The 57,671-nt window shown below is 50.4% G+C and carries 51 protein-coding genes and 1 pseudogene; 48 read left to right on the top strand and 4 right to left on the bottom strand.

The features are described from left to right. Window positions 1–311: 311 nt before the first annotated feature. The 21 genes and pseudogenes from pstB to KJ869_06280 all read left to right on the top strand — a co-directional run bounded on the left by pstB (window position 312) and on the right by KJ869_06280 (window position 17,292). Window positions 312–1,067: a phosphate ABC transporter ATP-binding protein gene (gene pstB / locus KJ869_06380; protein MBU1576819.1), complete on the top strand. Its 756-nt coding sequence runs from the start codon at window positions 312–314 to the stop codon at window positions 1,065–1,067. Window positions 1,068–1,267: 200 nt separating this feature from the next. Continuing rightward, a complete protein-coding gene (gene phoU, locus KJ869_06375) occupies window positions 1,268–1,930 on the top strand; it encodes a phosphate signaling complex protein PhoU (protein ID MBU1576818.1) in 663 nt (220 codons plus the stop codon). A 24-nt stretch (window positions 1,931–1,954) separates the two neighbouring features. Next, entirely contained in the window at window positions 1,955–2,434 is a 480-nt protein-coding gene (locus KJ869_06370; protein ID MBU1576817.1) for an NYN domain-containing protein, read from the top strand. An 81-nt stretch (window positions 2,435–2,515) separates the two neighbouring features. Then, complete coding sequence (locus KJ869_06365; GenBank protein MBU1576816.1) at window positions 2,516–3,061, top strand: SET domain-containing protein-lysine N-methyltransferase; 546 nt, start codon at window positions 2,516–2,518, stop codon at window positions 3,059–3,061. Window positions 3,062–3,212: 151 nt separating this feature from the next. Then, window positions 3,213–3,974: a 3',5'-cyclic-nucleotide phosphodiesterase gene (locus KJ869_06360; protein ID MBU1576815.1), complete on the top strand. Its 762-nt coding sequence runs from the start codon at window positions 3,213–3,215 to the stop codon at window positions 3,972–3,974. A 92-nt stretch (window positions 3,975–4,066) separates the two neighbouring features. Then, the gene (locus KJ869_06355) at window positions 4,067–5,716 is read left to right on the top strand and encodes a tetratricopeptide repeat protein (GenBank protein MBU1576814.1); all 1,650 of its coding nucleotides are present in this window, start codon (window positions 4,067–4,069) and stop codon (window positions 5,714–5,716) included. Between the two features lie 189 nt (window positions 5,717–5,905). Beyond that, window positions 5,906–6,619, top strand: coding sequence for a DUF4292 domain-containing protein (locus tag KJ869_06350; GenBank protein ID MBU1576813.1), 714 nt, complete (start codon window positions 5,906–5,908; stop codon window positions 6,617–6,619). Continuing rightward, entirely contained in the window at window positions 6,612–7,271 is a 660-nt protein-coding gene (locus tag KJ869_06345) for a Type 1 glutamine amidotransferase-like domain-containing protein (GenBank protein MBU1576812.1), read from the top strand. The genes KJ869_06350 and KJ869_06345 overlap by 8 nt, the downstream gene beginning before the upstream one ends. Window positions 7,272–7,350: 79 nt before the next feature. Next, the gene (locus KJ869_06340) at window positions 7,351–7,995 is read left to right on the top strand and encodes a hypothetical protein (protein ID MBU1576811.1); all 645 of its coding nucleotides are present in this window, start codon (window positions 7,351–7,353) and stop codon (window positions 7,993–7,995) included. Then, window positions 7,992–8,402 carry a divalent-cation tolerance protein CutA gene (locus KJ869_06335; protein MBU1576810.1) on the top strand — a complete coding sequence of 137 codons (411 nt, stop codon included), beginning with the start codon at window positions 7,992–7,994 and terminating at the stop codon, window positions 8,400–8,402. Before KJ869_06340 ends, KJ869_06335 begins: the two co-directional genes overlap by 4 nt. Continuing rightward, window positions 8,386–8,907 carry a hypothetical protein gene (locus KJ869_06330; GenBank protein ID MBU1576809.1) on the top strand — a complete coding sequence of 174 codons (522 nt, stop codon included), beginning with the start codon at window positions 8,386–8,388 and terminating at the stop codon, window positions 8,905–8,907. Before KJ869_06335 ends, KJ869_06330 begins: the two co-directional genes overlap by 17 nt. A gap of 1 nt (window position 8,908) precedes the next feature. Then, on the top strand, window positions 8,909–9,103 hold the full coding sequence (locus tag KJ869_06325) for a hypothetical protein (GenBank protein MBU1576808.1): 195 nt from the start codon (window positions 8,909–8,911) through the stop codon (window positions 9,101–9,103). Next, window positions 9,100–9,558, top strand: a complete 459-nt coding sequence (locus KJ869_06320; GenBank protein MBU1576807.1) for an NUDIX domain-containing protein — start codon at window positions 9,100–9,102, stop codon at window positions 9,556–9,558. Before KJ869_06325 ends, KJ869_06320 begins: the two co-directional genes overlap by 4 nt. A gap of 1 nt (window position 9,559) precedes the next feature. Beyond that, entirely contained in the window at window positions 9,560–10,252 is a 693-nt protein-coding gene (locus KJ869_06315) for a DUF554 domain-containing protein (protein MBU1576806.1), read from the top strand. Window position 10,253: 1 nt separating this feature from the next. After that, a complete protein-coding gene (locus KJ869_06310; GenBank protein ID MBU1576805.1) occupies window positions 10,254–10,928 on the top strand; it encodes a hypothetical protein in 675 nt (224 codons plus the stop codon). 113 nt (window positions 10,929–11,041) lie between these two features. Next, window positions 11,042–12,013, top strand: coding sequence for a hypothetical protein (locus KJ869_06305; GenBank protein ID MBU1576804.1), 972 nt, complete (start codon window positions 11,042–11,044; stop codon window positions 12,011–12,013). A 6-nt stretch (window positions 12,014–12,019) separates the two neighbouring features. Next, a complete protein-coding gene (locus tag KJ869_06300) occupies window positions 12,020–12,562 on the top strand; it encodes a DUF4416 family protein (protein ID MBU1576803.1) in 543 nt (180 codons plus the stop codon). Beyond that, entirely contained in the window at window positions 12,559–13,029 is a 471-nt protein-coding gene (locus tag KJ869_06295; protein ID MBU1576802.1) for a hypothetical protein, read from the top strand. The genes KJ869_06300 and KJ869_06295 overlap by 4 nt, the downstream gene beginning before the upstream one ends. Beyond that, entirely contained in the window at window positions 13,026–15,974 is a 2,949-nt protein-coding gene (locus KJ869_06290) for a hypothetical protein (protein MBU1576801.1), read from the top strand. Before KJ869_06295 ends, KJ869_06290 begins: the two co-directional genes overlap by 4 nt. 95 nt (window positions 15,975–16,069) lie before the next feature. Next, window positions 16,070–16,359: pseudogene (locus KJ869_06285) on the top strand (GIY-YIG nuclease family protein). Window positions 16,360–16,527: 168 nt separating this feature from the next. After that, window positions 16,528–17,292, top strand: coding sequence for a carbon-nitrogen hydrolase family protein (locus KJ869_06280; protein MBU1576800.1), 765 nt, complete (start codon window positions 16,528–16,530; stop codon window positions 17,290–17,292). 59 nt (window positions 17,293–17,351) lie between these two features. On the opposite strand, the gene KJ869_06275 is transcribed toward KJ869_06280, so the two are convergent. Genes KJ869_06275 through KJ869_06265 form a run of 3 tightly spaced genes read right to left on the bottom strand, consistent with a single transcriptional unit; the run spans window position 17,352 to window position 21,160 of the window. Beyond that, window positions 17,352–18,632 (bottom strand): peptidylprolyl isomerase, encoded by a 1,281-nt coding sequence (locus tag KJ869_06275; protein MBU1576799.1) that lies wholly within the window; start codon window positions 18,630–18,632, stop codon window positions 17,352–17,354. Window positions 18,633–18,674: 42 nt separating this feature from the next. Continuing rightward, entirely contained in the window at window positions 18,675–19,496 is an 822-nt protein-coding gene (locus tag KJ869_06270; GenBank protein ID MBU1576798.1) for a peptidyl-prolyl cis-trans isomerase, read from the bottom strand. 2 nt (window positions 19,497–19,498) lie between these two features. After that, window positions 19,499–21,160 (bottom strand): peptidyl-prolyl cis-trans isomerase, encoded by a 1,662-nt coding sequence (locus KJ869_06265; protein ID MBU1576797.1) that lies wholly within the window; start codon window positions 21,158–21,160, stop codon window positions 19,499–19,501. A 207-nt stretch (window positions 21,161–21,367) separates the two neighbouring features. Between KJ869_06265 and KJ869_06260 the strand changes: the two genes are divergently transcribed. The 11 genes from KJ869_06260 (at window position 21,368) to KJ869_06210 (ending at window position 40,164) form a co-directional block, all read left to right on the top strand. Next, window positions 21,368–23,089 (top strand): proline--tRNA ligase, encoded by a 1,722-nt coding sequence (locus KJ869_06260; GenBank protein ID MBU1576796.1) that lies wholly within the window; start codon window positions 21,368–21,370, stop codon window positions 23,087–23,089. 757 nt (window positions 23,090–23,846) lie between these two features. Continuing rightward, window positions 23,847–24,950, top strand: a complete 1,104-nt coding sequence (locus tag KJ869_06255; GenBank protein MBU1576795.1) for a T9SS type A sorting domain-containing protein — start codon at window positions 23,847–23,849, stop codon at window positions 24,948–24,950. Between the two features lie 10 nt (window positions 24,951–24,960). Beyond that, window positions 24,961–28,251, top strand: coding sequence for a T9SS type A sorting domain-containing protein (locus tag KJ869_06250; GenBank protein ID MBU1576794.1), 3,291 nt, complete (start codon window positions 24,961–24,963; stop codon window positions 28,249–28,251). Window positions 28,252–28,349: 98 nt separating this feature from the next. Beyond that, complete coding sequence (locus KJ869_06245; GenBank protein MBU1576793.1) at window positions 28,350–29,102, top strand: NAD-dependent deacylase; 753 nt, start codon at window positions 28,350–28,352, stop codon at window positions 29,100–29,102. A gap of 526 nt (window positions 29,103–29,628) precedes the next feature. Continuing rightward, window positions 29,629–29,934 (top strand): MTH1187 family thiamine-binding protein, encoded by a 306-nt coding sequence (locus tag KJ869_06240; GenBank protein MBU1576792.1) that lies wholly within the window; start codon window positions 29,629–29,631, stop codon window positions 29,932–29,934. Between the two features lie 34 nt (window positions 29,935–29,968). Then, window positions 29,969–31,162 carry a cysteine desulfurase NifS gene (nifS, locus tag KJ869_06235; protein ID MBU1576791.1) on the top strand — a complete coding sequence of 398 codons (1,194 nt, stop codon included), beginning with the start codon at window positions 29,969–29,971 and terminating at the stop codon, window positions 31,160–31,162. 60 nt (window positions 31,163–31,222) lie between these two features. After that, window positions 31,223–32,074, top strand: a complete 852-nt coding sequence (locus KJ869_06230) for a GGDEF domain-containing protein (protein MBU1576790.1) — start codon at window positions 31,223–31,225, stop codon at window positions 32,072–32,074. Window positions 32,075–32,076: 2 nt separating this feature from the next. After that, window positions 32,077–33,246, top strand: coding sequence for an amidohydrolase (locus KJ869_06225; protein MBU1576789.1), 1,170 nt, complete (start codon window positions 32,077–32,079; stop codon window positions 33,244–33,246). A gap of 13 nt (window positions 33,247–33,259) precedes the next feature. After that, a complete protein-coding gene (locus KJ869_06220; GenBank protein MBU1576788.1) occupies window positions 33,260–33,817 on the top strand; it encodes a hypothetical protein in 558 nt (185 codons plus the stop codon). A gap of 16 nt (window positions 33,818–33,833) precedes the next feature. Next, on the top strand, window positions 33,834–35,411 hold the full coding sequence (locus KJ869_06215) for a hypothetical protein (GenBank protein ID MBU1576787.1): 1,578 nt from the start codon (window positions 33,834–33,836) through the stop codon (window positions 35,409–35,411). Window position 35,412: 1 nt separating this feature from the next. After that, a complete protein-coding gene (locus KJ869_06210) occupies window positions 35,413–40,164 on the top strand; it encodes a sigma 54-interacting transcriptional regulator (protein MBU1576786.1) in 4,752 nt (1,583 codons plus the stop codon). Window positions 40,165–40,332: 168 nt separating this feature from the next. Here KJ869_06210 and KJ869_06205 read toward each other — a convergent pair whose 3' ends face one another. Beyond that, the gene (locus tag KJ869_06205) at window positions 40,333–40,701 is read right to left on the bottom strand and encodes a hypothetical protein (protein MBU1576785.1); all 369 of its coding nucleotides are present in this window, start codon (window positions 40,699–40,701) and stop codon (window positions 40,333–40,335) included. 44 nt (window positions 40,702–40,745) lie between these two features. Between KJ869_06205 and KJ869_06200 the strand changes: the two genes are divergently transcribed. From KJ869_06200 to KJ869_06125, 16 genes are all read left to right on the top strand, one after another. Then, window positions 40,746–40,934, top strand: a complete 189-nt coding sequence (locus KJ869_06200) for a hypothetical protein (protein ID MBU1576784.1) — start codon at window positions 40,746–40,748, stop codon at window positions 40,932–40,934. A gap of 34 nt (window positions 40,935–40,968) precedes the next feature. Continuing rightward, window positions 40,969–41,364, top strand: coding sequence for a response regulator (locus KJ869_06195; protein ID MBU1576783.1), 396 nt, complete (start codon window positions 40,969–40,971; stop codon window positions 41,362–41,364). A gap of 28 nt (window positions 41,365–41,392) precedes the next feature. Then, window positions 41,393–41,560: a hypothetical protein gene (locus KJ869_06190; protein MBU1576782.1), complete on the top strand. Its 168-nt coding sequence runs from the start codon at window positions 41,393–41,395 to the stop codon at window positions 41,558–41,560. A 22-nt stretch (window positions 41,561–41,582) separates the two neighbouring features. After that, the gene (locus KJ869_06185) at window positions 41,583–42,827 is read left to right on the top strand and encodes an alpha/beta hydrolase (protein ID MBU1576781.1); all 1,245 of its coding nucleotides are present in this window, start codon (window positions 41,583–41,585) and stop codon (window positions 42,825–42,827) included. A gap of 382 nt (window positions 42,828–43,209) precedes the next feature. Next, entirely contained in the window at window positions 43,210–43,491 is a 282-nt protein-coding gene (locus KJ869_06180; protein ID MBU1576780.1) for a hypothetical protein, read from the top strand. A 21-nt stretch (window positions 43,492–43,512) separates the two neighbouring features. Further along, on the top strand, window positions 43,513–43,794 hold the full coding sequence (locus tag KJ869_06175) for a hypothetical protein (GenBank protein MBU1576779.1): 282 nt from the start codon (window positions 43,513–43,515) through the stop codon (window positions 43,792–43,794). 291 nt (window positions 43,795–44,085) lie between these two features. Then, window positions 44,086–44,670, top strand: coding sequence for a hypothetical protein (locus KJ869_06170; protein MBU1576778.1), 585 nt, complete (start codon window positions 44,086–44,088; stop codon window positions 44,668–44,670). 543 nt (window positions 44,671–45,213) lie between these two features. Then, window positions 45,214–45,513 (top strand): hypothetical protein, encoded by a 300-nt coding sequence (locus tag KJ869_06165; GenBank protein MBU1576777.1) that lies wholly within the window; start codon window positions 45,214–45,216, stop codon window positions 45,511–45,513. A gap of 288 nt (window positions 45,514–45,801) precedes the next feature. Continuing rightward, the gene (locus KJ869_06160) at window positions 45,802–46,167 is read left to right on the top strand and encodes a hypothetical protein (GenBank protein ID MBU1576776.1); all 366 of its coding nucleotides are present in this window, start codon (window positions 45,802–45,804) and stop codon (window positions 46,165–46,167) included. Between the two features lie 48 nt (window positions 46,168–46,215). Then, window positions 46,216–46,407 (top strand): hypothetical protein, encoded by a 192-nt coding sequence (locus tag KJ869_06155; GenBank protein MBU1576775.1) that lies wholly within the window; start codon window positions 46,216–46,218, stop codon window positions 46,405–46,407. A gap of 162 nt (window positions 46,408–46,569) precedes the next feature. Beyond that, a complete protein-coding gene (locus tag KJ869_06150) occupies window positions 46,570–47,007 on the top strand; it encodes a hypothetical protein (GenBank protein MBU1576774.1) in 438 nt (145 codons plus the stop codon). Window positions 47,008–47,025: 18 nt separating this feature from the next. Further along, window positions 47,026–47,352: a hypothetical protein gene (locus tag KJ869_06145; protein ID MBU1576773.1), complete on the top strand. Its 327-nt coding sequence runs from the start codon at window positions 47,026–47,028 to the stop codon at window positions 47,350–47,352. Window positions 47,353–47,437: 85 nt separating this feature from the next. Beyond that, window positions 47,438–47,683, top strand: coding sequence for an HNH endonuclease (locus tag KJ869_06140; GenBank protein MBU1576772.1), 246 nt, complete (start codon window positions 47,438–47,440; stop codon window positions 47,681–47,683). Between the two features lie 79 nt (window positions 47,684–47,762). Beyond that, entirely contained in the window at window positions 47,763–51,302 is a 3,540-nt protein-coding gene (locus KJ869_06135) for an N-6 DNA methylase (protein MBU1576771.1), read from the top strand. A gap of 220 nt (window positions 51,303–51,522) precedes the next feature. Further along, window positions 51,523–53,805: an NACHT domain-containing protein gene (locus KJ869_06130; protein ID MBU1576770.1), complete on the top strand. Its 2,283-nt coding sequence runs from the start codon at window positions 51,523–51,525 to the stop codon at window positions 53,803–53,805. A 631-nt stretch (window positions 53,806–54,436) separates the two neighbouring features. After that, on the top strand, window positions 54,437–57,253 hold the full coding sequence (locus tag KJ869_06125; GenBank protein ID MBU1576769.1) for a PAS domain S-box protein: 2,817 nt from the start codon (window positions 54,437–54,439) through the stop codon (window positions 57,251–57,253). Window positions 57,254–57,671: the final 418 nt, after the last annotated feature.

Here is a 57,671-nt window from a genome sequence, read left to right as displayed (position 1 = left end):
TATGAAGTACTGATCGGTTATGTAATGTTTGGTGCTTTAATCGCACTGTGCCCCCGGACCCCATTTGAACGCTTGATAACCACTTTACTTAACCTGTAAGTATTACAGGTTAAGCCGGGTCTTAAAACTTCCGACCTCACCCTTCCCTCTCCTAATGCTTTAGGAGAGGGGTAGGGGAGAGGTGTTATAAGAGAAAGCGGGGGTGTTCCCTTTTGTTAGTACAGCAGAACAATATAATGAACATATCTTTCTGTTGAGCTTGGTGAATTGTCAGGACTGATTATTAGGATATTGCAGAAATAAAAAGTATAATGAATAACAAGATAGAAATAAAAAAGCTCAACCTGCATTACGGCAAGTTCCAGGCGCTGAAAGCGGTGGACATGCCGGTCGGAGAAAATTCCATCACCGCCCTGATCGGGCCCTCGGGCTGCGGCAAGTCCACCCTGCTGCGTTGCCTCAACCGGATGAACGACCTGATCGCCGGGGTCAAAATAGACGGCCGGGTGCTGCTGGACGGCGCCAATATCTACTCCTACGGCATCGATGTACCGGAGCTGCGGAAAAGAGTGGGAATGGTATTCCAGAGGCCCAACCCCTTCCCTCTCTCGGTCTACGACAATGTGGCCTACGGGCTGAAGGTGGCCGGGATCAGGGACAAAGGCCGGATCTCTGAGACGGTGGAGCGCAGCCTGAAGGGAGCCTGGCTGTGGGAAAATCTGAAAGACAGGCTGGACACTCCGGCCCTGGAACTGCCGCTGGACCAGCAACAGCGTTTGTGCATCGCCCGCCTGTTGGCTGTTGAGCCGGAGGTGATCTTGATGGACGAGCCCTGTTCGGCCCTGGACCCCATCGCCACCATGAAGGTGGAGGAGCTGATGCTGGAGCTGTGCAAGCGATACACCATCGTCATCGTCACCCATAACATGCAGCAGGCGGCCCGGGTCTCGGAATACTCCGGTTATATGCTGCTGGGCGACATGGTGGAGTTTGACCTGACGGCCAACATCTTCACCAACCCCAGGGAGGCCCGCACCCAGGATTATATCACCGGCCGCTATGGTTGAATTCTTTCAGACAGGATTGACATGATCCGGCCGGATGCATTGACAATGATATTTGAACCGCTAAGACGCAAAGCATGCCCTGAGCCTGGTCGAAGGGAGCGCAAAGGTCAATCCACGTTATTTCTTTAATACTTTTCTACTTAAAACGGGCAAGTTATTTTTCCGAGAATACCCATAATCGTTAAAATCAGGGAGCGCCAATGGAAAGACATTTCGATACCGAACTGGACCAGTTGAAACAACAATTGCTGAAGATGGGGGCCCTGGCCGAGGCCATGATAGACAGCGCGGTCACGGCCCTGGTGGAAAGAAACACCGGCCAGCTGGATCAGATATATGAGCAGGAGAAGGAGGTCAATAGTCTTCAGGTGAGCATAGACGAGGACTGCTTAAGGCTGACCGCCCTGTACCAGCCGGCTGCCGGGGACCTGCGTTTCCTGCTGGGAGCCTCCAAGATCAACACCGAGCTGGAGCGGCTGGGAGACCAGGCTATAAACATCTGCGAGATGGTCAATAAACTTCTTCAAGAGCCGCAACTCAAGCCGCTGATAGACATCCCCAAAATGGTGGCCATCGCCACCGACATGGTCCGGGACAGCCTGAACGCCTTTGTGGAGCGCGACGTCAGCAAGGCCAAGGCGGTGCTGATGCAGGACGACCAGCTGGACGATCTGAAGGACAAGATAGTGGCCGAGCTGACCGAATTCATGACCAAGGATTCCGGCTCGATCAGCCGGGCCATACAGCTTATTTTAGTGACCCGCAGTTTGGAACGAATCGGCGACCACGCCACCAACATCGCCGAGGACGTGATCTTTGTGGTGCAGGGCAGGGATATCCGGCATAACATACAGGATCTTTGATCGTAAGCAAAAGATGTTATCATAATGGCCAAGACCATTATAATTGACGGCTACAATCTGGCCTTCGCCTCCGACCGGATACGCCCGGCCCTACTCAAGGACAAGCAAAAGGGCCGGGAGCTTTTAGTAGAGCTTTTAGCAGGATACAAAAAAACTTTTGGCTATGATATCACGGTGGTGTTCGACGGGGCCGACGGTCATACGGACAAATGTTCCGCCAAACGGGGAATCAGGATCGTATTCTCCCGGCCTCCCCAGAATGCCGACCAGGTGATAAAGAACAAAGTTGAGATCCAGAAAAAAAGCAAAACCATCACGGTGGTCACGTCGGACCGGGGGATTGTGAATTACGTGAAAGGCCGGCGGGTGGAGACGGTCGGCTCCAAAACCTTTCTGGACCGGATGGAGCAGGAGCTGGCCCGGCGGGGTGCAGATAAGGAGAAGCCCGGAAGGATAGATGTGAAAGAGTGGATGGAGTATTTTGGGTTCAAAGAGAAGGAATGAAAACAAGCCGATCGACCGGTCGGCTTATATTTTCAATATTGAGTCATACTGAATTTCAAGACGCACTACTAAGAGGGATCAATGCTGGCGCCGCTATTCATCCTGAAAAAGACCAGGGGCAAAGGGCACGGCCTTTTTGCCAAAAAGGATATTCCCCGGGGAACAGTGGTATTCTATGAATGCTCTCAATGCACGGTTATCCCTAGGGCCAAATTCGAAAAGATGAGCAAAGCCCAAAAGGAAAAACTGCTATTTCATGCCTACACCCGCCGGGACGGCTCGGTGATCAATCCCTGCGGTAATTCCGTTTACATGAACCATTCCTGCGATCCCAATATCCTGGATACCGGAAAGGGGTTCGACGTGGTGGTCCGGGACATCAAAAAAGGCCAGGAGGCCACCTACGATTACCGGGTATTCTATGATAAGGATTGGGGCTTTGAATGTCATTGCGGCAGCCAAAACTGCTGCGGGACATTCACCTGCCGCCGGCCACTGGCTCCGGGGGTAAGGTCATTCTGGCGGAGATTGATCGATCCGGCCCTGAGGCGGACGCCCAAAGTACCTCAGCCACTCAAAGAGCAATATCTGAAGGAATTTCCCAGCAAAGGCCGGTATTTCAGATAGGCATATCCAGACAGAGAATTGATTTTATGCTTGACTTTACCATGGGTTTAAGTTACATTTATTGCAAAGAGTTATCTGCCGGGATGCTCACAAAGCTCCGGCGGATGATTTTTATAAGTGATTTTAATAATCATGTTATAGGAGTTCTGGGATGAAACTAAAGGTCCTGGGAGCTTCGGGATCAAAACTGCCCGGTTTCGGTTTGACCAGCTTTCTGCTGGACAAGAACATCCTGATAGACACCGGAGCGGCTGCCTCCATGCTGGACTTCGACGAGCAGCTGAGGCTGGATGCGGTCCTGTTGTCGCACATCCACATCGACCACAGCCTGGGGCTTTTACTGATGGCCGATAATCTGGTGGGCAGCCTCAACAAATCCATCCAGATCATGAGCATCCCTGAAGTGCTGGATGGCCTCAAGGAGCATTTGTTCAACAATCAGGTATGGCCGGACTTCACCTCCATTCCCAACAGCAAGGACGCCATCTTCAAGCTAAAGCCCATGGCCGAGGGAAAGCCGGTGAAGCTGGGCAAGTACACTATCCGGGCCATCCGGGTCAGCCACTCGGTGCCGACGGTGGGCTTCATTATCAGCGACGGCAAGAGCTCCCTGCTGTATACCGCCGACACCCGGGCCACCGAAAAGATCTGGAAGGAGGCCAAGAAGATCAGGGGCCTTAAGGGGGTGCTGATAGAGACCTCGTTCCCCAACCGGCTTCACGGGCTGGCCGACCTGTCGGGCCATCTTACGCCGCACGCCCTGCTGCAGGAGATAAACAAATCGGGGCTGAAGGTGCCGTTCTATGTCTTCCATATCAAAGCCATGTTCGTGGAGGAGGTGCAGAAGGAGATCGCCCGGCTGAAGAACTCGCAGATCCGGCTGGCCATGGAAGGCGCCACCTATAATTTTTAGGATCCGACAATATCGCGTTTAGCAAGCCGGAACAATAGACGATGTTTTATTTTCCGGCTTTGCCTTTGTATCTTTGTAGAGAGGTTTTTATATTGAGAAAATTATTGATCATATTGATGATCCTTTCGGCCGGCTGCGCCAAGCGCCAGATGCTCAGCCCGGAGCAGGCGCAATTGACGGTGATGGACCAGGTGATGCAGGCTGCCATGCTGGAGCAGGATGGCCAAAGCAGACAGGCCATCAAACTTTACAAGAGCTCCTTAAGGCTGGATAAGGGGTCGGCCCTGCTCAATCTGCTGATCTCCCAGAACTACTACCAGCTGGGCAACGACACCCTGGCGATCCTTTATGCCCGCCGGGCGGTCAGATTGGAGCCGGGAAACCCCGATAACCGCCTGATGCTGGGCAACGCCTATATGATGGCCCGGGAGCTGGAGCTCTCCCTGGAACAGTACCGGGCGGCGGTCAAACTAAAGCCGGACAATCCCGATATCTCGATCACCACCGCCGGGCTTTACGAGGCCCTGGGCCGCCGCGATTCGGCCATCACCGTTATGGAAAACATAGTCCGGCAGACCAGCGATCCGAACATAGCGATGCAGCTGGGCTCGATGCTGATGCGCGATAAGCAGAGCGAACCGGCCAAAGAGATCTACCGGCAGATAATAGGCCGGGACTCTTCCAATATCAGGGCTTGGATATCGCTGGCAGCCATCTATGAGGTGGGCCAGCAGCCGGATTCGGCCCTGTATTTTTACGGCACCGCCGCCCGGCTGGATCCCGAAAATCTTAGCATCCAAAAACATATCTTCAACCTGCTGCTGTCCCTAAACCAGTATCAGTGGGCGGCCCGCCAGGCCATGATCATTCTGGAGAGGGAGCCGGGGAATGCCGGTCTTCGTTTGCAGCTGGCCCGGCTGTTCTACCACCAGCAGGCTTTCCAGCCGGCCAAGGAGCAATTTCTGGCTGTCCTGGAGAGCGACAGCAATAACACCGAGGCGCTGTATACCGTGGCCCGGATAAGCTTTCAGCAAAAGGATTACCCTCCGGCGCTACGGTATTTCCAGAGGACCATTGGCTTGCTGCCAAAAATGGCCGAAGGTTGGGTTGCCTTGGGCAATTGTTTTTTGGCCCTGGGTCAGCCGGATTCCGCCGCTGCCTCGTACCGGAACGCCCGACGTTACGGTCTGAAACAGGATCTGGACCAGCTGATGGGCGCCGGGTATTCCCTGTCCGAAAAGTACCGGGAGGCCATTCCATTCTTTCAGAATCAGTACAGAAAGGAACCCAAGGACCCCGATCTGATGTTCGGCCTGGCGGTGGCCTATGAACGCAGCGGGGGCTTTGATAACGCAGTAACAATGTTCAAAAAGCTGCTGGAGCTGAATCCCAAGAGTGCCATCGTGCTGAATTATCTGGGCTATATGTATGCCGACAAGGGAATCAACCTGGAGGAAGCCAAAGATCTGATCGCCAAAGCCCTGGAGGCCGAGCCGGAAAATGCCTTTTATATTGACAGCATGGGATGGGTGTTTTATAAAATGGATCGTTTCGAGGAGGCCAAAGAGAGCCTAGAGAAGGCGGTCGGCCTCCTGCCCAAGGATGCTACTTTAAGGGACCATCTGGGCGACGTCTACCTATCGCTCAATTTAAAACAGCAAGCCATTGAGCAATGGCAGAAGTCCCTGGAGCTCGATCCAGGCAAGGAAAAGATACAGGAAAAGATAGATGCAGCTAGATAAAAATAAATTATTGGGACCTCTGCGATACCAACCACTGAAACACGGAACCACAAAGAAAGGGCTTTAGTTCTGATTTTTTCTATGTTTACTATTTCAAAATTTCAATGTTTCCGGAGTAAAAAACATTCTTACGGAAACCGCTTATTTTTAAAATCCCAGATCATAGCGATTGCAGCGCTTTGCTTCTTGATGGCCGGGTGTGCTCATGTCAAAAGGGCGGAAAAACAGGATCCGGAAGACATTTGGAACAGGGCCTGGTCGTCATTCAAGACAGAGGACCAGCCATTCTCGGCCCAGGGAAAGATAACCTACGATTCGCCCAAGCTGACCCAGTCCCTGAACTTCGTCTGGCGCCAGGAGGGCAGCCGGCATATCAGGATAGACATCTCCGGATTTTTTGGAATCGGCCTGGCCTCGGCCTGCATTTCCGGGGAAACCGCTTGGCTGAATGTTCCCCTTAAATCTCTGTATATCAACGGCACCATATCGGGCGTCGATTCGATGGCGGAAAAAGCGGCCGGGATCGGAATCGAACGACTTTTGGAGGTCATGCAGGGCCGGCCGCCGCTGGAGACTGGCCAGTATTCCATAGCCCAGGATGCCGATAAGTTCTTTCTTTTTATCTTTACCAAAAGAGATACCAACATAACATACCGGCTGGATCAGCAGAACGCGCGGATCGTGGATTATAAACGGGATATCGCGGGAAAGCCGGAATACAGCATCAGCTATGGCGACTGGAGGCCGTTCAACAACAGTTTTCGGCCGCATGCGGTGGAGGTGTTTTCCTACCGGGACCAGACCGGTCTTAGAATAAAGTTCTCATCCATGGCCGCAGAGCAGGCGTTTACCAATGATGTTTGGGAACAGCCGATGCCCCGAAGAGTTTCCGGCGATGAGTGAGAAGGCCAATAAACACGGAGCCATCATATTCTATAGCGACCAGGTGATACCGGAGAATGAAAGGCTGGACAGGCGGTTTCTGGAGATGGTGAACAAAGACCGGCTGAAGCTGGCCTACATTCCCTCGGCCTCGGACGGTACCCGGAGATATTATCGCGAGAAATGCGAGTATTATAAAAGGTACGGCATAGAGGATCTTTTATATTTCGATCTGAACAAGGAATACGATTCGGCCCTGACGGATGAACTACTGGCTTGCGATGCCATACATCTGTCGGGAGGGGATCCATTCCAGTTTCTGGGCTCCATCCGTAAAAGAAAGTTCGGGCCGGTGCTGAAAAAATATCTGAATGATGGAGGGATACTCCTGGGCATCAGCGCCGGGGCCATAGTGCTTACGCCCAGCATCAACATCTCGCATGTCTTCTATAAATCACGGACGGACCAGCATCACGCCGTTGGCCTGGTGGATTTTCATTTCCTGCCGCACTGGAATCAGCGGGAGGATAGGTTGGAGGACGTCAAGCGGTTCTCAATCGAGAACAAGGCCACGGTTTACGCCTGCCGGGACGGGGACGGGATGGTGGTCCGGGACGGCAAGGTAGAATTGGTGGGAGATGTGGTGAGGATAGAGAAGGGACTGATTAAATAATATTAAAAGGTTTTATACAATGAGACACTTTGTAATTATTATTTCATTGATCTGCGTTACTTCTTGCATTCAAAGAACAATGCCTTCAGATAAATTAAATGGAGCCTGGTTAAATAAGGATTTGATAGATATATTATATAGCACCCGCTCTACTTATGAAGCAACAAAAACCACTAAAATCTCAAATATTGAAATAATAAATGGTGGTATAAATGGACTTAACAAATTTCATGATTCTTTCGGTAATGATATTGAAGAACTATGTTTAACAAATAAACCATATGTATATACAATACAAGGAAAAACAAATGATACGGTATACATCTTAGATAAAGACAGCTGCAATAAAATTATGTTTTCATTCTATGATCATAATATTTTTATAAGGTTAAATGAACCCATTGATGAATTTATAAATAAAATTGTTATAGCTGGTAAGTATAATGACAAATCTGGCAACGTTTATTATTTTGAGCCGGATGGCAGCACCAATTGGCCAACCCAAGGCTATAAATATGAAATAATCAAAGATTTTTGGCCAATTGAAAAAGATTGTATTATATTCAGCGATACTTTGAATAACAGAGATAAGTATTATGGTTATAGCTGGAAAGGTAATGTATTAAGATTTCATAATGAAATTGATTATCCTGAAGATACCGCTGACGACTATAAAGACTTTAAAACAGAACCTTTTGTTGAATTAGTAGAGATAAAACCATGAATTGTATCATCATCTATTCCACCTTTCCTTCCCGGGAGCTGGCCGAGAAAACGGCCCGCACCATGCTGGAGGAGCAGTTGGTGGCCGGGGCCAATATCGTCCAGGCCGAGTCTCTTTTCCGCTGGCAGGGCAAGATCGAACAACGCGCCGAATGGGCGGTATTCTTCCAGGCCGAGCGGAATTTCTACAAACGGATAGAATCACGCATCAAACAGTTGCACTCCGACAAGGTTCCCCAGATCGTAATGTGGAAGATGAAGGACGGATACGTTCCGTTCCTTAACTGGGTAATCGACGAGACCAGCCGCCCGGTGCTCAAAAGGGAGCGAAGGGAAAATGGTAAAGAATATCGCAAGAAGAAGGCCGAATTGTTAAAGGGAAAGAAAAAAGATGGAACAACAAGCTGAGCCTGCCATTTTTAGCGAAGAGCAGTATTTTACCCAGCCCTGGCTCTGGTTAATAATCGTATTGATGACGGCTGCGGTCCTCCTTCCTTTAGGTGCTGTCATTTTAAATCCGGACCAAACTGTTAACTTTAGAACAGGAAACGGTTTTAGCGTGTTGATCGCCCCTGCGATCTGTATGGGAATAATAATTTTGTTTGCAAAGCTTAAGCTTATCACCATCGTCAAGAGCCTTGGAATATCAGTGCAATTCAAACCTTTCCACCGTCAGCAGCTATTCTTTGATTTCAGGGACATTAAAGAATACACCACACGCACCTATCGGCCGATAATAGAATACGGTGGATGGGGGGTCAAGCGGGGTATCGGGGGGCTGGCCTACAATGTTTCAGGGAATCAGGGGTTGCAATTGGTTCTTAACGATGGCAGAAAAATATTGATAGGGACCCAGAAGCCGGAGCAACTCATTAACGCAATTAACTCAGCGGGGAAAATTAAAAGGATATAAGATGGAATGCAATAAAACCAAAAACCTGAAAAACTGCAATTGCAGCTACGAGCCCTGCTCTCGCAAGGGAGTCTGCTGCGAATGCATTGCCTATCACCGGGCCATGAACCAATTGCCGGCCTGCTATTTCTCGGAAAAAGCCGAGAGAAGCTACGACCGCTCAATAGCGGCCTTCATCAAAGACCAGGGCCGGTGAAGATAGATAAAAGCTGGTATATCAAGCCGCCGGGGGTGGCCGAGCATATTTCGTGCGGCGGGGTGGTGGTCCGAAAGGAAGAGGATCTAATCATGGTGGCGCTGGTCACCGAGCCCGGCTTTGCGGAATACATTCTTCCTAAGGGCCATGTTGAATCCGGGGAGAATCTGGAGCAGGCCGCCCGGCGGGAGATCGCCGAAGAGGCAGGTTTCACGGAGTTAACGCTGATTAAGAGCCTTGGATCTACCGGACGTTTGGATTTCCGGAAAGGTTCTTGGGGCACAGTGCATTATTTTTTGTTTACTACCGACCAGAATAAGACCAGCCCCAGCGATCCGGAGCATGAATACATCGTCAAATGGTTTCCGATAAATTTTCTTCCGGAAATATTCTGGCCGGAACAGAGAGCGCTGATAGAAGACAATAAGGATATGATCAGAAAGATTTTTAAATAATATGCTGGGAACAGTAGTCAACACTGGAGCCATAATCGCAGGGAGCGTTCTGGGCCTTTTGCTGCGCCGGAAACTGTCAGTCCGATATTCCGACATAGTGATGAAGGCCATCGGCCTGTTCACCATCGTCATCGGGCTGGATCTGGCTTTTAAGAGCAGCCGGATGCTGCTGGTATTGATATCTTTGGTCCTCGGCGGGTTGATCGGCGAGTTGATCAATCTGGAGGGGCGGCTGGAGTGGTTGGGGAAAAAACTGCAGGAAAAATTCTCCGGTGGAAACAGTACGTTATTCGTGCAGGGATTCGTGATCAGCTCCCTGCTGTTCTGCGTCGGACCCCTGGCCATAGTAGGCAGCATGGAGGACGGCCTGATGGGCAGCCACACCGTGCTTTTCACCAAGTCGCTGATGGATGGGACAGCCTCGGTGGCTCTGGCCTCAGCGATGGGGGTGGGAGTGCTGTTTTCGGCCGGGGCGGTCCTGGTTTATCAGGGGCTGTTGACCGATGCGGCCATAATATTCAAGGGTCTGATGCCCCTGCCCTATGTAGACCTGATGTCGGCGGTGGGCGGGATACTGCTGCTGGGGGTGGCCCTTAATTTGATACTTAACATAAAATTAAAAGTAGCCAATTTGCTTCCGGCCATATTCATTTCACCACTGGTATTGAAGATCGCTTTAATGATAAGTAAATAAAATGATCATGGAAAAAGAAGGCAAAATCAATACTGAAAAACTTCACGCCATCGCCCTGGATGAGGGGATGGCTGTCTTCGGCGTGGCGGAACTTGACCCGATAAGGCAAACTTTTCACCCCGATATTGTCCAGGCCGCCCAGGGGCTTAAATACGGGATATCGGCGGGCTTCCGCCTTTCCGATCCCACCATAGACGACATTGCCGACCAGCCGACCCTGTTGTACAAGCACCACTATAGGGTGGCCAACCATGTCCTGGACCAGGCCGGGGCCAAAATAGAATCTTACATCCAATCCAATGGCTATAAGGCCCTGCCCATCCCTGCCTCGCAGACCATAGACTGGGAGAAGCACCTGGGGCACCTGTCACATAAGGCCATTGCGGCGCAGGCCGGACTGGGATGGATAGGAAAATCGGCCCTGTTCATTCATCCCGAACATCGGGCAAGACTGCGCTTGGTGACGGTGCTGACCGATATGCCGCTGGAGGCGGGAAGCCCCGTCAAGAAAACCTGCGGGGACTGCCAGCTGTGCATCAGGGCCTGCCCGGCCGAGGCCATATCGGACCAGGGCTACGACAAGCCCAAGTGCATTGCCAAGCTGAGAGAGTTCTCACATTTGCCGGGGATCGGGCAGTATCTCTGCGGAGTGTGCGTAAAAGTGTGCCGGGAGTGACGGGTTGTTCACTTGAATGAGATGAAACAGGTTTGCCTGGATTCCCGCCTGAGTTTATACTGAATGTAATGAAGTGCGGGAATGACAAATAGAAAACAATCATTTTGAAAATAATGGAAAACATTACACAAAATCAAGGGTCATTCAAGGATCGCTCCAGTGGGTTGAAAGCCTTTGGGGTGGTGCTGATCGTAATTGGCGGTTTCAATCTGCTGCTGATCCCATTGGTTTTGCTGGGCAGTATAATGAGCCGGACCATGGATGCCGGGCAATCGGCAGGCTATTGGGTCTTCTCGCTTTTGGTAAACCTGCTGACATATCTTTTCCTGGGCGGAATATTCCTCGGGATAGGGATCGGTTCCATCAGGCTTAAGCGCTGGGTGCGGCCGGTGCTTCTTTCCATCGGCTGGGTGTGGTTGCTGCTGGGCCTGATGGTTACGGCCATGATATTTTTTGTAATGCCAAAGATGATGGGAACTTTTATGTTGTCCGAAGTATCTGACCCATCACTTATCGTTGGCATTGTAATCATGGTGTCCGGGGCAATGTCGATCCTCTTCATGGTCTTGTTGCCGGCTCTGCTGATATGGTTTTATTCCCAAAGTTCGGTAAAGCAGACATTGGAGGCAAAAGATCCCGGCCCGGCCTGGACCGATGCCTGCCCTCCCCCGGTGCTGGCAATAAGCCTGTTCTACGGAGTAAACGCGGTATTGACGCTACTGGCCTCTTTTTTGGGCGTGAGCTTCATTTGGGGTTCTATAATCACAGGATTGCCGGCCGTTCTGGTTACAATATTTTACGGTTTGATATTGGCATATATTTGTTATGCTATTTACAGGCTTGATAGTCGCGGCTGGTGGACCGCCGTGATCTCAACCGCTTTTGGGACCGTTTCATCCTTGTTGGTCTTTTCTAAGAACGATCCGATAAAGATAGTGGCCTTGATGGGCCAAAGTGATCAATTACAATATGCCCAGGAAGGCATATCTCTGATGCTGAAATACCAAGGTTATATATTATGGCTGTCGGCAGTCACCCTCTTGGGATATCTTCTGTATATCAAAAAATATTTCAAGCGTTCATAAAGCAATATGTCCATAATCAGAATGGTCAAGCCGGTCAAATGTTTTCTGGGATTGATATATTCCCCCGAAGTGAGTCTGTGTGACCTGGAAAGGGAACTGCATAAGCATTTTGGTGTGATAGACCGTAAAAGCCAGGTGCTGGATTTCAGCGGCTCCACCGATTACTACGCCCCGGAGATGGGCCCCAAGCTTTTCCGGACCTGGTGGAGCCTGCACCAACTGGAGGACCCGGGGAAATTGCCGGAGCTTAAGCTGATATCGAATCAACTGGAGGATGAATACCTGAAGGCCAGTGAAAGCACCGGGCGGATCGTGAACATCGATCCGGGTTATGTTAACGAGGCCCGGGTGATACTGGCCACCTGCAAGGATTTTTCCCACCGGGTCTACCTGGGCCAGGGTATTTATGGGGATGTCACCCTCATCTACCGGGGGGACGGGTTCAAGCCGCTGGAATGGACCTATCCCGACTACCAGTGCCCCGAGGCGTTAAAATATTTTCAGGCATTGAAGGATGATTACCGAAAACAGATCAAGGAGGCGCAATGACCGAGGAGCAGAGAAAAATAATTATGGAATGGACTGTCTTCCCACTGGCGGAGTCCCGGACCAAGGCCCTGATAGCCATTTTGACCCCGCCGCTGGCGATGGTGGTTATCTATCTTTTGATGCAGTCCTGGCTGTGGGCTGGACTGGGGTTTCTTCTTCTTTTTTCCTCGGAGTTCCCTTTCTTCCTTAAGAGCAGATATACCTTCGATCACCAGGGGGTAAGCATGAAGCGGGGCGGGGTGACCATCGCCCGCAAGTGGGAGCAGATCAACAGCCATTATCCCGACAAGAACGGGGTGTTGCTGTCGCCTTTTGCCAAACAGACCTGGCTGGAGAATTTCAGGGGCATATACCTGCAATACGGAAAACACCGCGAGGAGATCATGGCGGTTTTAAAAGACAGAATAAAACCGGCCGAGCCGGCGAAGAACAAAGAGATCAATAAAAACAATACGGAGCCAAAATGAAAAGGATCAGTTTACTTTTAGCGGTTCTTCCCCTGATCTTTGCTAGCGTCTGCCAGGCCTGGCAGCAGAGGGTGGAATATAATATCGACGCCCGGCTGGATACGGTGGAGCACAAGATATTTGCCACCCAGCATCTGAGATATTTCAACAACTCGCCGGATACTTTGAACAGTGTTTGGTTCAATCTGTATCCCAACGCCTACCGGGACAACTCCACCTTCTTTGCCCGGGAAGCAGAACAACAGCAGGACTACCGAATCCGGCACTCCTCCCCGGAGGAAAGGGGATGGATCGAGATCAATTCACTGCTGGTGGCTGGCAGCACCGCAGTATTCAAATACGGCCCAGAATATGGTGTCCCATTTATCCGGGGCGGCCGAGCGGATGAAATGGAGATATTTGGTGATTACGGAGGCAACCACCCGGCTGTTAATAAAAAATTCAAAGAACCAAAATATAAGCTGGACTCGACCTCGGCCAGTCTGGAATTGCCGGCGCCTCTGGCTCCCGGTGATTCGGTGGATTTCTATTTCGATTTCAATGTCAAGGTGCCGAAATTTTTCTCCAGGATGGGTCATAGCGGGATTCATTACGAGATCTCCCAGTGGTATCCCAAGATCGCCGTTTACGATGCCAAGGGTTGGCATGCCGACGGCTATCATTATATCGGCGAGTTCTACGGGGACTATGGGAGCTTTCAAGTGGGCCTGACCGTTCCCAAAGATTTCAAAATAGGCTCCACCGGGGAGGAGATCCTGGATCCGGAGGATACGATCTTACAGGTCAATGAGCCAGTATCCTATCACCTATTTACAGCCGATAATGTTCACGATTTTGCCTGGTGCGCCGATCCGGAATATTCGGAGATTTCCGAGCTGCACGGCGACATCGCCATAAAAATCCTCTACCGGCCCGGGCAGAAGGAACGCTGGAAGAACGTGATGCAGTACGCCAAGGATGCCCTGGATTACTACGGAAGGTGGTACGGCCAATATCCCTATTCCACCCTGACCGTTTGTGAGGGCGACATGGCCGCCGGGGGCGGCATGGAGTATCCTAATATGGTGATCGTGTCCACCGGCGAGGATCAATACACCCGGACCCTGGAGATGGTGGTGATGCACGAGATCGGCCACCAGTGGTTCTACGGCATCCTGGGCAACAACGAGATGGACGAGGCCTGGCTGGACGAGGGGATCAACTCCTTCTCGGAGCAGAGATATTTTGAGGAGAAATACGGCCCGGACGGTAACTATCTGGCCAAGGAGTCCCTGAGGAGATTATTACCAGAGGCCAGCAACCGGAATGTGGGACGGATGATTCCCTACCTTTATTCTGCCAATAGAATGGATCAGCCGGTCGATACCAGGGCCTGCATCTCCGGGGAGATGGGGCAGTATGCCGCCAGCGCCTACATGAAGCCGGCGGCCATGATGTGGTGGCTAAAAGAATATCTGGGGAATTCTGCTTTCGACCGGGTGATGCAGGGTTATTACCGCGACAACCAGTTCCGGCATGTCAGTACGGAAAAATTCTATGATGCGGTAAAAAAATATTCACAAAAAGACGTCAAGCCATATTTTGCTCCCTGGTTAAAAACCACCGGAATGAGTGATTACTCGGTGGCTTCGGTGCGTCAGATAAAGGAACAAAGAAACACCTACAGTATCACACTGGCCAGAAATGGGGATCTGGCCATCCCGGCGGCATTCTCAGCCGAGGACGCCATCAATAAAAAATACGATGTTTTATGGAGCGGCAGGGGAAGGGATACAACCTTTCTGCTGCAGACCGACGGGAAACTGATCTCCGCCGTGATCGATCCCGACAATGTTCTGCTGGAAACCAACCGCTGGAATAATTGCCGGCCCCGGAAATATAAGATAACCCTGGGCCCCCGCCTGCCGTCCTTCGAATCCTACAATATGTTCTGGCTGCCTGTTCCCTGGTATGACCAGGTCAACGGCTTCCGCCTGGGGACCATATTCCACGGCGCTTACCTGGCCGACGGCGATCCCATGGTGGGGCATCACCAGTGGTCTTTTTCGCCGTTCTACGGGTTTAAATCGAAAGAGATCAGCTTCAGCTTCGATTACCAGACCCCGGTGGATTCACGCTCCCGGCCGCCGCGGATCTATCTTGCCGCCAGCTCGGCCTTCGATATCAACTATGCCGGGATCGGGCTCAAACGGACCTGGGGGCCGCGGCTGATGTTGGATCCCACCGAGAGTTTCGACGTGCGGCTGGATTATACCCGCTACAAGGATTACCGTTTCTGGGATCCCCGCGACGTGGACACTGCGGCAGTGGTCAGCCTGATGGCCCAGCGGGGCTATAATCTGACCAGCCACTGGGGCCGGTCACTATTTCTCAGCACGATAACCGCAGGCTACCTCCAGAGACCGAAATCGGATATCAACAACTACCTCAAATTTGAACTGGAGGAAAAACTCACCTTTAGGATCAATGAACATATCAACCCCAGATTCCGTTTAGTAGCCGGGTACATCCAGGGGCCGGCCCCGGCTCAGGAGCAGTTCTTTCTGGCCGGCAGCTTCAAAAGCACCGGGCTGGATAACATGCTAGCCTCAGGAAAGGACGGGTTCTCCACCCAGGAACATTATCATGTGGACGGCGGAGCCAACCTGCCGGGCTATTACGGCACCCATATCCGGGGCAAGAACCTGTTGGCGGTTAATATGACCCTGCCCATAATGAAGAGCCCGGTCTCATTCTTTGCCGGGGCCGGACAGGTGGCTAACGACTGGCTGGAGTTCTCCGCCGATGGCATCCGGGCCGATGCCGGACTGTCGCTGGCCCTGGGGCCGATGCGGCTGATGTTCCCGTTGTGGATAAATAAGCCGGAAGAGGGCAAGAAGCAGTTCGACTGGCGGTGGACCATCGGCTTCGGCGGCAGCGGGGAAGGGATGAGCATAAAGTTTTAATATTCGGTTTCCTCGATACTAGCCTTTGGCTAACTCGGCAACCGAAATATACGATTGCCCGATGTTGGTCATTAAGCAGTGATTAAATTATGTCTATGATGGGTTACATGTACATACTTAAATGTAATGATGGCACCTATTATACCGGCAGTACAGTGAACCTCAAAAAAAGACTGAACGAACACCAAAGTGGTGTGGGGGCGAACTACACGAAAAAACGTTTGCCGGTTGATTTGGTTTATTATGAAGAATACCCTAGAATAGATCAGGCATTCAATCGGGAAAAACAGATACAAAACTGGAGCCAAAAAAGAAAAAATCATTAATAATGGGCGAATTTTCAGAGTTACCAAAGTTGGCCAAGAAATCGTTTAGAAAAAGCTAAAAGAACCACAAGATTTCATATTTGTTATTTTTTCAGCGCACTTAATATTGTTAAGCCTGGTCGTCGAGTGCCGGACAGAATTAGATGCTATAAAAGCACCTCAACTCTGGGCGGGCGTATCGAGACGACAGGAAGGTTATGTATTATTTTATCAAGCAATAAATAGGTATGACATTTATATCCCTTGCCCTTATCCAAATGCGGTGCGAGAAGGCGGCCATAGATGAAAATATAAAAGAGATGCGCCGTTATCTTGACCAGGCAAAAGATGCCAAGGCCGATATCGTCTACTTTCCGGAGATGAACATCACCGGGTATATCGATCCCCAGCAGCATCCTCAGGCGGTTATCTCCCGGGATCATCCCGCCATCAGGCAGGCCGCTGATCTAAGCCGGGAATACCATACGACCATCATCGCCGGGTTTGTGGAGGAGAACGCCGCAGGCAAACCATTCATCACCCAGTTGGTGGCGCAGGATGGAGCGGTCCTGGGATATTACCGCAAGAAGACCATCAAGGACGAAGAGGCCGAGTGGTTCAGTCCGGGTAATGACCAGCCGGTCTTTTCACACTCAGGCATGAAATACGGCATAGCCATCTGCGCCGATATTGACGATGAAAACATCTTCCGCGAGCTGGCCCACAAGGGGGCCAGGCTGGTCATAGCGTGCGCCGCACCCGGCCTTTACGGGGAACAAAAGGCCAGGAACTGGCAGGAGGGTTACGATTGGTGGAGGGGCGAATGCTTCGGCAAGCTGGGCAAATATGCCGCCGATCAGGATCTCCATATTGCCGTAGCCACCCAGGCCGGCCGGACAGTGGACGAGGATTTCCCCGGGGGCGGATATCTTTTCTCCCCGGAGGGAAAATGCCTGGCCCAGTCGTCCGACTGGAAAGAAGGAATGCTGGTGGTGAAAATGCCATTAGAATGATGCCTTATGCATAAATATAAAAGCCCCGCCGTTGGCGGGGCTTTTTGTTTGTATAGCTTCTATAACTTGCGTTCAATGAAATACTGGGTTTTCAGCTTCTTCATCCAGGCTTCGTAGAGATCCTGCATCTTCTTGGACTTCAAATACTCGGTCAGCTGCTCCCTGACTGCTTCCATAGTGGCGGTCTTGGCCGGGTAGCGTTTTTCCAGCTTGACGATGTGGAAACCGGTGGGGGTCTCGATCACGTCGCTGACCTCCCCCTCCTTCAGGATGGCCAGCTCATCCTTGATCTCGGCCGGGAAGCCCTCCACCGGGATGCCCATCAGTTTGCCGTCGGTGTTCTTGGCCTCAGGGTCATCGGAGTAAGTCTTGGCCAGCTTGTTGATATTTTCCTTGCCGACGATCACCCTCTCGTGCAGGGCGGTGATCGTTCTTTTGGCCTTGGACATATCGGCGGCCGAGGGAGCGACCATGATCAGAATATGGGCCGCATGAACCTGATCACCCTTCTTTTCCAGCAGTTTGATGATGTGAAATCCGAACTGGGTGACGATCACGCCGGACACCTGTCCCGGCTTGAGGGCGAAGGCCGCCTGTTCGAACTCCGGCACCATCTGGTTGCGCCCGAACCAACCCAGGTCCCCGCCGTTGGAGGCGGAGCCCGGATCCTGGGAATATTTTTTGGCCACCTCGGCAAAGGGTTTCTTCAGCTTGAGCTGGTTCAACACCTGCTGAACCTTGGCCTGGGCGTCGGTCTTGGATTTCTGGCCCGGCTTGGGGGCTATCAATATATGCGAGAGGTCGACCTTCTCCGGCTCGCCGGGGAGGGAATCCTTGTGACTGGCGAAGAAAGCCTCCAGCTCCTTGGTGGTCGGCGGGGTGACCTGGGAACGAAGGTTCCGGTCGATCAACCGCTGAACGATAAGCATACTCTTGACATCGCTGCGGTGTTTGGCCTTGAGCTGGGCCACCGTGGTGCCCTCGGCTTTAAGCTGGGCATTGAACTGTTCCTCGGTGGGGAACTGGGACCTCATCTCGGCGATCCGCTGGTCGAGTATTTCGTCTATCTCGGCGTCTTTTACAAAAATGGATTCCTTCTTGGCCTGGGCCAGCATCACATAGTTCTCTATCTTCTGCTCCAGGGCCATTCTTCGCAGCGAATCCAGCGGGGTGGGATCCTGGGGAACCTGCATCCGGTAAAGCTGGACCTGGCGGTCCACCTCGCTCTTGAGGATCGGCTGGTCGCCCACCCTTCCGATGACGGCATCCAGGGTATCGCCGGCCCAGGCGGTGCCGCCGAACAACAGCAATAGAGCCAGCAGGGTCTTGGAAATCTTCATTATTACCTCTCGTAAATATTAGGCCTTAAGTTGATCTGAGAATTATTTTATCAATTCCGGATGGCTCTCCACCTTGGAGGCCAGCCGCAGACTGTCGCTGATATTGTCGAATCTGGTCTTCTGCCGGAGCATGGTCAGCCCATAGACCAGATCCTCCCGGATGTCCTCAAACTTGACTCCCTGGGGGGATATCCGGCGTTCGGTGACCTTCATGATATGGTAGCCGTCCGACAGCTTGATGGGTTCGGATATTCCGCCCTTCTTCAGGGAGAAGACCTTTTCCTCGAAATCGATCGGGATCTGGCCGCTGCCGCGCCGCAGGTATATTCCCAGGTCGCCGCCCTTGTCCTTGGTGGTGGGATCCAGGGATTTTTCCCGGGCCAGCTTGGCAAAATCCTCGCCATTGTCCAGGGAGGCCTTGACCATCTGGGCCTGGTCGGCCGTGGCGGTAAGTATCTGGCTGAGTTTTACCTCCGCCTGATATTCTTCCTGGTGGGCCTCAAAATATTCCCTGGCCTCGGTATCGGTGACCTTTAGTTTTTCCACAATCTCCTTTTGGATGAACTGATTGGCCAGGATCTCCTTCTGAAGGTCGCGGATCTGCTTGGCTATCTTGGGCTCCTTGTCCAGCCCCTTCTTCTGGGCTTCCTGGTAGAACAGCTCGGTGTTCACCCAGCGGCGGACGAACTCCTCCTTCTGGGCCGGAGTGACATTGGTCATCCCCTCGGGCAGGATATCGATGAAATCCTGCTGGACCAGCACCGCTTTATTGACCCTGGCAATGGCTGGCTGATCGGCTGATTTCTTTCCGCAGCCGAAAACGGCCAGCCCCAGGACGGCCAATGATATCAGAATTCTCTTCATGGCTATTTCTCCTCGATGGCGGTTGAAGCCTCGGCCTTGGCCAAAAGAGCCTGGTCAATCTTGACCGGATATTTGGTCTTAAGGGAGGCCAGCAGATCGCCCAGTATTGTCTCCTCCTGGGACTGCCGCAGTTTGAACTCTATCTCCCGCTGGGATTCCTCAAAGGTCCGCTGTTTGGCCGGGGTTTTCTCGGTGACCTTGATGATGGCGAAATTATTACGATAGGCAAAGGGGCGGCTGGGCTGGTTGAGGGCCATGCCGAATACCAGCCGGGAAAGTTCGGGGAGCTCGGCATCGTTGCTCTCCACCCACCGCAAGGCTCCGCCGGAGGCCTTGGAGGGGTCCACCGACCGCTCCCTGGCCAGCTGGGAGAAATCGGCCCCCTTGGACAGCAGGCCGTAGATCTCCTGGGCCTGGTCCTTCTCCGGCACGGCAATGATGTGAACCAGGGCTTTGGCCGGCTGATAGAATTCCTTTTTATTATCCTGATAATACTTCTTGGCCTGATCGGGGGTGAGCATCACCTTGCCGGAGACATCCTCCCGGTAGAAAGACTCGGCCAGCATGTTGTCCCTGGTCCGGCTGAGCTGGGCTTTGACCTTGGGGTTCTGCTCGATGCCCTTGGATTTGGCCCGGGCCAGCAGCAGGTCGCTGACGATCAGGCCCTCCAGCTGTTCCTTCAGGCGGTCGGCCTGGTTCAGGTCCAGGGTCCCGCGCATATAGCGGTTTACATTATCATACAAGTTCTGCACGGTCCAGGAGCCGCCGTTGTAGGTGATGACGGTCTTCTTGAGCTCCTCGGGAGAAACCTGGGGTAGGGCCGGCATGGGCTGGCCGGGGGCCTGCTTGGCGGCCAGGGCCTGGATGATATCATCCTTGATCTTTATATTGGCGCCCTCCCGAAGCTTGGTGATATATTTATTGGCCAGCTCCCTGGGCCGGGTGGAGGAGAGTTGCTGTTTGATGCGGTCCTTCATTTCTTCGAAAGGCTGAAGCGGCGCGTCCCGCAGGGAGTCCAGCCGGATTATATGGAAGCCGAAGGCGGTCTTTATGGGCTTGCTGGTTTGGCCCGGCTTCATGGAAAAGATCGCCGACTGGAATTCATCGACCATCTTACCCCAGCCGAACCACCCCAGGTCGCCGCCCCTCTCGGCGGAGCCCCGGTCGACCGATTTGCTGCCGGCCAGCTGGGCAAAATCCCCGCCGCCTTTCAGGGCCTTGGCGATCTCCTTGGCCTCCTCCTCGGTCTTCACCAGGATATGTCTGGCCTTGGCTTCCTTGCCCAGCCGGGCATAAAATTTCTTGACATCCGAATCGGAGGGCTGGGCATGTTTAAGGATCTCATCCTTGTAAAGCTCCTGCAACAGGATGTTCTTTTTGAGCTCCTCCAGATCCTGGGCCAGTTTGGGGTCCTTGTCCATCCCGCGGGACACCGCCTCGTTGACCAGTAATTTCTGCTCCACCATCCGGTTAAGCAGTTCCTGCTTGCCGGCCAGGACAGCGGCTGAATCGCCGGGGATCATCGGGGGCTTGTAGGCATCCTGGAAATCGCCCAGGGTTACTTTGCTGTTGCCGACATTGGCGATGGTCTTATCACGGCTGCTGCAAGAAGTTAGCGCTATGATCAAGCTTAAGATCAGGGCGGGAGAAAGCCATCGTTTCATTTTCTAAAACTCCTTAACAATTAGATTGGATTATAAACGGTTATTAAAATACGAAACATCAGTCTATCATAGTTTACCGCTGTTTGCAATATGAATTTTTAAAATATTACGGCAACGCGGCGAGCGCAGAAATCTATTGAGAAACCCGGGCCGATTCTGTTATAATAAAAGCCTGTCAACCGTTAAACTTAAAAAATGAGGTGACCTTTGCGCTGGAGTAAAGCTTTTATACCCACCATCAAGGAGGACCCGGCCGAGGCCGAAATGAAGAGCCACCAGCTGATGCTGAGATCCGGTATGATCCGCCAGCTGACCGCCGGGGTCTACGAATATCTGCCCCTGGGGTGGCGGGTGTTTTTGAAAGTGATGCAGATAATCCGGGAGGAGATGAACCGGGCCGGGGGCCAGGAACTTTTCCTGCCGGCCCTGGCGCCGGCCGAGATCTGGCAGGAGAGCGGGCGGTGGGACGATTTCGGGGACGAGATGTTCCGGGTCAAGGACCGCAAGAAACGGGATTACGCCCTGTGTCCCACCCATGAGGAGATCATCACCGACCTGGCCCGGGCCAAGCTCCGTTCCTACCGGGACCTGCCCCAGAACTGGTATCAGATGCAGGTCAAGTTCCGCGACGAGCCCCGGCCCCGCTCCGGGGTGCTCCGGGTGAGACATTTCATAATGAAGGACGCCTACAGCATGGACCGGGACCAGGCCGGACTGGATGTTTCCTACCAGGCCATGTACGACGCCTACCACCGGATATTCTCCCGCTGCGGCATCAAATTCTTCGTGGTGGGGGCCTCCTCCGGGCTGATGGGCGGCAGCGGCTCCCAGGAATTTATGGTGGCCTCGCCCTCCGGCGAGGATTCCTGCGCGGTCTGCCCGGCCTGCGGATATGCGGCCAACCTGGAAGTTGCCCAGTCCAAGATCACCAGCCCGGCCTATCCCGATGCTCAACTATCCGAAGTCCCCACCCCGGAGAAGCGGACGGTGGAGGAGGTCTGCGGGTTCCTGAAAGTGTCGGCCTCGCAGCTAGTCAAGAGCCTGTTGTATATGGCGGACGGCCAGCCGGTGTTCGCCCTGGTCCGGGGCGACGACGAGCTGAACGAGTCCAAGCTTCAGACGGCCCTGGGGTCGGGCAACTTCCGTCCGGCCACCCCGGAGGAGGTGCTGAAAATTACCAAAGCCAATGTGGGCTTTATCTCCCCGGTGGGGATCAATGATATAAAAATACTGGCCGATCTGGCGCTGCAAGGCGCCCAGGGAATGGTCTCCGGAGCCAACAAGGATCACCATCACCTGAGTGGTATCGACCTGGCCCGCGACGTCAAGGTGGAGAAATATGCCGACCTCCGGATGGTCAAAGCCGAGGAGCCCTGCATAAAATGCGGCCAGCCGCTGGTCGTCACCCAGGCCATTGAACTGGGGCACGTCTTCAAGCTGGGCACCAAGTATTCCCAGGCGCTAAAGGCCAATTTCGTGGACGAGGACGGCAGCGAGAAACCTTTGGTGATGGGCTCCTACGGCATCGGCATCGAGCGGGTGGCGGCCTGCATCATCGAGCAGAGCCACGACCAGTCGGGCATTATCTGGCCGCTGTCGGTGGCGCCCTACCAGGTGGTCATCAGCCAGCTGGGCGGGCCGGGCACCGAATCGGCCAAGGTGGCCGAGAACCTATATAATGAACTGCAGGACGCCCGGTTCGAGGTGCTGCTGGACGACCGCGAGGAGCGGCCGGGCTTCAAGTTCAAGGACGCCGACCTGACCGGCATCCCCATCCGCATCAACGTGGGAGAGAAGAGCCTGCGGGAGGGGCTGGTGGAGATCAAACAGCGCAAGGACGGGCAGGTGTTCAAAGTGCGTCCCGAGGAGGTGCGGAGAAAGATCCAGGAGCTGACCTCGGTGGAGATGTGGCCCCTGAAACAGCAGTAATTGTCGACAGAATATCAGCCTCTGCTAGCCCAGAATATTAGGCTGCCCGTGGTAACAGTCTTACTGCCCTTTCTGTCCGGGCAGACCTCACCCTCACTCCCTCCCCGCAGCGGGGAGGGAAGCCGTCAGGCAGGGAGAGGTCAAAGACCCGCCGGGGGCACAGGGTTTAATTTTTATTGCCAGTATTGGGGAAATATGTAAAGCAAACGCTTTCGGTGGACAATCCTTTTATGTTAAAAACAACGTTTGAACCAATTACATTATACACAGAGAAGCATTGAGTACCGGCCAGTTGTCTCAAGGATGTGAATATAGCCGGGAAGTAAAATATTCAACGAATTAAAAGCCGCCATGTAAATGGCGGCTTTTTCCTATTTATTGTCTTGACAAAATCCCCCTGCTTTCATACAATAGGGACATGAATAAGTATATTGTAAATATAACACTTATACTAGTCTTAACACTTTCTTCCCAAACCCTCTTTGCCTGGGAACCACCCTTTAATATTACCAATAACGACACAAATGAAGTTATTTCTAAAATACCGTGCATAGCCGGCGGCAGGGACGGCATATCGCATATTGTATGGGAATGCTGGGACCCCGACAATTTTTACGGCGCCCATTGGGTAATGTATTCTGCCGGGCATGACAGCATATGGTCGGCGCCCAAACTGATATCCGGCAGCACTCCGGCCTATTCTTCCGTAAGACCTGCATTGGTAGTAGATACTTTAAACCGGCCGTTTGTGTGCTGGATGGACGAAGGCAGCGGGAATATATATTATGTCTATTGCAGCGATACGATCTGGACGGCTCCACAGCCTGCTTTCCCCAAACCCGGAGGTAACGTGGGTATAAGAATGGCTTTGGACAAGCAAAATAATATCCATGCCGTATGGCACGAAGTGTCGGATACCGGGGGCATTTGGTACAGCAAATGGGACTGGAACAACTGGAGCCAGCCGTTGGAACTGGAAAGGGATACCAATATTGTTATGGCCTGGGCAGACATTGCCATTGACAGCAAGGATGACCTGCATGTAATTGCCATGGATTACCGCAATAGCAAGGGTTATCCACTGATATATTTCAAGCGGGAAAACAATATTTGGAAACGAATGCCAATGCCACCGGATATGTCTACCGGACAATCTTGTAAACCAAGGCTTGCTATTGGGCGCGGCGATACGCTTCATTTGGTGTGGGAAGAGAGAAATATTGCAACTATTAAGAACGAGGGCTATTACTGTAATTTTTATGGCAACAATTGGAGTGTGCCTTTAATGTTGCCTTCTGATACATATGATGCATTAGAACCACAAATAAACTATGCTGTTGGCACGTCTCATATCCTTTGGACAATTGGCAGTGGAACAACTGTGGGTATATTATATTGGCGCCGTGACAGCACAGGTGCTTGGGAGACGCCTGCTTACTTGACAAACGTAAACAGTTCTTCTTTCCCCTCAATATATTACGACCAAATTGGCGATATCCATTCAGCCTGGCATGCCAATGGTGATATATTTTATTCCCATCAATTTGTCGGCATTGATACCGGCAATGGATTTATGCCGGATACAATTACTTGGGCAAATAGGATCATATGCAATAAACCAAACCCTTTTAATGTTAAAACGACGGTCGTTTATGAAATTAAATACCAAGGCAACTTAAAGCTTGAAATATATAATATTATCGGGCAATTGAAAAAAACAATCAATGTAGGCTCACGTACACCGGGTAGGCATGAAACAATCATACCGGTGGATTCATCTTTTGCTAACGGCATATATTTATACAGACTGAAAATAAATAACGCACCTACCGCATTTCATAAAATGTTAATAATTAAATAGGAGAATCACAGTGAAAAAGATAGCAATGCCTATAATTTTATTTGCTCTAATACAGTTAAGCACTGTGTTGTTAGCAGATAATACTGCAATTGTTATGAGCCATGGCGTTACCTATAAGGGCATGAACATTCCCGAAGGGTGGGATCCGGCGGTAGTTGCCAAAGATGATATAACGCGCGATGAATTCTGGAACGATACCTATTTGATGTGGGAACTGCTTTATGAAAAATACGGCTGGCCGGAGAAAAAGAAAGGGGCAGCGGTAGATGGCATATATGTGTTGTATTCAAATGGCAGAGACTGGCTAGATGCGGGTATAAGGTATAACCCTTATGAAAGGCATGGAATATATAATTTAACCGACTATCCTGAAAATAAACAAAATGTATACGATATGTTAATGTGGCTTAAAAATGGAAACGGCGACCAGGGTGTCCCCGCAATGACACCGGAAGATATTTTATTCGTTTATAATAATAGCCACGGCGGCATAGATGAAGAGCCGCCGCTGAATAGCCATCATTTTAATGTAAATGATGGGATAATATATGCAAGAGACTTTGCGCCACCTATAAATTCTATTACTAATCAAAAAAGGATTTTTTGGTTTGGTCAATGTTATAGTGGTGGTTTTATTGACTATTTGAAGGATACTAAAACGGTCATTCACACAGCAGCTTCCTTTGATGAAGCTTCATGGAAGGCTGATGATGTAACTAGAAATGGATCACCTTTGCCGGAAAATGAAATATATAATGGGATAACATATTACCACCAGGAAATGAGTTTTCACAATTTAAATAGCCAGCGCGGTAAGGCCTTGTTTGAACCCACACGAGAAAGCTATGCTTATCCACCAACGGTTAATGCTGATCTAAATGGTGATAATAAAATTTCAATTTATGAGACATGGATATATGAAAAAGACCATGAGTCCAGACCCGAAACCCCGCAATATAGCGATTTGGGAAACATCGGCAGCAGTACTTTTTTGGATTATATTCCACAAACGGTTCAAGAAAGCAGAGTCCAGAATGTGGTATTAGATGTGGGAAGTACTACAAGCTTGGGTAATGTAAATATTGACGGCCAATCTTATCAATCTCCTTATGCATTTGTGCCCGTATCGAGAGTATTTTCGGTCGGTGCGGCACCATTCATTTATTACAATGAAACGTATCTCTACTTTTGCGGTTGGTCTGATGATTATTACCAGGACCATAAGGTCTGTCCCTCTGCAATAGGACAGACATATTCTGCTTTTTATAAGAAAAGACCTACACTGGCTGTTACTTATGACGGCGCCAGAGTGAGATTCAATTGGGATTGGCTTCTTGGCAGCAGACCAAAAAACTTTCTGCGCTTTGAGTTATATCAAATGGGTTTAGGTAAAATATATGAAGGAACAGAAAATTATTTTTCTCAAAATAAAACCATCAACACGAAAACTATCTATCAATTAAGAGCGGTAATAAGCATGGGTGAAGAGGTAAATTTCGATTCGAACACAAAAACGATATATCCGCCCAACCCCGGTGATCCAGTTGTTGCCGAAGTAAATACACCTGATGCTACTGCCTTTTCTAATGGAAAGAAGATTGTTGTTGACTATTCCATGAAATTGCATGTTGTTTTTTCAAATAACGATAATGTTTATTATACAACTTCTATTGACGAAGGCGAAACTTGGACTACACCGATTGCCGTGGGTTCGGGCAAGCACCCGGCCATCGAATTAACAACCGGCAACCTGCCCACCATTTGCTGGAATAACGGCAATTTACTGTATAGCTCTAAAATGGTAAGCGGGGCATTCGAGGCCCCCCAACTTATTTATACTGGCCCCGAAGGTTCCGAAATATCATATCTTTCATATGTTCTGGACCAAAACACCAACAATTCATACCTGGGCTGGGTGGACGAAGGGGCTTCCGGTTCTTCAGTGTTGATATCTACTTATAACCCCTCAACTTCTGCAACCCTGGCTCCAATCCCCATTGATCAGGGCGGCGCCGACGCTTTCAAATCGCCGTCACTGGCCTTGGATAAAGCCGGAAACTTGAAGACCGCCTGGAGCCATTCCGGCAAGGTTTATTATAAGGACAACAGCGAATTTTTCGAGATGAGCGATAACGGCATTCACCCCATAGTTGACACCTATGGCGATAAAACCACAGTTGTTTGGCAGGAGGAGATTGCCCCGGATGTATATCAGGTGGTCAAGAAGACCAAGGGGATAAACGATTGGTCCGACAAACAGGTAATTTCTTACCCCGATGGACAAAACGCTGATTTCCCGGTGGTGGCCGCAGCTGGACAATACCTTTACAGTAAAAATGTAAAAGATGATGATTATGATTTGATTTGGTTTTCTGAATATGACAATGGATTAAATGCACAATATCAAAATATTTCAGGGGTGCAGGGTGGCATTTCGCGGTATCCTTCTGTCGCGTATAAACAAAGTTGGCCCCAAAATAAACTATATACACTTTGGACAGAAGAAATGCCAGACAATACTAAATCAACGGCCTCAATAATAATTAAAACATATCCTATGACAATAGACCCTGTGCCATTAATTTATATTGATCTTGGTTCTGAGGAATCCCTTGTATATACTACACAAAGAGGTGGGACCATATATTATGGCCCGCATCCGAATTATACAGTGGATTATCATAATACACAACTTAAGTATAAATTCCAGAACTTAGATATAAATAAGCGGTATAGGGTTAAAGTTACATATTATCATAACTTTGACAAGACATTAAAACAAACGTTATCAGTAGATAAAACCTTTAATACAAAATCCAAGATTGATCCTAAAACAGTGGTTACCGAAGAGCATTGGATTCCCAATAGTTGCCTAAAAGACGGGCAGATAGAGGTAACAATAACCAAAACTATTGGTGAATATGCGGTTTGTTCGGTGATTGCCTTGTATGAGTTTGACAGGGATTGTGACAGCAAGTCTTCAGAAAATATTGCCGAAAGCAGCAGCAAGTCTGTTAATATTTACAGCTACGAATTAATGCAAAATTACCCAAATCCCAACACCGGGAAGACAGCAATAAAGTATCAATTGCCCCAGCTGGAGAAAGTAAGTCTTAAAATCTACAATACCCTAGGCCAAGTAGTGAAAACATTGGTTTCCCAGGAACAACCGATGGGTTATTATAATGTAACCTGGGATTGCAAAGATAATACCGGGAAGTTAGCGGCAAACGGGGTATATTTCTATAGATTGGAGGCAGGTGATTTCAGGGCTACCAAGAAAATGGTAGTCATAAAGTAAGCAGTAAGACCTCTTATCTAGTAAAAAGCTGGAGCATAGCTCCAGCTTTTTCTTAATTGCAGAACCAATTGCATTTATCCGCAACGCTGTGCTAATATATGTCTATGGTATTTTCATCCGATCTCATCGAAGCAATAAGAAGCGCCCAAAGCTGTCTGGTCCTGACCGGGGCCGGGGTCTCGGCCGAGAGCGGCCTGCAGACCTTCCGGGGCATGCAGGGCCTGTGGGACGATTTCGATCCCATGAAGCTGGCCACCCCGGAGGCCTTCGCCTGCGACCCTAAAAAAGTATGGGAGTGGTACCAGTGGCGCCGGGAGAAGCTCCCATTGGTCCAGCCCAACCCCGGGCACTTGGCCATCGCGGAGATGGAGAAATATTTCAAGCATTTCCTGCTGGTCACCCAGAACATTGACGGGCTGCACCAAAGGGCTGGCAGCGCCAAGATGGTGGAGCTGCACGGTAATCTCAACCGCAACAAATGCTCCCGTTGCGGCATCATGATAGAAACCCTGCCGGCCTCCGACGAGATCCCGCCCCGCTGCAAGTGCGGCGGGCGCATCCGTCCGGATGTGGTCTGGTTCGGCGAGATGCTACCGGAGGCGGTCCTGAAAAAAGCCTGGCAGATGGCGGGGGTGGCGGATCTGTTCTTTTCGGTGGGCACCTCCTCAGTGGTCCAGCCGGCGGCCTCCCTGGGCCTGATGGCTAAGAACAACGGGGCCTTTTTGATCGAAGTGAACCTGGAGAGGACAGAATTGAGCGGCATTTTCGACCAGGTCTTTTTAGGGAAGGGCGGCCAGGTAATGCCCTCGGTCCTGGAGGAGATCGTGAAGGCCAAGGCCGGCGGGAACTGAATGATTGGCAGTGGTTTTGCAAAGTTCAGGGGCACAACGCCGGCCTAAGTATTGTATTGACAGGGCTGGCTTTTAGTAATTTTATTATGAACGGTATAATTTAAAAAACACTCCCAAGCCGAACTCAAAAGGTTGCAGATCAGAAATCGACTATTTTCCAAAGAGAGGGTAAAAAATGCGGCCAAGTCTTTCAGGATTTATAAATGAGATCCAGGAAATACCTTCTTGACAACAGGGCAACCATAGTTGTATATTAATACCGGTAAACCGATAACTATAACAATTAGCTACAGGAGCGAACATGGCCAGGAGCAAGAATAAACAGAAAATGAAAAGCCAGGATTTCAAGAAAAAACGGGTCCGCCGTTCCCAGAGGAAGAAAGCCATCAAGGCTGTAGCCGGCGGCATCAGCAAGACGCCAGCCAAAAAGTAAATCCGCCCGGCGCCGTTATCAGCCCATAAAATACAGCGGCTGGCTTCAATAAGCCGGCCGCCGGAATATCCAACGTTTTTTAGGAGACAGGAAATGGCCATTGCCGAGATCACCGTCGTGCCAGTGGGCACCGGGAGTCCCAGCGTTTCCAGCTTTGTGGTGGACACCATCAAGCTGGCAAAAAGCACCGGGCTGAAGCTGGAGATAACCTCCATGGGCACCAATATCGAGGGCCCGTTGGAAGATATTCTGGCGGTGGCCCAGGCCATGCATCAGCGCTGCCTTTCCACCGGGGCCCCGCGGGTGTTCACCTCCATCAAGATCGACGACCGGAAGGACAAGCCGGTGACCATCGAAGGAAAGCGGGCCCGGGTGGTGGAGGGGCTTAAGAAAAAATAATCCCAACACAGCTGTTTCACTTAGGGTAATGAAAATGGAACATATCTATCTTGATCACAGCGCCACCACGCCGGTGCGGGAGGAGGTCCTGCAGGCCATGCTTCCCTTTTACGGCCCCAAGTTCGGGAATCCCTCCAGCATTCATTCGCTGGGCCGGGAGGTCCGCCAGTCAATAGAGGCCTCCCGGGAAAAGGTGGCGGCGGCGCTGGCTTGCGATCCTTCGGAGGTGGTTTTTACCGGCTCCGGGACCGAGTCCGACAACCAGGCCATCAAGGGGGCGGTATTTGCCAACCGGGACAAGGGCGATCACATCATCACCACCAAAATAGAGCATCATGCGGTGCTCCACACCTTTGAGTACCTGCAGAAACATTTCAACATCAGGACCACCTTTTTGGGGGTGGACCGATATGGCCTGGTGGACCCCGAAGAACTGAGGCGGGCGATAAACCAGAAGACCATACTGGTTTCGGTGATGCAGGCCAACAACGAGGTCGGCACCATCCAGCCCCTGCCGGAGCTGGCCAATATCTGCCGGGAGAACAAGGTATTGTTTCACAGCGATGCCGTCCAGGCCTTCGGCAAACTGGAGACGGACGTGAAAACCCTGGGGGTGGATCTGCTGTCGGTATCGGCCCACAAAATATACGGCCCCAAGGGGGTCGGAGCGTTGTATGTCAAAAAGGGGACCCGCCTGCATCCCCTGATCCACGGGGGCGGACACGAAAAGAACCGCCGGGCCGGCACCGAGAACGTTGCCGGGATCGCCGGTCTGGGGGCGGCCGCAGAACTGGCCGCCGGCGAAAGGCTGGTCCAATGGGACCGTTTGACCGCCCTGCGGGAAAGATTGTGGCAGGGCATCGAGAAGAACATTCTCCATGTCAGGCGGAACGGGCACCCGGAAAAATCGCTACCGGGGATCCTGAACGTCTCATTCGAATACATCGAGGGGGAGGGCATCTTACTGTCTCTGGACATGAAGGGGATCGCGGCCTCCTCGGGCTCGGCCTGCACCTCCGGCAGCCTGGAGCCATCCCACGTGCTGGCGGCCATGGGGGTGCCCACCGAGATCGCCCAGGGGTCATTGCGTTTTTCCATAGGAAGAGGCAACACCGAAGAACAGATGGATTATACCGTGGGGGTGCTGTCCCAGGCGGTGGCCCGCCTGCGGGAGATGTCGCCCATCGCCCCCCGGGCCTCCTGCGGCATCAATAGCAAATCCTGCTGAGAGCTCGTTTGGTTTAGAGATTTTTTATCAGGCCATCGTCAATATCAGATGAGGTAAGTTATGAAATCCCGAAAAAATAATTTCACCAAGGAGGTCATTTCGTCCCTGGGCCAGGATAACGGCGAGACCGCGGAGATATTGAAACAGGTGGAGCAGGTGCGCCGGGAGAAGGCCGACAGCCTGTACAGCGACCTGATATACACCATGGTCCATCTCCACTTCAGCGAGAACCAGGCCAAACAGCATTGGGAGAAGGTGCTACAGCACAAGCAGGAGATGAGCCGAAAGCTGGGCCGCAATGTGGGGGTCAGGGTGGCCCTGCTGGATTATTTCATCAACCTCCAGCAACAGATACAGAACCCCAAAATAATCGAGATAGATCTGTTCGAAAAGACCCTGCTGTCGGCGGTAACCGACGGCCTGACCGGGCTCTATAATCACCGTTTTTTCCAGGACCGCTTGGACGAGGAGGTGGAGAGGGCCCGGCGCTACGGGATGTCGTTCTCCCTGCTGATGATCGATGTGGACGATTTCAAGATCTACAACGACGCCAACGGGCACATCGCCGGGGACGTACTGCTGGTGGAAATCTCCAAGATTATGCTGCAAGCGGTGCGCAAGGTGGATGCCACCTCCCGCTACGGGGGCGAGGAATTCACCATCATCCTGCCCTCCACCAAAAAGAAGGGGGCCCTGACTATCGCCGGGCGGATCTGCCAGAAGGTAGCCGCCGGACATTTTCCCAATCAGAAAGTCATGCCAGGCGGCAAGGTCACGGTCAGCGCCGGGGTGGCCTCGTTCCCCGATGACGGGGGAAGCAAGATCGAGCTGCTGGATTGCGCCGATAAATTATTATATAAGGCCAAGGCTATGGGAAAGAACCAAGCCTTTGGGATCTGCAAAGAGGAGTGAAGTTGATAAAAAGCCCACCGAACATCGATAATTATGTCATAGGATGGCGGAGACATTTCCATAAAAATCCCGAGCTTTCTTTCAAGGAATTTCAAACCTCCCGGGTGTTGGCGGCTGAGTTGAAAAAGCTCGGGATGAGGGTTAAACTTAAGGTAGGCGGCACCGGGGTGGTGGGCCTGCTCCAGGGCTGCCGTAAGGGGAAGACCGTGGCATTGAGGGCCGATATGGACGCCCTGCCGGTCAATGAAGACAACAGAACATCCTATGTTTCAAATAACCCCGGGATCATGCACGCCTGCGGGCACGACGGGCATATGGCCATGCTGTTGGGAGCGGCAAAAATGTTGTCCTCCCAAAGAGATGTGATCAAGGGGCAGGTCAAATTTCTTTTCCAGCCGGGGGAGGAAACGCCCCCCGGCGGCGCCCTGGGGATGATCAAGGATGGTGCCATGGAAGCTCCCAGGGTGAATGCCGTCTTTGCCCTCCACCTGGATTCCTCCCTTCCCACAGGGAAGGTGGGCCTCTGCAAGGGGCCGATGATGGCGGCCTCGGATAATTTCGAGATCACGATTGCCGGAAAGGGCGGCCATGCCGCCCGGCCCCACGACTGCCTGGACCCGGTGACCACCGCGGCCCAGATAATCATGGGCCTGCAGACCATAGCCAGCCGAAAGGTCGATCCGGTCCACCCGGCGGTGGTGACCGTCGGTCAGGTCCAGGCCGGCAGCAAGCATAATATCGTTCCTCAACAGGCGCTTTTAACGGGCACCGCCCGCACCATCGATTTCTATTCCACCAAAATGATGCCCATCTGGATCAGGCAGCTGGCCGAAGGCATTGCCCGGGCCAACGGGCTGAAAGCCAGCTTAAGATATGAGAGGGGCTATCCAGTGCTGTTCAACGACCCGGGCATGGTCGACTTCTGTGAAAAGGTAATAGCTTCACTGCACGGCAAAAAAACCGCAGTCCGCATCACCGAGCCCATGATGGGCGGCGAGGATATGGCCTATTTTTTACAAAAGGCGCCGGGGGCATTTTTAAGGCTGGGCAGCCGTAAAGATCGGGCTACAGCCCACCCCTGGCATCACCCCAAATTCGCCATAGACGAAAAGGCGCTTCCGCTGGGGGCCGAGATCCTGACAGCAATAGCTTTAAATTATTTATCCCAATAACAAGGAGCAGCCAATGTTCGGCAGAATCCATAAAGCATATTTATTGTTAATGGCATTGTATCTTTTTTTATCCTGCGCCAAGCCGGTGGAGATCGTAATTCCTGACGACCCGGTATATCCCACCTCGGGTACCGCCACCGTTGACAACAAAGAAGTGGTAAATTATAACGGAAGCGGATTTTATTTTGCCACAGCCCAGGTAATCTATTACCCCAACACCAGCGAGGTTTTTCCGGATATTTCGGTAAGAGTATCCTTAGCAACCAATTATCTGCCGCAATTTTGGTCGATAGACGGCAATTCGGCTTTTAAATTACTGGATAGCTCCCCGGACTCGTCAAACGCCTATGCCTTTTTCGACTCGCTGACGGCTATTTCGGACACCTCGGGATTTGTTTCCCCAATATCCAACCTGTCAGTATATCAAACCCTGGCTATCAGGGCAAATCAAAAAAAATATGCCAAGATAATTATTACCAAAATTACGGTTGACAGCATCAACAACATTACCGAAACAACTTTTAAATGGGTTTACCAACCCGACGGCAGTCTGACTTTTCCGGCCCAATAACTCCTATCATCAGAAAATGAAAAATTCGGCAAAAATATCAAAGGCAGTTATAGCTTTAATTTTATTTCTCATCGGCGGGGCCTGGGCTCAATCGGATTGGCATCAATATAGGAGCTTCGGCGGCGCTACCTTTGAAGGCGACATCCGCACCATAATAACCGACCCCCGTTATGTGTATGCTTTTTCATCGGCCGCCGGGGCCAGGTATGATAAGCTGTTTGATAAATGGGATTTTTCTTTTCCCCTGCATCCCCCCAGCAGCAACTTTCAGTTCACGGCCCTGGACCATTACTTCAACGACCTCTATTTTGTCTATGCCGACAAAATGATCCCCTACCGCCTGATATCCGACATGCAGAACCCCCCTATATTCCTTCCCGAAACCATAGCCCAGGTGGCTTTTGGCGCCGAAGGCGTCTGGGTCAGGACCCCCGGCGGGTATTATCTTTGCGATCGATGGTCGGGGAAGTGCAGCAAAGAATCAGCCATCCCCCAACAACTGGAATGGTTCGGCCGGGTCGATGCCGAATCGCTTAGAAGCAACAGCCGGCTGTATTTTCTGGCCGAGCCGATTTGGGATAGCTGGGCCGGGCGGCATTATCTTACCGCCTATGCGGCAGAATTTACCGGCCGGTATGCCTGGGCGGCTTATTCCGGCTTGGGGTTGTGGAAGTATGATCTGATCAGCAAAGAAAAAATCCAGGTCACCAAGGGCTTTTTAGCCAGCACCAGCGTCTCCGGGCTGTATGCCAGCGGCCATACCGTAGGCACAACCGGACAGGGGGGCATAACCCTGATAACCAAAGATAGCGACCAGTGGCAACAGCTCAACAAACTGTTCAATCTTGACCTGGCGAACTACCGCCTTAACTGTCTGGCTTTTGACGATAAAAGGGTGTTCATCGGGACCGACCGGGGGATCATCACGGTCAAGAGAGGAAGTGATTTTGCCACCACCATCACCCGTTATGACGGCCTGCCCGATGACATGATTACTGCATTGTTGCTGCAATCCGACACGCTGTGGGTGGGCACCCGCTCCGGCCCGGCAATATATGCTGTAAAATCAGGCGGTAAATCCTTTGGCTGGGAGGGCCAGGATGAGCGTGAAGTCAACCAGATAGCCCTGGGAACCGGCCAGGTTTACCTGGCCACCAGCCAGGGCGGCTTGATTTTGGATAAATCCGACAGCCTGAAAATATACCGCTATGACGGTAAATCTCCGGTCGAAATGGATGGCGAATTACTGGGGGTAGCGGTTGATGGACCTTATGTTTGGTGGCTGTCGGGAGATGTCCTGCTGCGCTACGACAGAAGAAGCGCCTCCTGGGAAAAATATCCCCGGGCAGGCAATTATAATGCCGGCAGATCGGTATGTCTGGCAGTGGATGATAACAATCTTTGGATTGGCACCGATGCCGGATTGGTCCGTTTTGAGAAAGCTAAAAGCTTGTGGATGGTGTATCGCAAGGAGGACGGACTGCTGGATGAGCATGTGGCAAAGGTGTTATCAGTGGACGGTGTATTATGGGCCGGCGGCCAGCTCGGGCTGACAAGCTTTTCCTGGAAAGAGAAAGACCGGGAAAAACGATAAGATGGAAAGAGACGACATAAAATTGCATTGGCGGTACCAGCTCCTTGAAACTATCGGGCAGGGCGGATTCGGAAAAGTATTTCTGGTGCGGGACAGTATCACCGGCAAGAAACTGGCTTTAAAAACAGCCGATGCTTCCGGCCGTGCCCTCTTAAAAAACGAATTCATACGCTTGCACCGCATCAATCATCCGGGCCTGCCGGCAGTTTATGATTTTTACCAAACATCACAATCGGCCATGCTCGCCCAGGAATATTGTCCCGGCACCACTTTGTCGGTCAGGCTTTCCAAGGGGCCGCTACCGGAGAGCCAGGCCCTGACCGTGTTGAATAAGCTGGCTGTTATTCTGGATTTCATTCACCAACGGGGATTTATCCACGGAGACCTGAAACCGGAGAATATCATTTTAAACGGTGCGGTTGTCAAGCTGCTGGATCTTGGCCTGGCCAGGAGGGCAGGATCAAGCCTGACCGGGATCACCGCCGGCACTCCGGCCTATGCCTCTCCGGAACTTATTTCGGGACAGGGAATCATTACCCAGGCTTCTGATGTATACAGCCTGGGTCTTTTATTATATGAAATGCTGTCCGGGAAACTTCCCCCCCCCGAAAGGCGGTTTAACAGGAATGAACCGTTGATGGCCGATATCAAGGAAATGATCTCCGGCCCTGGGGCTGATATCCTGATGAAGATGCTCCGGCACGACCCGATTGAGAGGTTGGGTTCGGCCGGAGAGCTGCTTATGGCGGGCCGCGAAATGGAAATATTTCAAGATCCAGAATATTTGAGTGGTTTCGATTATGTCGCCCCGCAAGATGGTTTAAGGAAGGTCTGGTCCTTGTGTAATAAAGGCCAGGCGGTTTTGATTAATTTGACCGGCGGCCCGGGGGCCGGCAAGACGCATTTTTTAAAGGAAGTAAATTATATAAACCAGCTTAAGGGAGGCCGGAGTTATTATATTGACGCAGCTGCGCTGACCGATGCAAATTTGCGGGATCTTGAATTTGAAAACGGATCTTTTATTCTGGTTGATAATGCCGGGAAATCAACAGAGCTAGTAAAGACGCTGGCCGGGGATAAGAAGTTCAGTATAATATTTGCCGGGACGGGTGATGATCCGCAAAGCCAGCCGGAGAACATGGTGCGCCTTTCATTGAACCCGGCCACGGAACAGTTATATCAAAGGGCTCTGAGGGGATGTCTGAGCGGAATAAACCGGTACGATCTGGGACTGCTTGCCAGCTGGCTGATCAAACAAACCGGCAATGACATCGAGCGGGCTGAAAAACTGGTCGGTCATCTGGTCAGACAAGAACTGATCGGGCGAAAACTCGGGACCTGGCATTTAAAATGGCCAGAAATTCATAAGGACCCCAGCTGGCCGATAGAAATTAAAAATAAACTGGAAGCCTGGTGGCAAAACCTGTCCAGCGACGAGAAAAGGGCGGCGATAAACGTCAGCTTAGGCAAGGTCTCCTCAGACCAGGATCCGGTGATCGGCTTGAGATACAAAACAGTAAATTTTGATGGCCGGTGGGCAATGGGCGACGATCAGGTTTTAGCGCTGGTGGTCGGAAAGTGGGGGACAGGGGAACATCAAGAGTTTGCTGGATTGGTAAAAGGCCGCGGGGATACCACCGGGCAGTTTTTCTGCCGGGGCATCTATAAAAACCTTTTATCCCAAAAGGGAGATTGGGAAAGCTGGGTTTGGGTGACGCTGCAGTTGTATAAAAAGGCGGCGGCGGCAAGGGACATCTACGGCACACTGTTCCTGGCCCGGGATCTGGTTGATTCGGGCAAAACAGGAACGGATCTTCACAAGGAACTGGCCGTCAAAATCACGGACACCTATTGCCAACTCGGGCAATGGAAAAACGCCCTTGAGACCTGGATGTCCCTGGAAAAAACTCTTAAAGACGATCCGAAATACTGGAAACGATTTTTCTATGTTTCGATAACGGGCGGATTTCTGGATGTCGCCGAGAATAAAATCGAGGAGATCGTCCGGGGCAGTATATCTATTAATGAAGATATAGTAATGATGGCCAGGGCCTATGGAGGGTATGTTAAATCTATTAAGGGCGACCCTGCCTTGGGGCAAAAGATAATTCAGACCGGCATTTCTCAAAACACGAAGGAGGGAAAAGACTGCCTGGTAAAATTAAGTTATGAATTAATGGCTCAGTTAGCATACCGTAATGGCTGCTGGGGGGAGGTCATAAATTATCTCGACAGGGCGCGGCAGTATACCTGCGGCGATGAGAGCGATGATTCAATGCGGAGTGATTTTGTTTATGCTATTGCTCTGTGGATGACGTCAAATTTGACGAAGGCCAGGGATGTGATTACGGAAACGATAAGTCGGGCGGATTCCCAGATTCCCAGCCAGCGGCTGGCTAAAGTTTATTGCAGCCTGGGGGCGATATTATTCGAGCTTAAGGACTGGAAGGGCGCAATAGAATCCCATCAAAACAGCATTTATCACGCTTTGGCTACCAACGAAACCAACAGTTTAATCAGCTCCAGATACGGACTGGCAAACATATCCATGAAGCAGGGAAGGTTCGGGCAGGCATATAATATATATTATGAGCTGTACCATCAAAGTAAAGCGGATGGGGAAACCGGCGCCCCGATCGGCTATCTGACCACCCTGGGGATATTGGAAAATATGCTGGGGAGAAAAGAGCTGGCCCTGGAGCGCATCGACAAAGCTATCGAAGTCAACCGATTGCAAAAATCCCACTATCCGGAGGAAACGATCCTCAAAGCCAGGGCCGGGGTTGAGTTGGAACAGGGAAAATACGAGATGGCCCTATCCACCTTTGCCGAGGCGCTTGATGACTATAAGGATAAGGCCATGACACCTGATCCCGAGATATATGCGGATATGGCCTATGCGGAATATAAAATAAGTAATATTGAAAAGGCCAATGAATGGTTGAAAGCGGCAAAAGATGCCCCGGATAAAAACCCGGTACTGGTCAGCCGGATAAAAGCGGTGGAGGGAATGATAAATATGGCTGATGAAAACACAAGATTGGAGGGGGCCAGGATGTCCCTGGCGGCTGGAAAGGAAATGCTGGAAAGCGGGGACAAGTTCTATGCCGCCAATTGCTGGCTGCAAACAGCCGAAGAAGCGATAAAATATAATGATAGAGATCTATTGAGGGAAATAATGCCCGGGCTGCTAAAGGCGGAATCGGAATTCATCGAAATGGGAACCCCCGATTATTTAAAGAGAGTCCGGGAGATCATCGTCAAAGCTTCGCGTATATATTTCGGCCAGTCCGGCAAATCAACCGTTCCGGTAGAATTGCTTAGAGGCATTTACCAATTAGCCGAAACATTGTCAACTGAGGGCAGCCAGCGATCCCTGGCCCAGTCTGCCCTAAAGCTGGCGGTGGAGATGGCGGGGGCCGAAAGAGGGGCCTTGTTCCTGCTGGATGAAAAATCTAAAATAAGCCTGGCGGCCCAGATCGACCTGGATGACCAGACCAAGAACGACGCTCTGGAATTTTCAGCTTCGGCGGTATTGAACAGCGCCAGCCAGGGGGATGTGATAATTTCCAACGATGCTTCGGTGGATGAAGCATTCAGCTCCAGATTGAGCGTTCAGCGGAATGTCATCAGATCATTGTTGTGCGTTCCCATCAGCTTCCGGGAAGGGGCGGCCGGGGCCATCTATCTGGATTCGAGGGTCACCTCAGGGCTATTCGGCAAGGAACAGAAGGAATTCGTGCTGGCTTTGGCCGGCATTATCGGTGCGGTGCTGGAGAGCAATAAACTGATCACTAAGCTCAAATCCAGCCAGGGCGATGCCATATCGCAGGCAGAAGATATTTCTTCCTTAGTAATCGGACAGTCCGCGCCAATGCAGCAGATGATCGACAGGATAAAGGTCATTGCCAAAGCGGACATAAACGTGTTGCTGGACGGCGAATCCGGATCGGGCAAAGAGGTAATGGCCCAGGCCATTCACAAACTGTCGGAAAGAAGGGGACAAAAGTTCCTGGCCCTGGATTGCGGCTCGCTCCCCGAAACGCTTCTGGAATCGGAACTGTTCGGCTATGTCAGGGGGGCTTTTACCGGGGCCAACAAAGACAAGACCGGGCTTTTTGAATCGGCCGACGGGGGCACGGTGTTCCTGGACGAGATCTCCAGCGCCAGTCAGGCGGTCCAGCCCCGCCTGTTGAGGGTGCTGGAAAGCGGCGAGATCAGGAGGGTGGGAGAATCTGCCAGCCGGACGGTGGATGTACGGGTGATCTGCGCCACCAACCGGGACCTGGAGATCGAGATCAACGAGGGGCGTTTCCGGGCGGACCTGTATTACCGCCTTAAGGTTGTGACCATTCCCATTCCGCCACTGCGGGAGCGGGGAAGCGATATCCTGCTTTTGGCGGAGTTTTTCAAGGATAAATACCAGAAAAAATTCGGTAAAATAGGGCTGCGGTTCAGCTCGGAAGCAAAGCATCAAATGATGAATTACTCCTGGCCCGGCAATGTAAGGGAGCTGGAGAACACCATCCAAAAGGCTGCATTATTGGCGAATACAAAGACCATATCCATTAAAGAGCTGGAGATATCTTCGGATATGGCAACAATAAAAGACAAGAAGCAGATCGATCAAGGACAGGAAATTGGGGAGGCCATAAAAAACTTTAACGGCAACATTACGCTGGCGGCAAAGTCAGTAGGAATTTCCCGGCGCCATTTTTACAGGTTGATAGAGAAATATAAAATTAAAGCATGACTGGAATTATAAATTGACCCGGCACTCGGGACTGACCTGGGAATTAAAATAAAACTGTGACATTGGACTGAAGTGTGCCATAATGACACACATTAAATAACATACTGAAAAACAGTGGTTTAACTAAATAATCGAACCTTATATCATGCGCCAGTGAGACATTATGTCTCACTGGCTTTTTTTATTGTTGAAACCAAGCCTCTTTTGATAAACCATAACTCGTTGCAGGGCAATATAATTTATTGATCCGGAGAAGAATCTTTTGTTTGGCACGGATAATGAGAGTATTAATATATGAACAAGCAATCGAAAATCAATAATTTTTGGAGTAATAATGAAAAAGTTTCTAAGTTCTATTTTACTGGCAGTAGTGCTGATCTCGGCGATCGGTGTAGCAAATTTAGTTGCCGATGACGACCCGCCCCCCCCAACCACCACGGGGACCAATCCACTACCGCCGCTTCCTCCCATAGAACCATAAGTAAAATATCTTCGATCATGAAAAGTCAATTGCAATCGCCGGGCCGGATGATTCATCCGGCTTCGGTTTGTTTTTCATCTGTTTATTATAAGGAGAGGGCATGTTCGATAAGATCCACGTATATCACTTTCTGCTCAATAACGGGCAGGAGTATTACGGTAAAGTGCTGGCCCATGATAAGGATAAAATCATAATCAATGCCTTGGGCAAGATCGATCAGCCCAAAAGAATGATTTTATACCAGAATTCCATGGTCCTGGCCGAGCGGATGGAAGCCCGGGCATATTAGCAAAAATCAAGTTTTGAATTGTCGGAACGAAAGAATGTCCGAAACATCCCCCGATTTGAAAAGCGCGCCTGCCGGGGGCCGGACTATTTTATTGGTCGAGGACGAGGTTTCGGTAAGAGAAATAGAGACGCAAATGCTGATTTCCGCTGGCTATAAGGTCTTGCCGGCTGGAGATGCCTTTGTGGCGGAACGCCTGTTCATGGCGCATTGGGTTGAAATTGATCTGCTGCTGGCCGATATGATCCTCCCCGGCGCCACCGGCTTGGAGCTTTATAAGAAATTCAAAAAAAGGAAATCTGGGCTGCAAGGGATAATCGTTTCCGGAAGCCTGGAGGAGGATTGCGAATTGAGCGATGACATACTGTTCCTGCAAAAGCCCTACCGGATGACAACCTTGATAAAAAAGGTAAATGACATCTTTGAAAGATGAAAATAAAGACATGGAGGATCCGGATCGTATGGCAGATCCTGTCTGCGGGCTAAGCCATCGGTTCCCGGCCGGGCAATATGAACTTTTTGATCAGGATCATAAATTCCTCTGCTGTGATTCCCGCGATTGTCCCTATAAAAAGATCCACCACAAACATAAGTACTGCCTGTTCAAGGATAACTCCGGCGACCTGTGAGTCTTTTAAAAGGTAAGATAATATGGAACAGAATATCTATCCCATAATTTTCGTTCCGGGGATCCTGGGGACCGCCCAGTCCGGCCACCATCGGCTGGAATACCAGGCGGCCTGCAATCCGGCCCTCGACAAGATGACGACCGATCACGATCCGGTGATGCCGGACGATGACGGCGGATGCGACCGCCAGATAGACCGGCCGGCATACCAGAACAAGGTGATCTCCCTGCTGTACGGCGAGATGATAGCCGAACTGCGGGAGAGCCTGCCCCTGGACCGGGAGGGATATGCCAGGACCTATGTGTTTCCTTACGACTGGAGGCACTCCATCAGTCATAACGCCGCCAAACTGGCGGATTTTGTCGAGCTGATCATCAGCAAAAGCAATGCCCATACCATCTACCAAAGACGGGGGCTCAAGGTGGATAAGGTAAATATAGTGGGCCACAGCATGGGCGGATGCCTGGCCAAGCATTACGCCACGGTCCTGTTGGGCGAGAGCCGGATAAACCGACTGGTGATGCTGGCCTCGCCGCTGCGGGGTTCGTTATATGCCCTGAAGCACCTGATAATGGGCGAGGCCTGGTTCTTCGACTGGTTCACCCGCAAGGGCAAGAGGCGGGTTGCCCGGACCCTGCCTGGGGTATACGATCTGCTGCCCTACGACGGCTTCGGCAACCCGGAGGAGAGCTTGCTGTGGCCCAGCCCGGCGGTGGAGAGAAAGGGCGAGCCGGTAAACATCTTCGATCCCTCCAGATGGCAGGACAATGTGGCCGCCCAGATAGGACCAGAGGCGCTGGCCCGTCACCTGGGCAATAGCTACAGTTATTACCGCAACGCCCGGGATTTCTCCCCGGAATTTCAAAAAAATGTTTTGATGGTCTACGGCAAGGGGGAGAGGACCCTGCGGTCGGTGAATGTCGGCAGCCGCAACCCGGTGGATTACAATTTCCCCCGGGACGACCGCTGCGATCCCATCGGCGACGGCGTGGTGCCGGCGGTCAGCACCTATTGTGAGGGCATCTACCAGGTCTGTGTTACCAAGAAGAAGCTGGGCGATTGGGAGCTGGACCTGGGAAAGATCGCCGGGTTTCACGCCTCGTTCTGCGCCTACGACCTGATCCAGGACCTGGTGATATCATTCCTGACAGGAAGGGTAATCAAGACCGTGCGGACCGAGTTCAAGCTGACGGACATAGAGCAGCTGCCCAAATTCACCATCGACCAGGTGGACAAGCTGGACCGGGAGCCCATCTACAGGTTCTGACGGGATGATTGCACCCGTCACATTTATGTACAGGAATTTCAATCTTTGGATGCAGATAAACGCAGATTTTAATGATTTACTGACGGTTGGCAAATCCAAAATACGAATATCGAAGCTCAAAACAAACCCGAAGTTATGAATTTCAGAAACCCAAAAAAGCCAAGAAACCGGACGCTTTTGGTCGTTAGTAAACTTTGGTTTAAAGATTTATAATAATGAACAAAGAGGGTATCTGCGGATATCAGCGTAAATCTGCCTCCCAGCCTAATTTATAGAAAAACAAAAGCAAATCTAGTGCAGGTCCTTTTGCCGCCTCGGTTCTTCCCCAAGTGTGGGGAAATGATTTTAAAAAAGAAACAAAACATACTTGAAAGGAAAAGGCATGCTATTTTCGGAACAAACCCTTAAGCAGGCTTGGCAACGGGCCGGGGGAAAATGCGAGTCAACCAGGATCATTGGCGGGGAGAAGGTTCCCTGCTGCCGCGATCTTCACTGGGAGAAGCACGGCCAGCTGCATGAGGCGGAGGGCTGGCTGGGGCATCACCGGGTAAAGTTAGTCAATGGAATAATCGACGTGGCCGCCAATTGCGACATCATCTGCCGGGAGTGCCACCACCGGATCCAGCCGGGCGGAAATGTCCTGATGGTCAACCAAACCATTTAACCAAAATCAGAAAGGATCAAAATGAACGGCAAGCCGGGTCTTTTTGAAACCACCGGGGGGAACGCCTCAGAAGCCTATCTGATGCTCCGCGGCAAAGGCAAGGCGGTTCCCTATGCCTGGGTCAAATCGGCCCAGGACACCCGGAAGAAAAAACAGGCAGAGCTGGGCGCCAAACTCAAGGAAAAAAGCTTAGACGCGGTCCCCCTGCTAAGGGAATGGGAGAAGGCTCTGGAGCGGGAGCGCTTCTATTACGGCCTCAGGGCCCTGTACGATCTGGAGCAGAACGGGGAGACCAAGCTGTAGCCAGGGAACAGGGGACAGGGGGCAGTGGACAGTGGACAGTGGACAGATCAGAGGGAATAGATGACAGATGTCAGGGGACAGGGAACAGATCAGAGGGAATAGATGACAGATGTCAGGGGACAGTGGACAGTGGACAGATCAAAGGGAATAGATGACAGATGTCAGGGGACAGGGAACAGATCAGAGGGAATAGATGACAGATGTCAGGGGACAGGAGACAGAGAACAGGGATCAGCACGGCAAGCATCAATAAATAATGGAGGCTTCAGCATGGCGTTTTCAGGCAATCAAATGCAAAAGTACAAATGCCCCTGCGGCAAGAGCTATTTCACGGTCAACCTCTATCACGACGATAATGGGCCCTTTGACGAACACTGGGAGATGAACTGCAATCAGTGCAAACAGCGCTATCAGCTCAGTTCGTTCCTCGAGGAGACCGACCGGGGCCTCAACGAGGCCTATCTCTGGGCGCCGATAAACATCTTCAGCGAGCTGGCTATCGTGGAGGGCCAGCTGCATAAGGCTCGGAACGACGCCCTGGCCCTGGCCCGGGAATTGTATCTGGAGCGGTGGATCCTCTACTGCTGCCGGGGCCAGACCAAGAGGGATATCTGGAGGAATTTAAGCGACGATGGCCGGAGGGAGCCCGGCTTTGCCCTGTTCGACAGCTTGGTAAACGACCTAAACATGGGCCACTACCTGAAAAACTATTTCCATTACCAGAACCTGGATTATATCCTGAAAAAACTGCGGGCCCGGGATCTGCGGTTGGATGATATGAGAAGCCAGACCGCCGATCTGCAGCGCCGGCTGGAAAAGGCGCAGGGCCTGATGCGGATGGAGGGCTTCGCCGGCCAGAGCGAATACGCCAGGTGATCACTCATAAAGGCCGATAGGAGAATATCGCAGGGGCGGGGGTCAACCCCGCCCTTGGCTGTAATGCCCGGCTATACTGTCATTCCCGACCTGATCGGGAATCCAGGGCACCCTGACTTACTTTCTCTTGACCTCACCCTTCCCTCTCCTAATGCTTTAGGAGAGGGGTAGGGGAGAGGTGCGGCACAAAAAAGAAAAAGAACAGACAGGTGATAAGCTTCTTGCCTTACTTTCTCTTGTGACCAAGAGAAAGTAACAAAGAGAAGTCCTGGGGGCGCTCCAGCTAATGTTGATAGAAAAGAAAACATGGTGATAGGATCCATTATTTGCGGCATGTCTTTTTATCCGATGTCCGATGCCGCCAACCGCCCCCCGCCATTAGCAGGGTGCTTATCTAGGTGGGCAAGCCATACCCCGGCCGATCATTTTGGCACAGCCAAAACGACCGGCTTATGTTTGGTACGGCAAAATTGCCGAAGGCGGGGAACGGGGTGATATTGATTTTAATTTCATAAAATATATAAAATGACTGAAGGGAAGATCATGATGAAAAATATGGCCCAGATAATATGCCCGCATTGCCGCACCAATGTTTTTGCCTATCGGAGCTATAAGGGGCGCACCATCATAACCACCGGTAGCGCCCTGGTTTTGGGGATAGCCGGGGGCCTGGCCGGTTTATCCCTGGGGATCGCCTCCCGGGGAGGCGGCCTGCCGGCCGCCGTGCCGTTTTCCGTGATGGGCCTGGTGGCCGGCACCGGGCTGGGGTATATGGTCTCCGATAAAATAGCCGATAAGCCCACCTGTCCCAAGTGCGGCGAGGTTTTACATTTGTGTTTTTGACTGACCTCCCCCTGACCCCCTCCAATCCTTCGACAGACACATATATGCATACCTCAGGACAGGTTCCGGGAGGGGGAATAACGTAGGGGCGAAAGGTCTTTCGCCCGGGACATACCAATAAACCCGCCATGTCATTCCCTCGGAAGAGGGAAACCAGGACCTAAAGACACCGTTGCCTTTCTTTTGTAACACCTGCCCCATGCCTTTAAACTGACGCCGTGTCGTATCCGCGATGCAAACAACCCGGGCGGCGCCCGGAATAAATAACAACCCAACAAAAGGAGACCTATGCCTGGTTTAACCTACGCCCAGAAATCGGCCTTCGTTCAGATGATGGCCCAGATGCTGAAGGACAACCTGGCCGGCCTGAAGGCCTCGGGATTCGATCCCAGCGTCAAGCTGACCGCCATGAACGCGGCCCTCAAAACCTCGGTGGAGGACGACATGAAGCAGGAGGCCCTAAAGGCCGAACTGGTCAAGGCCACCGACAAAGCCACCAAGTCGCTGGATGCCGCCTATGTGCAGGCTTCGTCCCTGGCCGACGCCATGGTGGGGGTGATAGGCAAGAACGCCCCGCTGGCCTTAAGGATAAAACAGCTCAGGGGCCAGATGGTCAACGAAAAGGCCCGCGGCAAACGGACGGTCAGAGCCTAAAAAGTAAAGGAAACCGGCTTCCTCCCAAAGGACAGGGATCCCCTGGCCATGGCCAAAGAACTGCCGGAAGGGGTAAAACGCCCGGCGGTAAATGGGATGGGGCATTTTTCCCAGGTGAGGGAGCCGGTCCCTCGGGTAATGGGGTGCATTTCCGGGGTAAAAAGGTATTTTTCCCAAGAAATGGGGCGGAAGGGAAAGGAAAGGGACCCGATCCGGCGGGAAATATCGGAGATTTCTTAGGAAAAACCGGAGATTTCCAAAGGGAAAAAGGTTGTATTGCAAGGGGTTAGGGGTGGTTGCCCGCGAAATACGCGAAAATGGTGGCGATGGCGGTGAATGGGAAACAAGGCGACTTTGGGGCGGCTGGGAAAACGATAAAACTAAAACAAAAAGGAGCGGGGAATGTTCAGGAAAATAACTTTTATCACTTTGACGATCTCGCTATTTTTGCTGATCGGCGGGTGCAAGCTGGCGCCATACGATGCCGCCACTGTCCAGCACCTGGAAAATTTAAAGCAGGCCCACATTACGGTTATAGACACCTGCGCCACCATGCAGGTGCTGGATGCCGGCGGTTTTGATAACAAACAGACAGTATGGCAGGATATCTACCGGGGAGCAATGAACCATCAGAACGGCTTGCTTGACAATGACGATATGCGTAAAAATGCATTCCGAACGATTAAGGATCACTACGATAAGAATATCAAGGATCTGGAGACCGCCCGGTACCCACTTTCTCCGGCATTTGTAAACAACATCAAGGAGCAGGTGTATAACGATTATGATGCCGCCATCAACGGCGAGAGGGCCCGAAAAGGCTCGCCGGTCAATCCATAAAACTGAAAGGATGCAAAGATGAACGGAGCAGGCGATAACCTGAAACAGATCCCCGAATACCGGGAATTCGAAGATATGCTGAAGCAATGCCCGGCGGTGCTTAAAGACAAAGGGGAAGAGTACGCTGCCAGGCTTAAGTTATATACCGCCCAATTTGCCTCCGGCGAGATGATACCGGATGAGTACAGGAAAACCGTGGAGAATCTCCAGTTTGAGATGAAACAATGGGTTAATACCCAAAGCATTTTCAAGCGGAGGAAAATGGATAAGCTTATCACCGGGATAGGGGTATTTGTTTTGAACAAGCTGATAGATGCCATTATAAACAAGCTCTTACCTAAATAATTGGTCTGACTTATAAGGTAAATAAACAAGGCAGCTTTGGGGCGGCTGGAAAACGATAAAACAAAAAATTAAAAGGAGAATGGAAATGGCTTTTTCAGAAGAAACCGTAAAAGAGGCTTGGGAACGAGCCGGGGGCAAATGCGAATGCCAAAGAACCACACATGGGCATACCGGGCGGTGTAACAAAACGCTTACCTGGGAAAACAGAGGCCGTGAAAGTGGTGTTGGTGCTTGGGAAGCGCACCATAAGGTGGCCGTTGAAAGCGGCGGGGCCGATACGCTTTCTAATTGTGAGATACTTTGTTGGAATTGTCATAAGACAACTTTCTAATATAATTATGCTTGACTTTAAAAACCTAAAAAGCGTATAGTTAATAATAAAACTATACGCTTATAAATTATAAGATATTATGCCTAAATCCAACGAACGCGAAATAGCAATCTGGCTGTGTGAACAGTTAAACCGCATGGCCGAGACCGGCGCCCACCCGTTCAAGGAGGCCTTGGCGGAAACCGGCGTTAAGAATCAGGGCCGAACCCTCTTTCCCGATATTGTGCTTTGGAAAAATCGGGCAGCGGGCGAGGCCTTTGCTTATATGGAAATAAAACAGCCAGGCATGATTGAAGATCTGGATACTTTTCTGGAAAAGGCGTTGAATCTTAATGTTAAATACGGCATAACCTGGAACTTTGACGAGGCGGTTTTATATACCTTTGAAGATCAGAAACTGAATAAGGTGAAAAGTTACAGCACCTATGTTATCTCGGACATTGCCGGCTGGATGGGCGCGGATGTAAAACTAAAACTTAAAAACCATTTGCAGCAGTTTATTGCCGACATCAATGAATTAGACCAAAGGGGGCATTTGCATGATTTTATCCCCGATAAACATTTCTTTGTTAAACTGCTGCACGACAGCGTTCATAAGCTGCACACCCATTTTGCCGAGCATCTGAAAATAAAGATACGCGACCGCGAGTTAAAACATTCCATAGAACAGTGGGCCACTACCCAGGGTATTGCCAATGTCGGGGATGAAAACTTCTACGCTACTTTGTCCCGGCAATGGGCATACCGGTTGATCAGCAAACTTTTGTTTTATTTGACCATCCGCCGTCACTTTAAAGGCCTGCCCGATCTGGAGGTGGAAGCCGGAACCGATGTCGAGCAATTGTTGCGGTCGGCTTTTATGGCGGCCCGCCGCATTGACTGGCATTCGGTGTTCGAAGAAGACATTTTGGAAAAAACCGGCGTGCCTCAAAGTTCAAAAGATGTTTTGGCCGAACTGTTGCAGGATATGAAGCAATACAACTTCGGCCAGTTGCAGGAGGACGTGGTAGGCCAGATATTTGAGGAACTGATACCACCGCAGGAGCGGCATCTTTTAGGCCAGTACTTTACCCGCGAGGATTTGGTGGATTTTATCATCGGCTTTGTGGCAAACAACCCTGAAGGTTATTACTGCGATCCCACCTGCGGCAGCGGCACATTTTTAAACCGCCTGTATTCCCGGTTACACTGGCTTTCGGGCAACAAAAAACAGCATCATGAATTGCTAAACCAGATTTGGGGCATAGACATTGCGCATTTCCCGGCGGAATTAGCCACCATCAACCTGTTCAAAAACAAAATCGGTGATTACACCAATTTCCCCCATGTGGATACCAAAGACTTTTTCAGCATTTATCCCGGCTTTGAATTCGAATTCCCGCCGCCCAAAGTGGATAACGACCAATTTACGCCCATCAAAATAAAAATACCGCAATTCAGCGGCATGGTCGGCAATTTCCCTTTTATCCGGCAGGAGATAATTGAGAAGAAGAACGAAGGCTACAAGGATTTTTTGGTTAAAACGATGGCGGCCGATTGGCTGGCCGATTACCCGGCCTGGTTTGAAGCCAAAAAATTACGACCCACCGACCTGGAGCATTTCGGCAAAAGCGATTATCTGGGCAAACAAAGCGTTGCCGAACGCTGGGCCAAGGACGGCAGTTTGGGTTTGCGGCTTTCCGGCCAGGCCGACATTTACACCTACCTTTATCCTCATGCCGCCAGGTTTGCCGAAAAGGGCGGGAGGATGGGCTTTATCACTTCCAATTCCTGGCTGGATGTTTCCTACGGTTCCGTGCTCAAAGAATTTCTGTTGGATCACTTTAAAGTGGTGGCGGTGGTGGTTTCCTGGGCCGAGCCCTGGTTTGAGGATGCGGCGGTCAATACCGTATTTACCATATTGGAAAGATGCCCGGAACCGGAAAAACGGGACAACAACGTCGTAAAGTTCGTAAAGCTCAACAAAAAACTGGCCGAGCTGATACCGTTCCCCGATTTGGTTTTGCAGGAAAGCGATAGGTGGAATAAAATAGACGCCCTGGTCCGCCGGATAGAAACCTCCGAAAGCAAGTTCCTGAAAATAGAAAACGGCCGGGTTAATTGCACGCTTAACGGCGTGGAAACGGTGGAGAATGACGATTTTTCCATTCGCTTGGTTAAACAGCAGTTCTTAAGAGATGAATTAAAAGCCAAAGGGCAGTTGGACAAGTGGGGAAAATACCTGCGGGCGCCCAAGGTTTATTTTGACATTTTGGATAAGGCCAAGGACAAGCTGGTCCCGTTAAAAGATGTGGCTGACTTCAGGCGTGGTTATACAACGGGCATCAATGAATTCTTCTATCTTGAGCCAATCGAAAAACCTAAGGCCAAGGATAAAAAGATACAAGTTACAAACGCTAAAGGCTGGCAGGGTGAGATCGAAGCGGAATTCCTAAAACCTGTCATAAAAAGCCCCAAAGAGGCCGAAGGCATTGTAATTGACAAAAGTAAGCTAAAGAATCTGCTCTTTATTTGCAACCTAAGCAAGGCCGAACTTAAAAAGCAGGGTTATAAAGGGGCTTTGGAGTACATTGAATGGGGCGAAAAGCAAAAGACGGAAAACGGAATGGCTTGGTCCAAAGTGCCCAGCGTTACCGGCCGAAAATACTGGTGGTCATTAACCGACAAAGAACCAGGTAATATTCTTTTGCCAATGATAAATGATCAAAGGTTTGTCATTTATCACAACCATCAGGCTGTATATGTTGACCATAATCTTTTTGAGTTACTTGTCGCTAAAAAAGAAGCCGCTTTGGTGGTCGCCGTTTTGAACTCAACATTGTATGCCCTAATACGCGAAGTGAACAGTAGGGTAAACTTAGGTGAAGGTGCCACAAAAACTGAAGGTACTGATTGGCAAAATAGTATACCTATGCCTGATATACAAAAAATATCAGAAAAGGCTAAAGGAAAAATAATAGATGCATATAATGTTTTGAAAGTGCGGCGAATTGAATCTGTTTCAGAAGAAGTAAAATCAAAAGACCGGCAAAAATTAGATGCCGTGGTATTAGAAGCTTTGGGGCTTAATGCTAAAGAATATTTGCCTAAAATATACGAAGGCATTACCCAATTAGTGGCCGAGCGTTTGGAACTGCCCAAAATGCGGCGCAAAGCTAACAAGGCCGGGCCAAAGGCTTCCGCCGAGGATATTAAGAAAGTAGCCGAAGAAGAAATTATAGGCGACGGCTTAAAGCAGTTCCCACACGATTTTGTGGATGCCAGAGAACTTAACAAAACCAAAGATGTTTCGGTCCCCGGCACGGCCTTAAAAGTGGGTCATCAGTTTTTGGGCGTTTACGACATCGTAAACCAAGAAGGTAAAAAAGTCACCGAAGTGGATAGTTTGGAGGAAGCCCGTTTTGTGGTCTATTCCGTTAAACCCAATGTATACGTACTTAAGGTTCCTAAAACAACCATCGTTGTAAACAAAGCCGTTAAGGAATACCGTAGGTATTTAAAGGGCATTAAGGAAAAACTTATCACCAGGCTGTTCCAAGGCACACACGACCACAAGCAAGCCCAGAACCTGGCGGAAGAGATATTTAAAGAGCACGGTTTGGAGATGGATTGGGTGTAAGGGGCTTAACTTAAACTAACAAAAATAAATACACCAAGCTGGGCTAATCCCGGCTTTATTAACCCTGGAACTGCGGCAACGCCACTCTGCGGACATTGCCGTAATAGACCAGGAGATTAATGAGATAGTGTATAGGTTGTACGGGCTGAACGAGGCAGAGAAAAAAGTGGTGGAGGCAGAGTAAGATTTAGTTCTATTAACTAATAAAAAGGAATATCTTATGGAATACTCATTAAAACGAAAAAAATTGGAAGAAATAAAAGATGAAATAAATGAATTCCATCCATTACTCAATGAACTACTAACAAAACTAACTAATATACGGCATGTCGACTACACACACGGTGTTGGTGAAAAGGGCGCGGATTTTGTATTGCATCAATATAATGATCAATTCCAAACGACAGATTACGTAGGTGTAATAGCTAAGATTGGTAAGATTCATATGGATTTTACTGATGTTGAACGACAAATTGATGAATGTTGCTCTCTTGAAAGATATGTTGAAGGTGGTAGAAAAAAGATACAACTTACCGAAATATGGGTGATATCAAATTCAACAATAACTGCAAATGCTGAAGAAAAAATCAACAATAAATTTAAAGCTAATAAAATAAGGTTTATTAAGGGGCAAACTTTAAGCGAATTAATTGATAAACACTTGCCAAATTATTGGTATGATATATCATTAAAGTTAGGTCTATATTTAGCTGAAATAAAATATAGAAATGAGGAATTAGACAAGACTTTAAATTTATTGCCTACTTGTAGTAATAAAATATATATAGAGCAGGACATAACTGAAAGAGAAAATGAGTATACTTCACAAAAACATAAAAATAGTTATATTGATATATATAAAGCCATAACGCAAAAGAAAATAATCATCATTGAAGGGGGTATGGGTTCTGGTAAATCTAAATTATTGAGGCAGATTGTTTGTAAATATTCAAATGGTGAAGCATACATAGATGAAAAAATAATCCCTTTGTTTTGTACATATACTGACTTTGTAGATAAATATGAAGCAAATATCAATAAATTAATTGAAAATCAAATAGCTCGGGAAATTATTGATAACCTTGGAGAAGATAGCAATATCTTATTGTTGATTGATGGAATTGATGAAAAAGATCTGCCCGTTGAACAAAATATTGAAATATTAAAAAGGATTACGAAGGATATTTACGAGAAGAAAAATGTCAAAGCAGTATTTGCTTCGAGGCAGTTGAATTCCATTGAAGCTGAAAAGGAAATTACGCAAAGAGTCGTTTTATATGAATTGAAATCGTTAAGCATGACTAGGGTTGTTGAATTTTTAAACGCAATTTGCCGTGAAATTAATATATCATGTAGAATAATTGAAGATTTAAAAAATTCTGTTTTATTTAAAGAATTACCAAGGAGTCCGATTGCTGCGATATTGTTGGCAAACTTAATAAATGAAAATTCGAAAGATTTGCCAGCGAATATGACTGAATTGTTTAATAAATATATTGAGTTGATGCTTGGCAGATGGGATATTCAAAAAGGTTTACAATCGCAAAAAGAATATGAAGCTTCTGAAAATATATTAATGGATCTATCTGTTTATATGATAGAAAATAGTTTGCCTGTGCTATCAAATGTAGAATTCCAAGATAGGATTAGTGGTTATTTAAACCAAAGGAACATGGAAATTGAACCATCAATGCTATATGATAAGATTGTCAATAGGTCTGGTTTGTTAGTAAATGATGTAGATAAGCATGTAATATATTTTAAACACAGAACATTTATGGAATTTTTATATGCAAAAAAGTGCTCGAAAGGTAAAATATTAGATATTGATACACGTGCTTTTAATTATTATTGGCAAAACATATATTATTTTTATGTTGGATTAAATAAAGACTGCCCCGCAATATTGCAACAAATAATAGATGTTGTTCCAGTGAATGAACCACAGAAATGGTTTAGATTGTCTAATGTCGGAAATTATTTAATGGCTGGTTATTCAAGCCCGTATCAAATTGTACAAGATAATTTGTATAAAATATTTATAGAGGCATCAATATTATATCAAGATATAGTTGCTTCAAAAATAAAATCACCATTTTCGAATGTTTCACAAATATATTTGTTTTGGTTTATCACAATTGTGTTGAAAAATAGTTATGCTTATGAATACTTCCAAAAATCATTAGAGGATACAAACATATTGATCGATGATAATACCCAAAAAGACGCTCAGGTGAAATCTTTCGCATTATTTTTTGCAGCAGTTATTGCACATGAATTAGAAATGGAAAAACCTTTTGATTTTATGATTAGTAATTATAAAGATGAAATTCCACTACCTGTTGGATTTGGAATATTGTATGAAACGAAAGACTATGATAAATCTGAGGCGATAAAGAAATATTTGAAGAAAATGAAACGAAATGTAAAAATGAGTAAATCGCTCAATGATAGTATGATGGTTTTACACCAAAGACCAATAAAGCAATTGAAGATAACATAGCCTTATTTTAATACAAACACCCTGGAAATCTTGGCCACGCCACCCCAACCCCCGGCCCAACCTCGCACCAGCACTACCCGCCTGCGTATAGGCCAACCCCCGCCAAGTTGCGCCATAGCTAAAACAACTTGCAAAGCAAAACACCCCCACCAGGGCTAACCCCGGAGGCCAGGTTAAAGTAATAAAGTTCAAAGTCCAAAGCTTAAAGTTTAAAGAATAAAAGTCGCTTTGTGTGAGGCAGAAAAGCCAGGGGTCCTGCCGGAGTCTACACTGAATGCAATGAAGTGCCGGAATGACCTAGCGCATTAAAGCCCACTAACCAAAGCCCGTATAACCGCAGGAAAAAATAAAGGCAATTAATGTCCGGCCAAGAGGTCCAATCCATCCGCGACCTGATCTTCTACCAAGCCGCAGGCGTGGAGGAGAAGAAGGCAGGCAAGAAGCGTAAGCGGAAGCTACTGCACTTAAAGAGGCTAAACATAATAGAGTGGGCGAAAGCAATCCATCCTTAGTCGTGGATTGCCGCGATAGGCATAGTAGGGCGGGCATCCTCAATGATTGGTGTGCAGCGGAAAGCGTTCAGGTGACAGGGGACGGGTAATTAAACCAAACAACCAAGCAGTTTTAAAATATGATGCAGTTTAAAGGCCTGGCCTTAAACCACAAAAGCACGGTATTGATCCTCCGCTGGTTAGTGGTGCTGCTGGTGATCTTCATGGCGGCATACAGCCCCAAGGGCCTGGAGTTCAACAGCCCCAATTATCTGCTGTCGCTGATCTACCTGGTCTTGAACCTGGCCATCTCCTTTATCCCCCAGCGCTATTTTGAGAAAGGCTGGTTCGTCTATGTGCTGTTCGTGCTGGACATCATATTCGTCTCGGCGGTGGTCTATTTTGCCGAGGGCATCAACACCGATTTTTACCTGATATACTTTTTAAGCATATTCATGTCCAGCGTGGGCCAGAGCCTGGGCGGGGCCTTTCCGGTGGCTATCGTCACTTCGCTGTTGTATGGTTGGCTGGTTTACAAGAAGTACGGCGCGGACATGTTTGGCGAACCTTCGTTCTGGCTGAGGATACCGTTCTTCTTTTTGATCGCCATATTCAGCAGTTTCTGGTCGGTGCAGGTGGCGGCCGAACGAAAAAAGAAGGAGCAGGCCGAAGAGGCGCTTAAATATGCGGCCCTGAATTGGAACACTACTTTCGACGCCATCTCGGACATCGTCTGCGTGATTTCCAGCGGTCATGAGTTCCTATCCATCAACAACGCCGGGGTCAAGGCGCTGGGCCTGCCCCGCGAGCAGATAATCGGACGGAAATGCTACGAGCTGGTGCACCGGACAACCGAGCCGATCATCGCCTGCCCGTGCATTATGACCTTGGAGTCCGGAGTCGAGGGGTTTAGCGAATACGAACAGGATGACCGGTACTATTCGCTGCACGCCTGGCCCATCAAGGACCCGGATGGGCGCACCGTTTCCTTCGTCCATATCATCAAGGACATCACCGACCGCAAGCGGGCGGAGGAGGCATTGTGGGAAAGCGAGGAGCGGCTGCGCAGTTTCGCCGACAACACCTTCATCGGCATCTACCGCACCACGCCCGGCGGCCGCATCCTGATGTCCAACCCGGCCCTGGTCAGCATGCTGGGGTACGCTTCGTTCGAGGATCTTGCCCGGCGCAACCTGGAGCAGGAAGACTATGCGCCTAGTTATGAACGGGCCGTGTTCAAGCGGCTGGTGGAACAGGGCGACCAGCTCATCGGGTACGAGTCACTATGGAAGCGCAATGACGGCTCGGCGATCTGGATGCGCGAAAACGCCCGTTGCATCCGGGGGCCGGACCGGGAGGTCTTATTTTACGAAGGCACGGTCGAGGACATCACCGAACATAAGAGGGCTGAGGATGCGCTGAAAGAAAGCGAGGAACGCTACCGGGCGCTGTTCCAAAAGGCCGGGGACGCCATCATCATCATGGAGGCCGAAGGCCCCAATGCGGGCAAGATCGCAGCGGCCAACCAGGCCGCAGCCGCGATGCACGGATACAAGGTAGAGGAAATATCCCGCCTGCACATCTCCGATCTTGATTCTCCGAGCGAACACCACAAAACGGCCCAAAGAATGGAAAGAATCCTTAAAGGCGAGTGGATCAAAGGAGAAATCATTCACCGGAGGAAAGACGGGACGGAATTCCCAGTAGAATACAATGCCGGCCTTTTGGAATATGGCGGCCGTAAATATATTCTGGCTTTTGACCGGGACATCTCCGACCGCAAGCTGATGGAGCAGGAATTGCTGCAGGCCCAAAAGATGGATGCTATAGGACACTTGGCCGGAGGGGTGGCCCACGACTTCAACAACATGCTGGCCGGCATCGTGGGCAACGCCGAGCTGCTGCAGCTTAAAGTTTACGGCCAGAAGGAGCTGGAGTCATATGTAGACAACATCATCAAAGCCTCGGGGCACGCCGCCACCCTTACCAAACAGCTTTTGGCCTTTGCCCGCAAGGGGCAGTACCAGAAGGCCCCGGTCAATGTTCACAAGATCATCGCCGAGACCTTGGGAATCTTAAGCAGCACCATAGACCGGCGGATCAGCATAGAACAGCACTTAAGGGCCAATCCCGCAGTGATACTGGGAGACCCCGGCCAGTTGGAGAACGCCTTAATGAACCTGGGCATCAATGCCCGGGACGCCATGCCTGAAGGAGGCAAGCTGATCTTCTCCGCCGACCTGATCAACTTAGACGAAGAATACATCCGCCGGCACAATTACAAGATCGAGCCCGGGCCCTACATCCAGATCTCGGTGGACGATACCGGCAGCGGCATGAGCGGCGAAGTCAAACGCCACCTGTTCGAGCCGTTCTTTACCACCAAGGAAAAAGGCCTGGGCACCGGGCTGGGCCTGGCCGGGGTCTACGGCTGCGTCAAGAACCACGGGGGTTCGATAGAAGTATATTCCGAACTGGGCCGGGGCACGTCCGTCAAGCTTTACCTGCCGTTGTACGGCGGCCTGCCTGCCGGGCAACAGGATTTTGGCCAGCCGCAGGCTCTGCCCGATTTGGCGGGGACCGGAAGCATTCTGATAGTGGACGATGAGGAAATGATCCGGAGTATCGCCGCCCAAATCCTTAAGATCGCCGGTTACCAGGTGCAGACTTGCGCCGACGGCCAGGAAGCGGTGGAGCTGTATTCCAGACAACACCAGAATATCGATCTGGTTATAATGGACATGGTAATGCCCAGATTGGACGGGCGGGAGGCCTTTGCTCAAATGCGTAAAATAAATCCCAAGGTCAAAGTTCTTTTGTCTTCGGGCTTTTCCGAGGACGGCGACGCCCAGGCCATTTTACAGGACGGGGCGCTGGGCTTCATCCAAAAGCCCTACCACAGCGCCGAGCTGCTTTTAAGGGTGCAGCAGGCGTTGCAACGGACAACGAACAATTGACAATGAATCCGACTACGCCCAACCTACGCCAAAGCTTCCTCCTACGCAACTGCTGCTGCGGACGGCCCTCAAGGGAAGGCAAGCATGTAGCGTAAGCGAGAGCTATGGCACTTTCAGCCATAGGCTGATCCGCCGTGCTTGCGCGCCATAGTGCGCTATAATCATTCCTCAGTGCAGGCCCTGGCACGCCCTTTAGAACCCCTAAAATACATGTAGTCTAAACAACCTGCCAAAATCAACCCGCAAAAAACAAAGGAACCGAAAAATGGCTTCTCAGACGGTAAATTTTGAATACGACCGGGAGCGTAACATCCTATTCGTTGTCGATGATTATGAGATCAATACCCCGGAGGAGGCCGATGCTTTTCTTGACCTGTATTCCCGGAAGTTCAAGGAGATCGGCCGCAAGGTGCGCCTG

The organism is Candidatus Edwardsbacteria bacterium (assembly GCA_018821925.1).
In the GTDB taxonomy this organism is placed as follows: domain Bacteria; phylum Edwardsbacteria; class AC1; order AC1; family EtOH8; genus UBA2226.
The sequence above is the reverse complement of the archived record's forward strand: the minus strand, read 5'-3'. Positions and strand labels throughout refer to the sequence as shown.

Excerpts from the sequence above, each read along its gene's own strand:
- KJ869_06310 (MBU1576805.1), top strand. The coding sequence starts at position 10,254 with ATGATCATGGAAAAAGAAGGCAAAATCAATACTGAAAAACTTCACGCC.
- KJ869_06290 (MBU1576801.1), top strand. The coding sequence starts at position 13,026 with ATGAAAAGGATCAGTTTACTTTTAGCGGTTCTTCCCCTGATCTTTGCT.
- KJ869_06345 (MBU1576812.1), top strand. The coding sequence starts at position 6,612 with ATGAGTGAGAAGGCCAATAAACACGGAGCCATCATATTCTATAGCGAC.
- KJ869_06140 (MBU1576772.1), top strand. The coding sequence starts at position 47,438 with ATGGCTTTTTCAGAAGAAACCGTAAAAGAGGCTTGGGAACGAGCCGGG.
- KJ869_06145 (MBU1576773.1), top strand. The coding sequence starts at position 47,026 with ATGAACGGAGCAGGCGATAACCTGAAACAGATCCCCGAATACCGGGAA.
- KJ869_06195 (MBU1576783.1), top strand. The coding sequence starts at position 40,969 with ATGTCCGAAACATCCCCCGATTTGAAAAGCGCGCCTGCCGGGGGCCGG.
- KJ869_06245 (MBU1576793.1), top strand. The coding sequence starts at position 28,350 with ATGTCTATGGTATTTTCATCCGATCTCATCGAAGCAATAAGAAGCGCC.
- KJ869_06175 (MBU1576779.1), top strand. The coding sequence starts at position 43,513 with ATGAACGGCAAGCCGGGTCTTTTTGAAACCACCGGGGGGAACGCCTCA.
- nifS (MBU1576791.1), top strand. The coding sequence starts at position 29,969 with ATGGAACATATCTATCTTGATCACAGCGCCACCACGCCGGTGCGGGAG.
- KJ869_06265 (MBU1576797.1), bottom strand. The coding sequence starts at position 21,160 with ATGAAACGATGGCTTTCTCCCGCCCTGATCTTAAGCTTGATCATAGCG.
- KJ869_06295 (MBU1576802.1), top strand. The coding sequence starts at position 12,559 with ATGACCGAGGAGCAGAGAAAAATAATTATGGAATGGACTGTCTTCCCA.
- KJ869_06360 (MBU1576815.1), top strand. The coding sequence starts at position 3,213 with ATGAAACTAAAGGTCCTGGGAGCTTCGGGATCAAAACTGCCCGGTTTC.
- KJ869_06330 (MBU1576809.1), top strand. The coding sequence starts at position 8,386 with ATGGAACAACAAGCTGAGCCTGCCATTTTTAGCGAAGAGCAGTATTTT.
- KJ869_06270 (MBU1576798.1), bottom strand. The coding sequence starts at position 19,496 with ATGAAGAGAATTCTGATATCATTGGCCGTCCTGGGGCTGGCCGTTTTC.
- KJ869_06365 (MBU1576816.1), top strand. The coding sequence starts at position 2,516 with ATGCTGGCGCCGCTATTCATCCTGAAAAAGACCAGGGGCAAAGGGCAC.
- KJ869_06150 (MBU1576774.1), top strand. The coding sequence starts at position 46,570 with ATGTTCAGGAAAATAACTTTTATCACTTTGACGATCTCGCTATTTTTG.
- pstB (MBU1576819.1), top strand. The coding sequence starts at position 312 with ATGAATAACAAGATAGAAATAAAAAAGCTCAACCTGCATTACGGCAAG.
- KJ869_06300 (MBU1576803.1), top strand. The coding sequence starts at position 12,020 with ATGTCCATAATCAGAATGGTCAAGCCGGTCAAATGTTTTCTGGGATTG.
- KJ869_06165 (MBU1576777.1), top strand. The coding sequence starts at position 45,214 with ATGATGAAAAATATGGCCCAGATAATATGCCCGCATTGCCGCACCAAT.
- KJ869_06305 (MBU1576804.1), top strand. The coding sequence starts at position 11,042 with ATGGAAAACATTACACAAAATCAAGGGTCATTCAAGGATCGCTCCAGT.
- KJ869_06230 (MBU1576790.1), top strand. The coding sequence starts at position 31,223 with ATGAAATCCCGAAAAAATAATTTCACCAAGGAGGTCATTTCGTCCCTG.
- KJ869_06220 (MBU1576788.1), top strand. The coding sequence starts at position 33,260 with ATGTTCGGCAGAATCCATAAAGCATATTTATTGTTAATGGCATTGTAT.
- KJ869_06240 (MBU1576792.1), top strand. The coding sequence starts at position 29,629 with ATGGCCATTGCCGAGATCACCGTCGTGCCAGTGGGCACCGGGAGTCCC.
- KJ869_06185 (MBU1576781.1), top strand. The coding sequence starts at position 41,583 with ATGGAACAGAATATCTATCCCATAATTTTCGTTCCGGGGATCCTGGGG.
- KJ869_06135 (MBU1576771.1), top strand. The coding sequence starts at position 47,763 with ATGCCTAAATCCAACGAACGCGAAATAGCAATCTGGCTGTGTGAACAG.
- KJ869_06125 (MBU1576769.1), top strand. The coding sequence starts at position 54,437 with ATGATGCAGTTTAAAGGCCTGGCCTTAAACCACAAAAGCACGGTATTG.
- KJ869_06130 (MBU1576770.1), top strand. The coding sequence starts at position 51,523 with ATGGAATACTCATTAAAACGAAAAAAATTGGAAGAAATAAAAGATGAA.
- KJ869_06315 (MBU1576806.1), top strand. The coding sequence starts at position 9,560 with ATGCTGGGAACAGTAGTCAACACTGGAGCCATAATCGCAGGGAGCGTT.
- KJ869_06215 (MBU1576787.1), top strand. The coding sequence starts at position 33,834 with ATGAAAAATTCGGCAAAAATATCAAAGGCAGTTATAGCTTTAATTTTA.
- KJ869_06255 (MBU1576795.1), top strand. The coding sequence starts at position 23,847 with ATGGACGAAGGCAGCGGGAATATATATTATGTCTATTGCAGCGATACG.
- KJ869_06370 (MBU1576817.1), top strand. The coding sequence starts at position 1,955 with ATGGCCAAGACCATTATAATTGACGGCTACAATCTGGCCTTCGCCTCC.
- KJ869_06275 (MBU1576799.1), bottom strand. The coding sequence starts at position 18,632 with ATGAAGATTTCCAAGACCCTGCTGGCTCTATTGCTGTTGTTCGGCGGC.
- KJ869_06280 (MBU1576800.1), top strand. The coding sequence starts at position 16,528 with ATGACATTTATATCCCTTGCCCTTATCCAAATGCGGTGCGAGAAGGCG.
- KJ869_06335 (MBU1576810.1), top strand. The coding sequence starts at position 7,992 with ATGAATTGTATCATCATCTATTCCACCTTTCCTTCCCGGGAGCTGGCC.
- KJ869_06205 (MBU1576785.1), bottom strand. The coding sequence starts at position 40,701 with ATGAATCATCCGGCCCGGCGATTGCAATTGACTTTTCATGATCGAAGA.
- phoU (MBU1576818.1), top strand. The coding sequence starts at position 1,268 with ATGGAAAGACATTTCGATACCGAACTGGACCAGTTGAAACAACAATTG.
- KJ869_06325 (MBU1576808.1), top strand. The coding sequence starts at position 8,909 with ATGGAATGCAATAAAACCAAAAACCTGAAAAACTGCAATTGCAGCTAC.
- KJ869_06160 (MBU1576776.1), top strand. The coding sequence starts at position 45,802 with ATGCCTGGTTTAACCTACGCCCAGAAATCGGCCTTCGTTCAGATGATG.
- KJ869_06180 (MBU1576780.1), top strand. The coding sequence starts at position 43,210 with ATGCTATTTTCGGAACAAACCCTTAAGCAGGCTTGGCAACGGGCCGGG.
- KJ869_06190 (MBU1576782.1), top strand. The coding sequence starts at position 41,393 with ATGGCAGATCCTGTCTGCGGGCTAAGCCATCGGTTCCCGGCCGGGCAA.
- KJ869_06170 (MBU1576778.1), top strand. The coding sequence starts at position 44,086 with ATGCAAAAGTACAAATGCCCCTGCGGCAAGAGCTATTTCACGGTCAAC.
- KJ869_06340 (MBU1576811.1), top strand. The coding sequence starts at position 7,351 with ATGCCTTCAGATAAATTAAATGGAGCCTGGTTAAATAAGGATTTGATA.
- KJ869_06200 (MBU1576784.1), top strand. The coding sequence starts at position 40,746 with ATGTTCGATAAGATCCACGTATATCACTTTCTGCTCAATAACGGGCAG.
- KJ869_06210 (MBU1576786.1), top strand. The coding sequence starts at position 35,413 with ATGGAAAGAGACGACATAAAATTGCATTGGCGGTACCAGCTCCTTGAA.
- KJ869_06155 (MBU1576775.1), top strand. The coding sequence starts at position 46,216 with ATGGCCAAAGAACTGCCGGAAGGGGTAAAACGCCCGGCGGTAAATGGG.
- KJ869_06350 (MBU1576813.1), top strand. The coding sequence starts at position 5,906 with ATGGCCGGGTGTGCTCATGTCAAAAGGGCGGAAAAACAGGATCCGGAA.